Raw genomic sequence first — 41,466 nt, 5'->3', positions numbered from 1 at the left:
GGCTGACCCGGCAAGGCTGAACCCGGTCCGCCGGGCTGTCCTGGGGCGGTCAGGCCGGGACGGGCCGGCTGGCCTGCGGTGGGGTGGCCTGGAGTGGTTAGGCCGGGCTGCCCGGACGCGCTCTGCGGCGCAGGGCCGGGCGTTGCGGGCTGGCCCGGGTGGTTCGGCGCCTGCGACGGATCTGAGGGCAGGACCGGGTGGGACGTTGCGGCCTGGTTGGGCGTTGGCCAGGTTGCCGGAGGGCTCGCGGAAGGGCGGGCTGTGGGGGTGAACTTCGGGGCGTCCAAGGGGCGGTTCTGGCGGTCGAAGATCGGCGGGCCCAGGAGGAGTGGGTCGATCTCCTGGGTTTCCCGTTCGGCCATGGCCTGAGGTTCGGTGGGGCGGGTGTGCTCCAGGGCCTCAGCGCGGTCGGTGGACGGCGGCTCGGGGTGGGGAGCTGAGAAGGAGAGGCCGCTCGGCTCGTTCTCGGACGGGAACGGAGCGTTGGGCTCGCTGGGGATTGGCTTGGTGGCGCTCGGCTGGTTGGAGGCGCTCGGCTCACCGGCGGATGTTGGGCCGCTCGCGGTGCGGAGGATGCCTGGGGTGGTGGCGTGGCTGGGGTCGGTGGCTCGGGACTTCTTTAGTTCGGCTTCTACGGTGCCGGGAGCCAGGGTCTTGGTCGGCCGCTCCGTGGTGGCGTTGGATGCGCTGGGAGCCGTCGAGCCTGCGGCTGGCGATCCACTGCTGGATGTTGAGCCGGCATCCGGCTGGAGGCTGGTTGCCGATCCGGTGGCGGCGCCGGGCACGGAAGTGATGCCCGCCTTCTCTGCCGAGGCCGCGTCGGGCGAGCCGACGCTGTGTGTGGTCGATGTTCCTGCACTGGCGGCCGCGCCCGGACCCGCGCCCGGACCCGCGCCCAAGCCGGATCCCGCGCCGAAGCCCGGGGCCGCGGCTACGCCCGACCCACCTGGCCCGTCCGGCACTCCCGATCCGCCCGATCCACCTGACCCGCCGGGCACTCCCGACCCACCTGACCCGCCGGGCACTCCCGACCCGCCCAGCACTCCCGACCCGGCCAATCCGCCCAAGGCCGATCCGGCGCCAAAGCCCGGTGCTGGGGCCGAGCCGCTCTCGGCATTTGGCCGGTGATCCGGCCCGGATCCGGACCTGGATACGTCACGTGGGCCAGAGCCGGAACCAGGCGCCTGCGCAGCCTGACGCTCACCCACCGCGCCTCGCGCAAGGTCGGACCCGGGCGCGGAGCCAGAACCAGCGGCAGGCCCAGACGATGAACCATAAGAGCCGAAGCCAGACGTGGCGAGCGTGGAGTCTGCGCCTGACGCGAGGCCTGAACCGGACGCGGAACCCACGCCCGAGTCAGAGCCCGGCCCGGAGCTGGAACCCCGACCCGAACCCGACCCGGAACTCAGACCCGATGCGGACCCGGGAATCGACGCGGAGCCGGTGAGTGGGGTGGAGCCGGTGAGTGGGGTGGAGCCCGAGGCGGGCCCGGGGGTGGTGTCTGGCGCGGACCTGGCGGTGGAAGGCGAGGCGGTGGTGGGCGTTGAGCCGGGTACGGAAGGCGTCTCGGCGGCGGCCGCGGCGGCTCCGGGTGGGGCGGTGAAGGAGACGCCGGTGGGGTGGCCGGCGCCCTGGGGGCCGGCTGACGGGAGGTCCTGGCCCAGGGGCGTGCGGCCGCCCAGGGCCTGGTGGCGGGCGGCGTCGATGAGGCCGGAGGACTCGGCCAGGCCGGCGGCGAAGAGGACCTCGGCGGCGGCTCGGCCGGAAGGGCAGGGCAGGGGCTCGCCGCAGACGGGGCAGATGGTCATGCCCTCGCGGGGGCCGGCGCCCTGGGCGTGTGCCTCGAGCATCTCGCGGGCGGTTCGCGCCAGCACGCTGTCCGGTTTGACGATCGTTGCCATGCCCTGTGTCCCCCGTCGGATGCCTCGGTGCGCTGCCCGGCCCGGCGCACGTCGAGGTCAAGTTCACCGCCTCGCGTCGGCGCGCGTGCCCGTTTCGGCCAATCGGTAGCCACACGACGGACTCCGGCCCCACCGGCGAAAGCGCCAGGACCGCCCCCACGAGCAGCCCCGGCGGCGGAGCACACGAAAACCAACCAGGTGGCGGTGAGACCAGCCGAGGAATGAGCGCGCGGGGGTGACCCCGCGGGACGACCCGGCGGTGGGCGCGCGGAGCGGGACCAGCGACGGCGGCGGGGCCCGGATGGCGGGACTTCTCAGGCGGGCGTACCCGAATCAGCCCTTGAACCGTCAATTCACTCACTGCGATGAATCGGTGACTCTCCGTACGATGGACGAACCCCCCAGGAGGTGATCCCCCATGGATGACACCGAGCTGTACCGCGAGCAGATCCTCCGGCACGCCACGCCCGTCATCACCGGGCGCTTTGTTGGCTTCGGCGCCTCGTACACCCGCGCGATCAAGGTGGGGCAGCCGCTGGTGCTCGCCGTGTTCGTGGCGGCCACGGTGGCGCGGCTGATCGGGGCGCTGATCCGGCTCAAGGGGGTGCACCGGAGCCTCAAGGATCTCAAGACCGGTCCGGAGTTCCTGGTCACCCCGGTGCGGCTGAGGGACGATCTGGGTCAGGTGTACGAGGTGGAGATGCACGGGCATCTGGCCGCGTCCGCGCTGCACCGTGGCGACCTGGTGCAGCTGCGCACCAAGGCTCAGGACGATCCGACCCTGCCGGTACGCCTGATGACCCTGCTGAACCTGACGACGATGCAGCCGCTGACACCGCGCATCCCCACGATGTGGTCGCATATCGGGCCGGCGTTGCTGATCCAGGCCGCGCTGGGCGTGACGCTGGCCGTGGTGGCCATCGCGGCCTGGATCAGCTGACTCAGAGGCGTCCGAGCGATCAGCCGACTCAGAGCCGCCCGAGCGGCACCACGCGGGCCATGGCCAGGTCGCCGGCGTCGTTCGGGTGCAGGTGGTCGCCGCTGTCGTAGACGGGGAGCATGCGCGACGGGTCGGCCGGATCGCGGGTGGTCGCGTCGAAGTCGGCCAGGGAGCCGGCGAACGTGGTGCGGATCCACTCGTTGACGGCCACCCGGGTCGCCTCGAGCTCGGGCGTCCACGTGCTCCAGCCCCGGAACGGCATGATCGTGGCGCCCACCACCCGGAGGCCCTGATCGCGCGCCTGGGTGGTGATCTGCTCCAGCCCGGCGATGATCTTCGCGGGGTCGGTCTGGTGCGGGTCCTGCTGGATGTCGTTGACGCCCTCGAAGATGATCACGCTTCGGACGCCGGCCCGGAGCAGCACGTCGGACGGCAGCCGGTTCTGGGCGCTCTCGCCGCAGCCCTGGTAGATCGTCCAGTTGGGGTAGCCGCAGTCGAGCAGCACCCGGTTGCCGCTGATGCCGGAGTTGGCGATGCCGTAGTCGGGCTGCGGGCCGTTCGCCAGGCGCCGGGCCAGGTAGTCGGTCCAGCGCCGGTTGGCGTTGAAGGTGGACGTGACACCGTCGGTGATCGAGTCGCCGAGCGCGACCACGGTGCCGGGCCCGCCGGACACGTCGACGCCGCTGAGGTAGTGCCAGACCTGGGTCCGTTCACCGAACGCGGCGGCCGACTCGTCGCCGGCGTGGTCGGCCGGGCCGCGGCTGAACACCGAGTCCTGCATCGCCGCCGGGTGGTAGGTGACGGTGCCGGACGGCTCCGGGGTCCAGACGCTGACCAGCAGGTCGCGGTCGGCGCCCACTTTCAGCGCCACCGGGTCGCTGATCGCGTCGGCGCCGGCCGGCACGGTGAACGACGCGCTGCCGCCGAACAGCACCTCGCGCATGGTGCCGGGGGCGGCGGCGCCGTCGCTCTGGTCGATGGTGCCGTCCCACTGGCCGCCCCGGTGCGCGGAGACGGCCACCGTGACGTGGCCGAACAGCACCGGCTTGGTGCCGTAGCGGTTGGACAGGTGAATCCGCACCTTGTTGCCGCCCACGGTGGTATGGACGACATTGCGGATGGTGAAACCGGCGTACCCCTGCTGGACGCCGCCGACCGCGGCGGCCGGGGCGGTTCCCCACGCGGTGGTCCAACTGGTGGGAGAAAGGCCGGGGGCGGGAGCGGGCAGAGCGAGGACGGAGAGGGCCGCAGCTGCGGCGATGAAGTGCATAGTGACGAGTTTCGATGTCTTCAGGAGGGTTTGTAAAGGTGGCGTACGCGGTAACGGGGTTGTTTGATGGGTCCAGGCACGGCGCTGCACGCGAGAGGCGGTAACCCCGGTGGGTGAAGAGGTCGAGCAGCGCGTGTTCACCCGGGAGGACCGCGCCAAGTATCGGCAGAAGATCCGGCGCAGCCTGGACGTGTTCGCCTCGATGCTGCGCGAGGCGCGGTTCGAGTTCGAGCGCCCTCTGACCGGCATGGAGATCGAGCTCAATCTGATCGACACGAACGCTGACCCGGCGATGCGCAACGCCGAGGTGCTGGGTGCGATCGCCGACCCAGACTTCCAGACCGAGCTCGGTCAGTTCAACGTCGAGATCAACGTGCCGCCGCGGCGCCTGGCCGGCGAGGAGAACGCCGATCTGGAGCGTACGCTGCGGGCCAGCCTGAACAACGCCGAGGAGCACGCCCGCTCGGTCGGCGCCCACATGGTGATGATCGGGATCCTGCCGACCCTGCGCCGCGAGCACATGACCGCCGACGCGCTGTCCGCCAACCCGCGCTACGCCCTGCTGAACGAGCAGATCTTCGCGGCCCGCGGCGAAGATCTGGACATCCGCATCGACGGCGTCGACCGCCTGTCGGTCACCACCGACACCATCGCCCCCGAGTCGGCCTGCACCAGCACCCAGTTCCACCTGCAGGTCAGCCCCGAGGAGTTCGCGTCCTACTGGAACGCCGCCCAGATCATCGCCGGCGTGCAGGTGGCGCTCGGGGCCAACTCGCCGCTGCTGTTCGGCCGAGAGCTGTGGCGCGAGACCCGCATCCCGCTGTTCGAGCAGGCCACCGACACCCGGTCCGAGGAGATCCGGGCCCAGGGCGTACGCCCACGGGTGTGGTTCGGTGAACGCTGGATCACGTCGGTGTTCGACCTCTTCGAGGAGAATGTTCGCTACTTCCCCGCCCTGCTGCCGATCTGCGACGACGACGATCCGGCCGAGATCCTGGAGCGCGGCGACACCCCTGAGCTGTCCGAGCTGCGCCTGCACAACGGAACGGTCTACCGCTGGAACCGCCCGATCTACGCCGTGGTCAAGGGCCGCCCGCACCTGCGCGTCGAGAACCGGGTGCTGCCGGCCGGCCCGACCGTGGTCGACACGATCGCCAACGCCGCCTTCTACTACGGCCTGATCCGCGTGCTGGCCGAGGCCGAACGCCCGATCTGGACCCAGATGTCGTTCAGCGCCGCCGAGGAGAACTTCCACGCCGGCGCCCGCCACGGCATCAACGCGTCCATGTTCTGGCCCGGCCTGGGCTACGTGCCGGTGACCGAACTGGTGCTACGGCGCCTGCTGCCCCTGGCCCGGGAAGGTCTCGACCGCTGGGGCGTCTCGGCGGCCGAACGCGACCGCCTGCTGGGCATCATCGAGCAGCGCTGCCTGACCCACCGCAACGGCGCCACCTGGCAGGTCGAGACGCTCCACAAACTCGAGACCGACGGCCACTCCCGCCAGGAGGCCTTGCACGACATGCTGCGGCGCTACCTGCCGTTGATGCACGAGAACAAGCCCGTCCACGAGTGGCCCGTCTGAAAGTCAAGATCGATGTCGTAGCTCGGCGGGTGGTGCCGACCGTCGCTCCCGCCGAGGGTCGCTCCGCTCCACGTGCGTGAGCGGTCACCCTCTTCCACAGATCCACCGACAACCGCGGGAACACGGCGCCGGCCCACAGCAGTGGTAGACCGTCACGGCATCCGGGCCCGAAATACCGTCCTGCCCCACCACCGCCCCCGACAGTGGTAGGCCCTCCCGGCATTTCGGGTGCCGAAACCGTGCTGCGCTACCACTGTTCGCGGCCGTGGTAGGTCGAGGCGGGGAATCGGGGTCCGGAAGCGCTCCTGGCTACCACTGGGCACGGCGGCGGCGCTGCCACCGGGCGGGGCGTTGAGGGCCACGCGGGACAACCCGGCGCGGGGGCAGAGGGGGTGACCCACCGCCCAGCCCGCGTGTGCGCCACGGCGTCTTCAAGTCGGGCGTACCTGAGAAAGGTCTTCAGCCTTTGACCGCGCCCGCCGTCAGGCCCGCGACGATGCGGCGCTGGACCAGCAGGAAGAAGACGACCGCGGGGACGGTGAACAGGACGGCCGCCGACATGACCGTGGGCAGTGGCGTCACGAACTCGCCGACGAACGACGCCAGCCCCTTGGACGCCGGCCATCTCTCCTCGTCGACCATGAACGTGTTGGCCAGGAGGAACTCGTTCCAGCTGTCGAAGAAGGCCAGCACGGCCGCGGCCGCCAGGGACGGGGCGATCAGGGGCAGGACGATGCGGCGGAGCATGGCGTAGCGGGAGCAGCCGTCGATGGCCGCGGCCTCCTCGATCTCGCGGGGCACGCCGTCCATCGCCGTCTTGATGATCCAGACGGCCACCGGCATGGCGAAGGCCGTGTTGCCGAGGACCAGGCCCCACAGGTTGTTCAGCAGCCCGAGGGTCAGGAAGATCGCGTAGAGCGGCACCACGATCAGCGCCTCGGGCAGCATCTGGGTGGCGAACAGCGCGAAGCCGAAGACGCCTCGGCCGCGGAACGTGAAGCGGGACAGGGCGTACGCGGCCAGCACGGCCAGGGCCAGGCTGAGCACCGTGGTGCCGGCCGCCACGAACGCGCTGTTGGTCAGCCAGCGCAACATCGGGGTGTCCGCGGTCGCACTTTCTAAAGCCGCGCCGAGCCGGGTCACGTCGGGCAGCCAGCGCACCGAGCCGCCGAACAGCTCGTCCTGGCTGCGGGTGGCGGTGACCACCATCCAGTAGAGCGGGAAGCCCGCCACGGCCGCGAGGGCGGCGAGCGCGATGAACCGGAGCTTCACGCCAGGTCCTTTCCGGCGGCACGTCGCTCCGCCAGGGCGTACAGAACGGTGGCGATCCCGGAGAGCACCAGGCCGACCACCCCGGTGGCGGCCGACCGGCCGAGGTCGGAGTCGAGGAACGCCTCGCGGTAGACGTCGATCACCAGCGTGGTGGTGCGGTCGACCGGGCCGCCCTGGGTGAGCAGCCAGATGATCTCGAAGCGCCGGAACGACCAGATGGTCATCAGCAGCGCGATCACCCGCAGCGTGGGGACGAGGAACGGCAGCGTGATCCGCCGGAAGACCGTTCCCGGTCCGGCGCCGTCGATCGCCGCGGATTCGATCAGATCCTTGGGTACGGCCTGGAGCGCCGCCAGCACGACCAGCAGCACGAACGGGAACACCTTCCACACCGAGACGGCCGTGACCGTGGCCAGCGCGTACGCCGTCAGCCACCCGTGCCGGCCCAGCCCGGCGGCGGCGGACGCGTGGTTGAGCACCCCGTTGTCGTTGTTGAAGATCCACACGAAGATCAGCGTCACCGCGACCGTCGGGGCCGCCCACGGCAATGTGAGCAGCACCCGCAGCGCGGTCCGGCCCCGGAACGACGCGTCCAGCAGGATCGCGCCGGCCGTGCCCAGCAGCAGCGCCCCGGCCACCGTGGCCAGGCTGTAGATCAGCGTGATCCCGAGCGTCCCGGCGAACCGCGCGTCGGCGACCAGGGCCGAGTAGTTGTCCACGCCGATCCACTCGCCGCCCGTGGGGTCGAGCAGCTTGGTGTCGGTGAAGGACAGCCACACCCCGTCGAGCAGCGGCCCGGCGGTGAAGACAAGCAGGTAGAGGGCGGCCGCCGCGGCGAAGACGTACGGCGCGCCCCGTGCGGCCCTCACTTGAGCTGCTCCGCCTCCTGCTGGGCGCGGGCCAGGGCGGCGGCGGGATCGTCGCCGTCGACGAGCACCTTCTCGACCTGGCTCAGCACCGCGTGGCGGATCTGCGGCGTCTTGATCTCGAAGCCGTCGATCACCGCGTCCTTGGAGGTGGACGCCTGGGCCTGGAACGTCGGCACCCACGGGTTCGCGGCGACGAACTCGGCCGGCGGCTTGGCGTCGGTGCCCAGCACGCTCGCGCCCAGCGCGGCCGCGGCCTGCTTCTGCGCGTCGGCGCCGTAGTACCAGCGCAGCCACTTCTTCGCGGCGTCCTTGTGCTTGCCGAACTTGTTGACGCCGATGAAGAAGCCGGCCTGGCTGCTGGCCGGCGCCGGGAACGGCAGCTTGCTCGCGCCGACGGTCTTGCTGGGCACGACCTGGTTGCCGGTGACCATGGTGGCCAGGGCCGAGCTGTTGTCGATCATCATGCCGACCTTGCCGGCCTTGAACTTGGACCGGAACGTCGACGCGTCGTCACCGACGGCCATGGCGCCGCTGGAGTACATGTCCCGGAACGCGGTCACCGCCGCGACGTTCTCGGGGCTGTTGATGGTCAGGGTGCTGCCGTTCGACCACGAGCCGCCGAACCCGTAGGTCCAGTTGGAGAAGTCGATCCACCAGGGGACTTCCTCGTTGATCTGGTGGCGTACGGCGAAACCGGGGTTGCCGGTCTTGGCCTTGATCGTCTTGGCCGCGGCGATCAGGCCCGGCACGTCGGTCGGCGGCCGCACGCCCGCCTGGTCGAGCAGCGCCGGGTTCCAGAAGAGCGCGTAGTTGACGATCTCCCAGGCGTACCCGAGCTGCTTGCCGTCGACCTTGCCGGCGTCGTTGGTGGCGTTGAGCGCCTGCTTGCCGGCGGCGTCGAGCACGTCGTCGAGCGGTTCGAGGGCACCCGCGTCGGCCAGCTCGGGCAGGAACGTGTCGGGGATGATCAGCAGGTCCGGGCCGCCACGGGCCCCGATCTGCGTCTTGAGCGTGCTCTCGTAGTCCTTGCGCGCCACCGACTGCTGCTTGAGCGTGACCTCGGGGTTCGCGGTCACCGCCTTCCACAGCTGCTCGCCGCGCCCCGGCTCGAGCCACTGCCAGCTCGCGAAGACGAGCTCTCCACTCTGATCCCCGCCGCCGGAACCACCACAGCCGACGGCCAGCGAGGCGGTCAGCGCCACGGCGAGCCACTTCCGGATGTTCACCCGAACCACCGCTCTACGAACCAGGTTCGTAAATAGTCCTTTTATCGTTGAGAGCGACAGCGTGGTCAGGGCGAAGTCGATCGTCAAGCGTCCGCTTTGTTGGGAAGCACGACTTACGAACATGTGCGGGGACCCGGAGCGGCATCCATCTGCACGGATATTTACGAACGTGCCCGACCGCCCGGGCAGCAAATGCAAATTCGGACTTTTTCGCAGGTCGGGTGGGTGGTGCTGACCGTCGCTCCCGCCGAGGGTCGGCTCGCTCCGCTACGCCTCCGCGTCCGTGCGGGGTCACCCTCTTTCACCGACCTCAGGGCAGGATGGCGTCCACATAGCCGCCGTCGACCCGCACGGCGCCGCCCGTGGTGGCCGAGGCCAGCGGGGACGACAGGTAGACGACCAGGTTGGCGATCTCCTCCGGCTCGATCAGCCGCTGGAGCAGCGACTGCGGCCGGTGCCGGCGCATGAACTCCCGCTGCGCCTCATCCCACGGCAGGTCCTTGTCCACGAGCGAGTACACGAAGTCTTCGACGCCACCGGTGTGCGTGGGCCCGGCGATCACGCTGTTCACGGTGACGCCCGACCCGGCGGCCTCCTTGGCGAAGCCACGGGAGACGGCCAGCAGGGCGGTCTTGCTCATGCCGTAGTGGATCATCTCGACCGGGGTGACGACGGCCGAGTCGCTGGCGATGTACTGGATCCGGCCCCAGCCGCGCTCCCGCATGCCCGGCAGGTAGGCCCGGGTCAGCCGGATCGCCGACAGCACGTTGACCTCGAAGTAGCGCCGCCACTCGTCGTCAGAGATCTCCAACGCCGGCTGCGACCCGTAGACGCCCAGGTTGTTGACCAGGATGTCCACGTCGGGCAGGGCCTCGAGCACGGTCGCGGCCCCGGCCTCGGAGGCGACATCGGCCGGCACCGCCACGAAGTCGCCGTCCCCCAGGTCGTCGAGGGCCCGCTCGACCGATTCCGCCGACCGCCCGTTGACGCCGACCCGGGCGCCCGCCGCGGCCAGCCCCGCGGCGATCGCCCGCCCGATGCCCTGCGTCGAACCGGTTACCAGCGCGGTCTTCCCACCGAGATCAAGTCGCATGCCCCAAGCTTGCCCCGACAACGCGGCCGGCGAACCCCGGATGACCCGCCCAATGCAGATGCAGGAACGAGGCGTGCAGGCTCAGGGTGGCGAAACCCTCGGGGTCGTCACCGCGCCAGGCCCACGCCGCGGTGCCCGCCGGGGACAGCAACAGACCGGACCGCGGATGCACGGTGGTGCGGTGGAACTCGTGGCCGGTGACCCGGGTGCCGGCCGGCGCCAGCGGGCTGTCGCCCAGGGCGACCGCGTCCCGGTAGCCCAGCGTCAGGGTCGGGGTCATCGCGGCCTCGGCGTCGAGCACGCCACACATCGGCGCGCCGTCCAGGCTGCGGCACAACCAGAGCAGGCCCGCGCACTCGGCGACGATCGGGGCGCCGCTCCCGGCCAGCTTCCGCACGGCCGCGCGCAGGGGGTCGTTGGCGGACAGCTCCGCGGCGTACACCTCGGGAAAGCCGCCGCCGACGACCAGGGCCGCCGTGCCCTCCGGTAACGCCTCGTCCCGCAGCGGATCGACGGTGACCACGTCGGCCCCGGCCCCGGTCAGCAGTTCCGCCGTCTCCGCGTAGGCGAACGTGAACGCCGGGCCGCCGGCGATCGCCACCACCGGGCGCTCCCGTTCCCCGGCCGACGGCTCACCCGGGCTCCACGGGGTGGCCTCGAGGGGCGGCGCCGATCGGGCCACCGCCATCACCTCGGCAAGGTCGACCGACCTGGTGACCAGCTGTTCCAGCGCGGCCACCGAGGCGAGCGCTTCCTCGCGGCGTTCGGCCACCGGGACCAGGCCGAGGTGCCGTGAGGGAGCGGCAACCGCGTCGGCCCGCCGCATCGCGCCGAGCACCGGGGTGCCGACCTCCTCGCACGCGTCGCGCAGGATCGACTCGTGGCGCTCGGAGCCGACCCGGTTCAGGATCACCCCGGCGATGCGGGCGTTGCCGAAGCTGCGGAACCCGTGCACCAGCGCCGCCACCGACCGGCCCTGCGCGGCCGCGTCGACGACCAGGATGACCGGGGCGTCCAGCAGCGACGCCACCTGCGCGGTCGACCCGGTCTCACCCGCGCCGGTGCGGCCGTCGTAGAGCCCCATCACACCCTCGACCACGGCGAGGTCGGTGTTCTCGGCCCCGTGCGCGAAAAGAGGCCCGATCAGGCTCTCACCGACCAGCACCGGGTCGAGGTTGCGGCCCGGCCGGCCGGCGGCGAGCGCGTGATAACCCGGGTCGATGTAGTCGGGCCCCACCTTGAACGGCGCCACGCGCAGGCCACGCGAGGCGAACGCCGCCAGCAGCCCCGTCGCCACGGTCGTCTTGCCGTGCCCGGACGCCGGCGCCGCGATCACCACGCGCGGGATTCTCACCACTCGATGCCCCGCTGACCCTTACGCCCCGCGTCCATCGGATGTTTGACCTTGGTCATCTCGGTGACCAGGTCGGCCGCCGCGACCAGGTCGGGATGCGCGTCCCGCCCGGTGATCACCACATGTTGCGTGCCGGGCCGCGCGGCCAGCGTCGCCACCACGTCGGCCACGTCGACCCAACCCCACTTCATCGGGTACGTGAACTCGTCCAGCACGTAGAACGCATGCGTCTCGGCGGCCAGATCCCGCTTGATCTGCGCCCAGCCCTCGGCCGCCTCGACGGCGTGGTCGCGCTCGGTGCCCGGACGCTGGATCCACGACCACCCCTCGCCCATCTTGTGCCAGGTGATCCGCTCGCCCAGCGCCTTGAGCGCGGTCTCCTCGCCGACCCGCCACTTCGGACTCTTCACGAACTGGAACACGCCGATGTCCCAGCCGGCGCTCCAGGCCCGCAGCGCCATCCCGAACGCGGCCGTCGACTTCCCCTTGCCGTGCCCGGTATGCACGGCCAGGACGGCCTGCCGCCGCCGCTGCCGCGTGGTCAGCCCGTCGTCCGGGACGACCTCGACCTTCCCCTGCGGCATCAGGCGGCCTCGAGAGCGTCGAGCGGGACGAGGTCGGCGGAGAGCGTGGCGGCCAGCCGGCGGGCCAGGCCGAGGCGGACCGGGCCGGACTCGCAGTCGACGACGATGGCGGCCACGCCGGCCAGGGCCGGGGCCACGGTCGCCGGGTCGGGGCCGGAGGTCGCGCGGCCGTCGGTCACCACGATCAGGAGCGGGCGGCGGCGGGGGTCGCGGCGGCGTTCGGTCGCGATGGTGGCGGCGGCGGTGCGGAGGCCGGCGGCCAACGGGGTACGGCCACCGGTGCGCAACGCGGCCAGCCGCATCACGCCCACCTCGTGACTGGACGTGGGCGGAAGCACCTGCTCGGCGTTCCGGCCCCGGAAGGTGATCATCCCGACCCGGTCGCGCCGGTGATAGGCGTCGCGCAGCAGGGACAGGACCGCGGTCTTCACGACGGTCATCCGCTTGCGGGCGGCCATCGAGCCGGACGCGTCCACCACGAAGAGCACGAGGTTCGCCTCGCGGCCGACGTGGACGGACTCGCGCAGGTCACCGGGCTCGACCGTGCGGGAACCGCGGTGGATCGCCGCGCGCAGCGTCGCCGGCAGGTGCGGGGCGCCGGTCAGACGGCCGTGGGGCACCCGCGATCCGGCGACACGGCCGCGACGGGTGAACGCGGGCGACCGCCGGCCCGAGTGCCCGCCGGCGCCGCGGTCGGTGATGCGCAACGTCTTCGGGCGGTAGGCCGAGCCGGGCGCGGCTACTCCCCCGGCCGGCGCCGGTCTTTGCTGCTTCTGCTCGTCGCCGGCCCGCTCCGGTTTTTGCTCGTCGCCGGCCCGCTCCGGTTTTTGTTCGTCGGCGGCCCGCTCCGGCGTGGAATCCGGCCTGCCCGCGGGCGGCGGCGGTGGGGGTGGCCCGTCGCCGGGGCCGCTCCCGCCGGGCGGATCCGGGTCTTCGCCCTCTTCCTCGTCGTCCTCGGCGGCGGCGTTGAGCGCGTCCTCCAGCCGCTCCTCGTCGGAGCCGGTCGGGTCGAGCGGGTCCTTGCGACGCCGGTGGGGCAGGGCCAGCCGGGCCGCGTCGCGCACGTCGTCGGCCGTCACCACGGAACGCTCATGCCAGGCGGCCAGCGCGACCGCGCACCGGGCCACGACGATGTCGGCGCGCATGCCGTCCACGCCGTAGGCCAGGCAGACCCGGGCGATCCGATCGAGCTCGGCGTCGGGCAGCACCACCGACGCCGAACGTGCGCGCGCCGAGGCGATCCGCACCGCCAGCTCGGCATCGGACGAGGCGAACCGGGCGGCGAACCCGGCCGGATCGGCCTCGTAGGCCAGCCGCCGCCGCACCACCTCGGCCCGCTGCCGCGCATCCCGCGGGGCGGCCACCGTGACCACGAGCCCGAACCGGTCGACGAGCTGCGGCCGCGGCTCGCCCTCCTCGGGGTTCATCGTGCCGACGAGCAGGAACCGCGCGGCGTGCTTGACCGACACCCCATCACGCTCGACGTGGGCCCGGCCCATCGCCGCGGCGTCGAGCAGCAGGTCGACCAGGTGGTCGGGCAGCAGGTTGACCTCGTCGACGTAGAGGGCGCCGCGATGGGCGGCGGCCAGCAGCCCCGGCTCGTAGGCCTTGGTGCCGTCGGCCAGGGCACGCTGAAGGTCGAGGGTGCCGACGACGCGGTCTTCGGTGGCGCCGACCGGCAGCTCGACCAGGGTGGCGGGACGAGGCCCGTGCGGGGCGTCGGCGTCATGCGGGCCGTCCGGGCAGTCGGCGTCGGGCGTACCCGGATCACACGCGAAGCGGCACCCACGCACCACCTCGACCTCGGGCAGCAGGCCGGCCAGCGCACGCACCACCGTGCTCTTCGCCGTGCCCTTCTCGCCGCGGACCAGGACCCCGCCGACGGCCGGTGAGACCGCGGTGAGCAGCAGCGCCAGGCGCAGGTCGTCGAGGCCGACAACGGCCGAGAACGGGTACGGAGGCAGCACGCGCACTTCCCTTCTGCCCCGGGTCCTCGCCCGGGCGACGGTGGTTCGAGCGGCCGGAGTCTCCTGACTCCCGGACCGCGCACGATCACCGGCGAACCGGTCACGCACACGACCTGGTCACAGTGGCGGGACCGTCCCGGACTCACACCGGGTTCCTCCGCTACCGCTCGCCCGCAACTCAACCCGACGGACTACGACCACGTCAATGTGACGCTCATGTCGTGCCCCGGCAGTGAACGGCGCCGCTTCTCCCGGCCCTCAACCGCTTCTTCCGGCCCGTCAACCGCTTCTCCGGACCCCTCAACCGCTTCTCCGGACCCCTCAACCGCTTCTCCGGACCCTCGACCGCTTCTCCGGCCCGTCAACCGTGCAGGGACATCGCTCTTCCGGCGCCTCAGCCGGGCACAGCACCGCTCTTGCGGTCGTCGGGCGCGGCGACCGGCGTTGTCAGCTGCTCGGACAGGTGGGCCACGAACAGCGCCGCCTCCTCGATCAGCGGGCGCTGCCGGCGGTAGAGCTCGGCGTTCGCCGCGTCGGGCACGGTCGGCGCGCCGATGTCGACCAGCCCCGCGGCCTGGTCCAGGTCGGGCAGCGAGCCGAGGGCGTGCCAGCCGAGCAGGCAGGCGCCCAGCCCCGTACCCTCGGGCGTGTCGGCGATGGCCACGGGCAGGTCGAGCGCGGCGGCCAGCACACCCACCCACAGGTCTGACGCCACGGCGCCGCCGGTCGCGCGTACCTCGGTCACCGGGAACCCGGCCGCGTCGAACGAGTCGCGGACCAGCGCCACCTGCTGGCACACCCCCTCGACGGCCGAGCGGACCAGGTGGGGCCGGCCGTGCTCGCGGCCCAGCCCGAGGAAGGCGCCGCGCATCCCCGCACGCCACCAGGGCGCCCGCTCGCCGAGCAGGTAGGGCAGGCAGAGCAGTCCGTCGCTGCCGGGCGGCGCCGACTGGGCCTCGATCAGCAGCGCGGCGTCGATCTCGTCGGCGTTCTCCCCTTCGGCGGCCGGCCGCGCGAACCCGGCGGCGAAGGCTTGCCCGGCCCAGCGCACCACGGACCCGGCGTTGTTGACCGCCCCGCCGACCACCCAGCGGTCCTCGGTGAGCGCGTAGCAGAACAGCCGCCCGGCCTCGTCGGAGCTGGGCTGGTCGACGACCGTACGCATCGCGCCGCTGGTGCCGAGCGACACCGCCGCGACCCCCGCCGGGGTGGCCCCGACACCCAGGTTGGCCAGCGGCCCGTCGCCCGCCCCGATGATCAGCGGCGTGTCCGCGGGCAGTCCGGCCGCGGACGCCACCTCGGCCTTGAGCCGCAGCCGCCGCGTGGTCGGCACAACCTCGGCGAGCTGGTCCTCGCGAACCCCGGCGATCTCCAGGGCCTCCGGATCCCACCGCCGCGCATGGATGTCGTAGAGGCCGGTCGCCGAGGCCAGGGACAGATCCAGCAGGTACGCCTCGTCGGCCAGCCCCGACAGGATCAGCTCCTTGCCGCCACCCCACCGAGGCGTGTCGCGCAGCGTCTCCGGGTCGGTGGCGCCCCACCAGGCCAGCTTGGACAGCGGCGCCATCGGGTGCACCGGGGTGCCGGTGCGGGCCAGCAGCTTCTTGGCCAGCCCCTGGTCGGCGATCGCGGCGCTCTGCCCACCGGCCCGCCCGTCGGCCCAGGTCACCAGCGGGCCGAGCGGTTTGCTGTCGGCGTCCATCGGAACCAGCGCGTGCAGGAACGAGCTGAGGCTGACCCCCACCACCCGGTGACCGGCCGCACGGCACTGACCGGCCACGTCGACAAGCGCCTCGACCGCCGCGTCCCGGACCCGGTCGGCGTCCAGCTCGGCCCGGCCCGGCCCGGGCACCAGCAGCGGATAGTGCACGCTGGCGTGCGCGTGCAACTCACCATCGAGCCCCGCGGCGACGCCCTTGGTCGCGGTGGTCCCGCTGTCGATCCCGATCACGACGTCCATACGCTCGACCTTAGGGCCTGTCCCGCCCACCGGCTCGGGACCGGACCCGGCGACCTCCCCCATCGCGCTCGATGCCGTCTCCGCACAGGCCCCAGGCCGAACCGCCTCCGTGTCTTCTCCGCTCTGGGTCTCAGGTCGGGACGGGCAAGAGCACCTCATTGGCGCCGTCCTGGTAGCGGATCTCGAGCGTGTCGGGGGGCAGCAGGGCCGCCGCGTCCGGGTTGGTGATCCAGCCGCCGTTGAGCCGGCGGTAGCGGAAGCGGGATCGTTTCGAGGCGAACACGATGCCCTGGCCGTCGGGCAGTCGCGTGGCGAAGGCGGACTGGCGGCGTTCCGGGACGACCCCGAGAAACTCGGGCTGCTCGCCGTCGAGGAACCGGAACAGCCGGATCGTCCGGTCGTCGACCATGGTCTGCAGGACGAACGCGCGGTTGTCGGGCGTGACACCGGCGATCCGCCAGGCGGTGGTGAGGGACGGGTGGTGATAGCCCGACATGTCCTCGTAGCCCGGGATGTTGCGGACGTCTCGCCGTTCGTCGCCGCTCCCGCCCAGCCCGACCTCTCGCGACGAGGGCAACTCATCGAGGGGCAGGCTGCCCTTCGGGTTGCCCAGTTCGACCCGGCGCCCCCCGGCGACCAGCGCGAACGAGGCCGGGTTGGAGATCGGCCGGGTGGCCGAGCCCTCGCGGAAGGCGACATCCTCGAACGACCAAACGATGCGACCGGCCCTGTCGACGGTGTAGCGCGAGGCGAACCGGGTGGGGCGTCCGTCGTCGACCACGATCAGCGTCTGCGGGCTCCGCGAGGCGTCGCTCCACTGCTTGACGAACTTCTGGAAGGCCGGGTCGACCGCCTCGCCGACCAGGAAGGCGTTCGCGTTGTCCCAGCCGGTGACCATGGTCTCGGGGCCGCCGACCGTCCACTGGGACGCGCCGTCGCGCAGCTCGACGAAGCCGGTGACGCCGTAGTGGACCGGCCCGCCGGGCGGGTCGTCGAGCGGGATGCGCTGGGCGACCAGCGCCAGCCGCCCGGCCGGCGTGGTGCCGGCCCACGCCACGTTCGGTTCGCCGACAGTACGCACCGACGCCGGCAGGGCCGACCGCCAGGCGTTGATCGCCGCGTCCAGGAAGACGGCGTCGGTGGCCAGGTCACCCCGGGTCGGTGCGTCGAGCCGGTCGTTGGCCGGCGGCGTGACACCGGATCCGCCGCCCAGCCGGAGCACACCGGCGGTGGCGCCGGCGCCGGCCACGGCCAGCCCCGCGGTCAGCAGCGCCCGCCGCCGGATCACCCGGCGCCGCCCGCCGGCGGTGACGCGGTCGAGCAGGTCGGCCGGGGCGTTGAGCTCGGCGGTGGCGCGGTTGAGCACCTCGTGGACTTCCAGGTCGGTCATCGCTCTCCCCGATCGGTGCTGAAAACGGCCGGCCCGAGCACGGCGCGCAGCCGCTCGAGACCCCGGGAGGTGTTGCTCTTGATCACGCCTTCGGAGCAGTCGAGGGCGGCCGCGACCTCGGCCACGGGCAGGTCATCGAGATAGCGCAGCACCACCGCCGCCCGTTGCCTCGGCGGCAGCGCGCGCAGCGCCTCGATCACGACGTCACGGACCAGCACGCCGTCGCTGTGGTCGGGCTCGGCCACATCGTGGTGGGCCAGCGGCGCCTCGGGTCGTCTCCGGCGTCGCCGCCACCGGTTGGTGGCCCGGTTGACCAGCGCGCGGCGGGCGTACGCCTCGGGGTTGCCCTGCACGCCGCGCCAGCGCACGTACATCTGCTCGAGCACCTCCTGGAGAAGGTCCTCGGCGGTGTGCCGGTCGCCGGTCAGCAGGAAGGCCACCCGCAGCAGGCCCGTGCTCCGCGTGCGGACGAACTCGTCGAACCCTGTGCGCATCCGTCGCCTCTCCCCCGGTTGTTCACCTCCCCTGACACCGCGCACGTAGGCGGGGTTGCACCCGGCTGGGCGCCGAACGCGTGGCGGCGCGGCCTACAGAGCGCCCGGCGGGCGGCGGCACGGCACGTGAAGCGCCCGGCGGGCGGCCGACGCCGAACGCATCGCCTCTCTCCCGGTTGATCGACAGGACTCGTCTCAGCTGAACAGCTTCGCGTAGCCGTCGCGCAGCCCCTCCCAGCCGTGGTCGACCGCCTCGGTGCCCCGGATGACGCCCACCGCGTGCCCGCCGATGAGCTGGTCGCAGACGATGAGGCAGAGGTGCCACCCGGCCGCGACCATCGCCTCCATGCCGGCGTGGGGTGACTGGTGGCGCAGCGTCAGCCGGGTGCCCGCGACGGTCGGTTCGAGTTCCCAGCGCAGCAGGTCGCCGCCCCAGGTGTATTCCAGCAGGCGCGGCTTGTCGACCGTCTTGACGATCGCGGGCATCTCGGCCCTGGTGTCCCCGTCGACCATGGTGAGCGTGGTCTCGCCGGTCGTGTCGAGCGCCTCGGCGGCAGCGAACGGGGCCCACTGGTCGAGCTCGGCCGGGTCGACCAGGGCCGTCCACACCCGCTCGGGCGAATGTCGCAGGTCGCGCACCATGATCAGGGTCCAGCCGTCGTCGGTCGTGGTGGCGGTCGCGTCGTGAGGCGCTCCGGGGTCGATCGGGGACATGTCGCTCCTCAGGGGTTGTTGTCGAGGTGTCGCTCGAGCCGGTCGAGACTGTGGCTCCAGAGCTCGCGGTATGGCCCCAGCCACGCGTCGAGCTCTTGGAACGGCCCGGGTTCGAGCCGGTAGATGCGCTGTTGGGCCACCGGCCGCGAGCTGACCACGCCCGCGTCACGCAGCACCCGCAGGTGTTTGGACACGGCCGGCTGACTCATCCGCAGGGCGGCCACCAGCTCGGCCACCCCGGACTCACGCAGCCGCAGGGCATCACAGATGCGTCTGCGGGTCGGTTCGGCCAGCACGGCCATTGTGTCGAGCGCCATGTGGCCAACATGCCAGACAGGTTATATAACTGTCAAGGCATGGAAGGAGTGCCATGATGGTGATCGTGCGGGTGCTGATCGTGACCTCGGGTTCGGTGGGCGACATCGCCCCTTACACAGGGCTGGGCGCCCGCCTGCGCGACGCCGGCCATGACGTGACGGTGGCGTCGCATGCCCCGTTCGCGGCCACGTTCGCGTCCGCCGGCCTGCCCTTCCAGGCCATCCCCGGCGATCTCCGCGAAATTCTCCCGCAGGCGCGTGGACAGGACGGCAGATCATCGGGTACGGGACCACGCGCGCTCGCCCGCCTGCTGCAGATCGCCCGTCCCCTGATCAACCGGCTCGGCGACGGCATCGCCCGGGCGGCCGACGAGACCCGCCCCGACGTGATGCTGCTGTCCACAGTGGTGGCGCCGCTGGGCTATCAGGTCGCCGAGGCGCGAGGCATCCCGTGGGCCGGCGTCTTCCTCCAGCCCATCGCCCCGACCGGCGACTTCGGTTCGGTCCTGCTCGGCGGCCGCTCGGTCGGCCGCCACGGCAACTACGCCATCACCTGGACCGCCAACCAGATCAGCCAGTCCCTGTACGCCAAGCCGGTCCAAGACCTGCGCCGCCGCCTGGGCCTGCCCCACGAGTCCATCCGCGAGCTCCGCACCTGGCAGGACGCCGGCCGATATCCGACCTTCCACGGCTTCAGCACCGCCGTGGTCCCCCGCCCCCGCGACTGGCGCCCACGGCTCGAGGTCACCGGCTACTGGTGGCCCCACTCCCCCACCGACTGGGCCCCACCGCCGGCCCTGCACGACTTCCTGGCCGCCGGCCCACCACCGGTCTTCATCGGCTTCGGCAGCATGGCCCCCGCCCAGGGCGCCCGCCTCGCCCCCATCATCCAGAGCGCCATCCGCAAGGCCGGCGTCCGAGCCGTGATCCAGGCCGGCTGGGCCGGCCTGACCCTCAACGCCCACACCAGCGGCGTCCCCAGCAGCAAGACCAACCAAGCAGACGGCGAGCGCGGCAGCGGCGGCGAGCGCGGCAGCGGCGGCGAGCGCGGCAGCGGCGGCGATGGCGATGGCGGCAGCGGAGGTGGCGGCGAGCGCGGCGGCAGCGGAGGTGGCGGTGGCGAGCGCGGTGGCGACGTCTTCACCATCGGCGAGGCCCCACACGACTGGCTCTTCCCTCGAATGGCCGCGGTCGTTCACCACGCCGGCGCGGGCACGACGGCTGCGGCGCTTCGGGCGGGCGTCCCCGCGGTGCCCGTGCCCGTGCTGGCCGACCAGCCCTTCTGGGCGTCGAGAGTCCACGCGTTGGGCGCGGGCACTCGACCGATCCCGATGTCCCGCCTGACCTCCGACCACCTGGCCGCCGCCCTGACGGAAGCGACCACCAACCCCCACCGACGCGCGCGAGCCGAGGCAATCGCCGCCCGCCTTTCAACCGAAGACGGCCCGTCCCCCATCCTCGCCTGGTTGGACGCACTGAAATAAGCAACAGGAACCAACAATGACCAGGGGCGCGCCGCGACCACGGGCACGGCAGGCAGCGAGCGTGGCGGGCGGCGGACGCGGGCGGCGAACGCGCGGGCGGCGGGCGCGGCGGTTGGCGGCACGGCGCGGCGGTTGGCGGCGCGAGCCACGCGGGACGACCCGGCGGCTGGGCAGGGAGGGTGACCAGCGACGGCCCGGCGTGTGCGTCATGTGACTTCGACGTTGCGCGTATCTAAATGAGAGCTGGCGCCGAACAACGGACCCGCGCCCCAAGGGAGAGCCGGCGCGACAAGCGACGGACGCGACAGGAGAAGCCCGCGCCGGACCGGCGAAACAGCCCCCGGCTCTGAGGAGAGCCGGAGGCTGTGACGACGGAACCGCTGTGGCGGAGGAACCCGCCGAGGCGGACGGTTAGCGCTCGGTGATGGCGACGAACGGGCGCTCGGCCTCGCCGGTGTAGAGCTGGCGGGGGCGGCCGATCTTGGTGGCCGGGTCGAGCATCATCTCGCGCCACTGGGCGATCCAGCCGGGGAGGCGGCCCAGGGCGAACAGCACCGTGAACATCTTGGTCGGGAAGCCCATCGCCTTGTAGATGAGGCCCGTGTAGAAGTCGACGTTCGGGTAGAGCTTGCGGGAGACGAAGTAGTCGTCGCTGAGGGCGATCTCCTCGAGCTGGAAGGCCAGTTCGAGCAGGGGGTCGGGCCGCTCCATCTTGGACAGCATGTCTTGCGCGGCCTTCTTGACGATGGCGGCGCGCGGGTCGTAGTTCTTGTAGACCCGGTGGCCGAAGCCCATCAGCTTGACGCCTTTTTCCTTGTTCTTCACGCGGTTCACGAAGGTGCCGACGTCGCCGCCGTCCTTCTTGATCAGCTCGAGCATCTCGAGGACCGCCGCGTTGGCGCCGCCGTGCAGGGGGCCGGACAGGGCGTTGACGCCGGCCGAGACCGAGGCGAACAGGTTGGCCTGGGCCGAGCCGACGAGCCGGACCGTCGACGTGGAGCAGTTCTGCTCGTGGTCGGCGTGCAGCACGAAGAGCATGTCGAGGATCTTGGCGATCTCGGGGTCGACGTCGTACTCCACCGTGGGCAGCCCGAAGGTCATGCGCAGGAAGTTCTGCACGTAGTCCAGCGAGTTGTCGGGGTAGGGCAGCGGGTGGCCGATGCTCTTCTTGTAGGCGTACGCCGCGATGGTCGGAAGTTTCGCCATCAGGCGGATGCCGGAGATCTCGACCTGTTCCTGGTCGGTCGGGTCGAGCGCGTCCTGATAGAAGGTGGACAGCGCGGTGACCGCGGACGACAGGACGGCCATCGGGTGGGCGTCGCGCGGGAAGCCGGAGAAGAAGTTGCGCATCTCCTCCTGCAGCAGCGTGTGCATCCGGATCTGGTCGCTGAACGCGGCCAGCTCGGCCGGCGTCGGCAGCTTGTCGTGGATCAGGAGGTAGGACACCTCGAGGAACGACGCCTTCTCGGCGAGCTGCTCGATCGGGTAGCCGCGGTACCTCAGGATGCCGGCGTCGCCATCGATGTACGTGATCGTCGACGCGCACGAGGCGGTGTTGACGAAGCCGGTGTCCAGGGTGACGAAGCCGGTCTCCTTCAGCAGCGCGCTGATCTCGATGCCACCGGGACCCTCGGTAGCGGAGCGTACCGGCATCGACAGCTGGCCACCGGGGTGGTCAAGCTTGACATCCGTCATGTATTTCCCTCACTTCACCGGCAGATGTCCCCAAGAACGTGAAGTTCACCGTAAACCCTCAACCTGAATGGGTCATCAGGCGGCCAATGCTCTGAGGAATAGATCACGAAGCGCGAGGAATCGCGTACGCCATAGATAATGGTCCGTGGAGGTGGGTGTCGATGCGGACCCCGAAGCAGTCCCCCGTGGTCGTGGGCGTCAACAGCAGTGCGGCGAGCCTCGCCGCGGTGCGTCTGGGCGCCCGGGAGGCCGTGGCCCGAGGCCGGAAGTTGCGGGTGGTGCACGCTTTCAGCTGGCCTGACCCTCGATTCGGACGGCCGCCCCAGGGGTACGCCCAGTCCCGGCGTGAGGCCAGCCGGCTGGTCGACCGGGCGGTCGCCGCGGCCCAGCGCTCGGTGCCGGGCGTCAAGGCGAGCGGCCTGGTCGCCGATGGCCTGGCCGTCCGGGTGCTGGTGCAGCAGAGCCGCGGCGCCGAGCTGCTGGTGCTCGGTGACGAGGACGACGCGCCGGTCGACTCGGTGCTCTACCAGGCGGTGTCCCGGGCGTTCTGCCCGACCGTGGTGGCGCGGGGCCCGCGTCCGCCGTCCGGTCCGCTGCTCGCCTGCGTCGACGGCTCCGACGAGTCGCTCCACGCCCTGCAGCTCGCCGCCGAGGAGGCCGCGCGCCGCGCGCTGCCGCTCGAGGTGGCCCACGTGGTCTCCCGGAAGGCAGGGCGGCCGGCCGGCCAGGATCTGCTCGACCGGGCGATGGAGGCGGTGCCCGAGTCGCACGACGCGACCACCCGCCTGCTGATCGGCGAGCCGGGCAGCGCGCTGGTCCGGGCGTCGCGGAAGGCGCGGATGGTACTCGTCGGGCCGCGGGGAATGGACGGAACGCAGCTTCTGGGGCCGGTGGCGCTCCAGCTGCTCCGCCGCGGCGCCTGCCCGACGTTGTTTGTCCACGGAACCACTGCCACGGGCCATTGGTCACCGGGTACGGTGCCTTCGGCGGGCACCCAGGCTTCTTGATCCTCGGCGACTGACGGAGCCCGCCAAGGGGGCTCAGTGTCAGGATCCGCGGGCGCTTCGTCCGCCGGCCGGCGGCTGTGGCGCGTGTTCGCCATGGCCGGTCTCGTCGCGACCGCGATCTACCTGGTGGCCACCAGCCTGGGCCAGCTCGAGATCGCGATGCTGGCCTTCATGGTGATCGGCGTCGGCACCGTCTGGGCCTGCTTCGCCGGCCCGCGCCGATTCGGCGCCGAGCCGCGCTCGGCCTGGCTGCTGCTCGGCGTGACCGCGCTGCTGTTCCTGCTCGGCGTGGTCACCCGGCCGTTCTTCTCCGACCAGCCGATCCCGATATCGCTGATCACCGACTTCCTGATCGTGCCCGGCTACTTCACCCTGGCCGCCTGCTTCGTCATCCTGCTGCGCAGCCGCCGGAGCCTGGACGGGCTGGCCGTCCTCGACGGGCTCATCGTCTTCCTGGCCGGCGGCCTGCTCGGCGTGCTGCTGCTGGCGGCGCCGACCGCGGCGATCAGCGACCGGCCGATGCTGGTCTCGGCGCTGGCCGCGGCGTACCCCCTCTTCGACGTCATTCTGCTGTTGCTCGTGGTCAACCTGACGTTCACCGCGACCACGTTCCCGGTCAGCCTGATGACGTTCATCGGCATGATGGTGCTGATGTTCACCGGGGATCTCGCGTACGCGGTGATCGGTCTGTCGGGCAAGACCTACGACTCGCCGCTGCTCGACGTGCCGTTCATCCTCGGCTTCGCCCTGCTCGGGATGTCCGCGCTGCACCCGTCGGTGGCCCAGGTCAGCCGCGCGGCCCGGCGTCCGGTGCAGGCCTGGTCGTGGCGGCGGATGACGCTGCTGGGCCCGGCCGTGATCGCGCCGTTCGTGCTGGTGGTGCTGGTCGGCGACGACTCGCCGGCGTACCGGCTGACCATCGGGGCCGGCGGCGGGCTGATGATGCTGCTGCTCCTGGCCCGGGCGGCGACCGCGGTCCGGGCCCAGGCGGCGGCCCAGCGCCATTCCGAGCACCAGGCCATGCACGACCCGCTGACCGGGCTGCCCAACCGGCGCTCGATGTCCGCGCACGTCGAGCGGCTGCTGATCGAGACGCCGCCGATGGACGACCGCCGGGTCTGGGTCTACCTGCTCGATCTGGACGGCTTCAAGTGGGTGAACGACTCGTGGGGCCACGACACCGGCGACCAGCTGGTGATCGAGGTGGCGCGCCGGTTGCGGTCGGCGGTGCCGCACAGCGTACGGGTGGCGCGCACCGGCGGCGACGAGTTCCTGCTGGCATACGTCGGGGAGAAGCCCGGCGCCCTGCGAGTGGTCGACGAGATCCGGAGCTGCTTCACCCACCCGCTCGCGGTGCACGACACCGAGGTGGTGATCAGCGCCTCGGTCGGCATCGCCCACGCGGCGGCCGACGGCGACCCGGCGGTGACCGCGGAGGCGCTGATGCGCGACGCCGACACCGCGATGTACCGGGCCAAGAGCGAGGGGCCCGGCCGTTCCACCATCTTCGACACCTCCATGCACGACCGGGTCCGGGAGCGCATCGAGCTGGAGGCCGAGCTGCGCAAGGCGCTCGCCGACGGGCAGCTGCACGTGGCGTACCAGCCGATCGTGCGGCTCGACACCGGCCGGCCGCTGGGCGCCGAGGCGCTGCTGCGCTGGAACCACCCGACCCGGGGCCCGATCCCGCCGATGGCGTTCATCCCGATCGCCGAGGATTCCGGGATGATCGCCCAGATCGGCACCTGGGTCCGCGAGGAGTCGGTGCGCCAGCTGGCCGAGTGGCGGGCTGACGGCACCGTGGCCGACGACTTCTACCTCTCCATCAACGTCTCGCCGCGCCAGCTCAACGACGCCGAGCTGCCGCTGATCGTCTCGGCCGAGCTGATGAAGTACGGCGTGCCGGCCCGCGCGGTGGCCCTGGAGATGACCGAGTCGGTGATGGTGGACGGCTCCAGCGTCACCTCACGCGTCCTGTTCGAGCTGCGTGAGCTGGGTGTCCGCCTGCTGGTCGACGATTTCGGCACCGGCTTCTCGGCGCTCGGCTACCTGCGCAAGTTCCCGGTCACCGGTGTCAAGATCGACCGCTCGTTCGTCTCCGGCCTGGGCCAGAGCCTGGAGGACGAGGAGATCGTGCGGGCCGTGGTGGCGATGAGCTACGCGCTGGGCCTGAGCATCGTCGCCGAGGGTGTGGAGAACCGCGGGCAGCGCGACGCCCTGGCCGCGGTCGGCGTGACCCAGGGCCAGGGCTGGCTGTGGGGACCGGCGGTGGCGCCGGCCGAGTTCGCCGCGCACTGGCACGCGGGCGGGCCGGCGGCCGGCCGGGCCGCCGCGGCGTCGAGCCTGCCGCCGGGCAAGAACCAGCGCTCGACCGGCCCGGCGGCGAGGGGCCGCAATCAGCTCGCGGCCGAGAACTCGTAGAGCCAGTACGACTGGCTGTCGACCCGGGTGGCGGTCGCGGCGCCGCCGATCCTGGTCAGGATGCCCTCCACCGCCCAGGGCAGCCTGAGGTGCGACTCGTTCCACATGCAGATGTCCAGCAGCACCGCGGCGTCGACCGGCCGCACCATGCGGTCGTAGATCTGCTGCTGGAGGGCGACGAAGACGCCGTCGCCCCGGTCGCCGGTGACCGCGCCGATGAACACGCAGTAGATCAGCCGGCGCTGCTCGTACAGCTCGGGCCAGTGGGCGGCGAAGAACGGCGGGGAGATCAGCGGGACCGCGCTCAGGTCGTCGGTCATCACGGACAGCCCGGTCACGCCCTCGGCGTCCCGGGTCAGGAATTTGGGCGCCCGGGGGTCGGCCATCATCGGCTCGAACTCGGCGCGGGTCATCAGGTGGCGGGTCGCCGATCGGGTGACCAGCGGCGAGAACGTGGTGCGGTAGAACTCCCAGGCCGGGTCGATCAGGTCCGCCGGCAGCTCGTCGAATACCTCGACCCCGTTGATGTTCGGCACGCGAGAGAAGCTAGCCGATCGATCGCGGCCACGAACCAGACAATCGGGTCTGGTGCGGACACCACTCGGTCGGGCATGATTCGCGACCACGGATCGCTTGCGGTCGCGCGACGCGCGCCGATGAGTTACACAGGTCATAGGGAAGGGAGGCCATGGTGACCGGACTGATCGGTGCCGAGTGCAACGTGTGGCTCGTTCTCGCCCTGCTGGTTCTCGCCCTCGGCCTGGGCGGCGCCCTGCTCGTGGCGGTTCGTAGCCGGCGGCACACCGGGTAGCCTCGTACGCTGGGCCGCATGCGGTTCGCGACCTGGAACGTCAACTCGGTCAAGGCACGTCTCCCCCGGCTGCTGGAGTGGCTGGGCGACACGAAACCCGACGTCCTGCTGCTGCAGGAGACGAAGGTCGCGCCGGGTGATTTCCCGTCGGCCGAGGTCGGCGAGCTGGGGTACGAGACCGCCGAGTACGGGCAGGGCCGCTGGAACGGCGTGGCCGTACTGTCCCGGGTCGGCCTGGCCGACGTACGCAACGGCTTCCCCGGTGAGCCCGGCTATCCCGGTCCCGAGGCGCGATCGATCACCGCCACCTGCGGCGGCATCCGTTTCATGTCGGTCTACGTGCCGAACGGCCGGACGCCGGAAGATCCGCACTACACGTACAAACTGTCGTGGTTGTCGGCTTTGCGAACGGCGCTGGCCGACGACGTCGCGGCCGGGCCGGTCGTGGTGGCCGGCGACTTCAACGTGGCGCCGACCGACGCCGACGTGTGGGACCCGGCCGCCTTCGTCGGCGCCACCCACGTGACCCCGCCCGAGCGCGAGGCGCTGGCCGCCATCCGATCCCTGGGGTTCACCGATGTGCCCGCCCGCCCTCTGAAGGGTGATCACCCTTTCACCTATTGGGATTACCGAGCCGGCATGTTCCACAAGAACATGGGCATGCGGATCGACCTGGTCTACGCCACCGCCGATGTCGCCGGCACGGTCAAGGATGCGGTGGTGGACCGCGAGGCGCGCAAGGGCAAGGGGCCGTCCGATCACGCTCCGATCGTGGTCGAGATCGATCGGTGACGACACGCTGAGCAGCGCCTCCCGGCGGCGGAGCACGTAGGCTGTCGGGGATGGAAGGGGATCGCATGACAACGGATCGGACCGATCCGGTCGTCCTGGCGCCGGCACCGGCGCTGCTGCGAGCTGCCCTCGACGCCACCTCCGAGGCCGTCGTGCTGTGCGCCGTCGATACCCACGAGATCCTGCTGGTCAACAACGCGGCTCGGGCGCTGACGCCGGCCCTGCGACCAGGCATGTCGGCCGATTCGTCGCCGATCGCCGCGCTGAACGAGGCGATCACCACCGGTGGCCGCACGTTCACGGCCCAGTTCGACGGGCGTCACGTCCAGGGCGATCGGCGTGCCCTGGGCGGCGAGCACTACGGCTGGTACCTGCAGGATGTGACCCCGCTCGAGCAGGAGCGGGCCCGCACCGCGTTCCTGGCCGAGGCCGGCCGTCGCCTGGCCGCCTCGCTCAACCATCGGCGCTCGCTGCGTACCACCGCCGAGCTGGCCGTCTCCCACCTGGCCGACGCCGCCGTGGTGGTCCTGCCCCCGGTGCGCCGGCAGAGCGAGTGGGTCCGGCTGGTCGCCGGGGCCACCGTCGACGAGGGCACGCTGCGCGAACGGCGGCTCGGTGAGGTGCCCGGGCTGGTCGAGGCGCTCGGTGACTTCCCGCCCATCCCGAGCCGCTGGCTGGACGCCGGCCAGGCGCCCGACTGGCTGCTGCCGCGCGGGTCCGGGCCGATCGGCGCGCTGCTGGTCATCCCGCTGCCCGGCAACGCCGAGCCGGCCGGCGCCCTGATCCTGGCCCGCCGCGGCGCGGACGCCGCGTTCAGCGACGACGACGAGCTGCTGGCCCGGATCTTCGCGGCCCGGGCCGGCGCGGCGATCTCGGCCGCCCTGCTCTACCGCGACCAGGTCGACACCACCGCCGTGCTCCAGGCCGACCTGCTGCCGCCCGAGCTGCCCCAGCCCGACGGCGTCGAGCTGATCGGCTCGTACCAGGCGGCCCGCGACTCGCTGCGGGTCGGCGGCGACTTCTACGACGTGTTCAAGCCGACGCCGCGCAGCCCCGACACGGTCATCGCGCTCGGCGACGTGTGCGGCAAGGGCCCCGAGGCGGCTGTGCTGACCGGCAAGGTGCGCCAGACGCTGCGCGCGCTGCGGCTGGTCGAGGTGCCGCCGGACGAGATGCTCGGGGTGCTCAACCAGGCCCTGCTCGAGGGCGGCCGGCAACACCGGTTCGTCACGCTGGTGGTCGGCTCGGTGGTCCGCGCCGACCACGGCCGGGTCCGGCTCCGGCTGGCCTCCGGCGGCCACCCGCCGCCGCTGGTGCTGCGGGCCGACGGCACGGTCGAGGAGGTGGCCACCTCCGGCACCCTGGTCGGCGTCGTCCCCGACATCGTGGTGCACCCGGCCGACGTCGAGCTGGCCCCCGGCGAGCTGTGCCTGCTCTACAGCGACGGGCTGACCGAGGCGCGCGGCGGGCCGTCCGGCAACGAGCAGTACGGCGAGCAGCGGCTGCACACCGCCCTGTCGAGCTGCCATGGCATGCCGGGCGCGGCGGCCGTCGAGCGGATCCGGCAACTGGTCTCCGACTGGGTGCGTGGCGGGACGCGGGACGACATCGCCATGCTCGCGGTGCGTGCTCCCTCCCGTACCCCGCTCAGCCTCCGCGGCGGCGGCGCCCGCAACGCGTCCCCCTTCGCGATCGACTCCAGGCGGAACGAGCGCCGCCCGAGGCAACGCGTATGACCGTCTTCACCAGCAGTGCCCAGCGGTCCCTGGACGATCCCGGGTTCCGTGACCACTTCCTGCGGCTGATCGGCGACGGCGACGAGTTCGGCGCGGTCGAGGCCGTCACGGCGCTGCTCGACCAGGGCGTGCCGGCGCAGCGGATCATGGCCGACCTGATCACCCCGGCCCAGCAGCGGGTCGGCGAGCTGTGGGCGGCCAACGAGTGGTCGATCGCCCGCGAACACGCGGCCACGGCCATCAGCGAGCGGGCGCTGGCCGCGGTCGCCGCCCGCTCCAACGTGCGACCGCACCGGGGGCGGCTCACCATCGCCTGCGTGGACGGCGAGTGGCACGCGCTGCCCGTACGCATCCTGGCCGAGACCCTGCGCCTGGACGGCTGGCGGGTCGACTTCCTCGGCGCCAGCGTCCCCGGCCCCCACCTGGTCACCCACCTGCACCAGACCGGCCCCGACGCGGTCGCGCTGAGCTGCATGATCGCGACCCGGCTCCCCCGCGCCCACGCCGCCATCACGGCCTGCCGCGCGGCCGGGGTGCCGGTCATCGCGGGCGGGCGCGGCTTCGGCCCCGGCGGCCGTTACGCCGAGAAGATGGGCGCCGACGCCTGGGCGGGCAGCGCCGAGGACGCCGTGGCCCGCCTGGCCATCGACTGGCCGCCGGTCATCGACGACCCGTCGACCTCGGCCTTCCTGGGCGACGACGAGTACACCTGGGTGGTCCGCCACCGGGCCGACCTGATCGCGACCGCGCTGGAACGCCTGGCCGCCGCCTACCCGAAGGTCCGCCGGTACGACCAGCGCCAGGCCGACGCCACCGCCGAGGACACCGGCCACATCGTCGACTTCCTGGCCGCGGCGCTCTACGTCGGCGAGGACCGCGTCTTCACCGACTTCATCGACTGGACGAACAGCGTGCTCACCGCCCGCGGCGTCCCGCCCGAGGCGCTCGCCGCCGGCCTCGGCGTGATCCGCGACCAGCTCCACGACTGGCCCGGCTGCCTGCGCCTGCTCGACGCCGGATCAATTCGGTTGCGGCCCCCGGCCGACGCGGATTAGCGTCGTCGCATGATCTCCTGACGAAGCGCGTTCCACAGCCACATCCACACATGTCGGCGGCCTTCGTCAGCCGTGGGGACAGCCCCTTCTTCGTGCCGACAACCTTCCGCCTGCCCCGGCGCCCGCCTCACTCGTTCCCGAGGAGGTAGCTGTATGCCTGCCCAGCCCTTCACCGTCCACGTCGACCTCGACGCCCTGGCCCGCCAGGAGTTGTCCGACGCGGTGTCCCTGCCGTCCGCCCAGGACGGTGCCCCACGCGACCGCTCCGCCGACCGCCATCACGGTTCCGGCGCCGACCGCGTGGAGGCCCGCAACCGCTCCGAGCGCGATCACGCCCGTCGCGCCTCCGGCTCCGGCAAGGGCCGCTCCTACGCCTTCCGGCGGAGCTAGGCCGCGTTTGAAACGCGGCCTGGAGATGGTGACGGCCCGGGGGTTCGCTCCCGGGCCGTCCACATTCGACGGGTACGGGCACAGCATCGTCCCGCCCTCCGGGCCCGGCCGCCGTCGCTGGTCACGCTCCGCGCGCCCACCGCCGGGTTGTCCCGCGGGGTGCGCTCAGCCCAGCGTGGCGTACACGTCGTCCAGATAGCCGTGGTACATGTCGCTGCTCGTGTTGAAGTTGGGGCCGCCGATCCGCAGCGGCTTGTCGTTGAGGATGGTCATCGCGGCCGGGACGGCGACCGAGCCGCGGGCCACCCCGTCGACGTAGATGGCCATCGAGCCACCGGCCCGGATGCACAGGATCTTGTGCCACTTGCCGTCGGCGACGGCCACCGACGAGCGGACCAGGTAGGCCGTGGCCGCACCCCGGCCGACCACCACGCACTGGGCGCGGCCGTGGGTCTCGCCGACCTGCATCTTCCACTGGCTCTCGGTGGTGGCCACGCCCTTCTGCACGATGTTGGACGAGCCGGCCAGCTGGGCCTTGCTGACGTTGATCGTCGCGCCCCAGCGGAAGTTGCGGGTGCCCGGGTTGAGCTCGGGGTCGTTGGTGCCTTCGAGCAGCGCCCGCGGGCAGACGCCGGTCGCCGGGCAGCGGACCGGCAGGCCGACGTAGCGGCCGGTGCCGGCGGCCACGAAGCGGACGGCGCCGCGGTCGGCCGCGCGCACGGTCAGCGGCGCTCCCTTGCCGGACAGGTCGGGCACCTTGCCGGCGGTGGTGGTGTCGAACGAGTAGCGCGCCACCACGACCGGCGAGGCCGCGGCGGCGAGCGATGTCGGGGCCGCCAGGGCGGGCACGGCCGGGACCACGATGAGCGCGAGGGTGAGAATCCTGGCGGGAAGCTTCATGGGAGAAACGTACGTTTCGCTCCCATAGTTCGACAAATCAGACTTGCCACCTGTTCGGGCGGATTCTTATAGCAGACCGGACGAGTCGGCGATCGCACACACGGCCACCAGGCGCAACACGTGCCAGTCGGCCAGCCGCCACCCGGCGGTGGCCAGGTCGGCGTCACCCTCGGCGGGGATCGGACGGCCCATCCGCTCGGCCGCCGCCGAGATCGACTTCGCGTACGAGGCCAGCCCGTCGGCGTCGGCCGGGCGGCCGGCCGCGGCGAGCGACTCACGTACGGCGGCGGTGTGCTGGTCGATCTGAACGAGCAGGCTGACATCGGCGTACGCGGCGGTCAGCCCGTCCACACCGATCCGGGCCATCAGCTCGTCGAGCTGCGCCAGCGCCTCCAGCTGGGCCGGCGTCTCGGGCAGCACGAACGCCTCGAGCAGGGCCGGCGAGTCGGGCACCACGACCGACACGGCGGCGAACAGCGCGGCCGGCGAATCCGGCACGACGACCGTCTCGACGACGCTGACCGGGTCGACGGTCTCCTCGGCGTCCAGCAGGTCCAGGTCGAGCTCGATCAGGTCGAACTCGATGTCCAGGTCCAGGTCGATCTCCTGGTCGAGCGCGGCGTCGAGCTGGGTCTCGGCGTCGAGCTGAGCCTCGAGGGCGGGCTGCGGCGAGGAGGCGGCGGCGTCATCCGAGATCGGGGCGAAGGCCAGGAAGTCGTTCGTCATGCGGAAGACGCTAGGGCCTGCCCGACCCCCGGCACAGCGCGGTAACCGAACGGCACCCAAGCCCTACCGCCCCCGCACCCCCCGGCTCCCGCAAGTCCGTTTTGCGGCGTTTTCGCGGGCCGCCGCCACCCCCGCCCCGTGCACTGGGTGGGCAAGAATGTAGGCCGGGGATGTTGCGGAAGTGCTAACTGTCCACAGGAAGTGTGGCGGCGGTGTTGCGGCCAGGAGATCGGCGGCCTCGGGTCGAGGACGGGGTGGGGCAGGACCGGACAGAAGGTGCTACGCGGGCAGGGCGTCCATGGCCTTGTAGATGCGTTTGTCGGAAACCGGGTGCGCGGTGCCGAGCGCCTGGGCGAACAACCCGACCCGCAGCTCCTCGATCATCCAGCGGATCTCGGTCAGGCCGTCCCCGGCCGGCAGCTCGGCCTTGAGCTCGCGGTACTCCCGCTCGATCTCCTGCACCTGGCTGGTCAGCTGCCGGTCGCGAGCCAGGTTGCCGCCGAGCCGGTCGAGCCGGTGCGAGATGGCCTTGAGGTAGCGGGGCAGGTGGTGCAGCTGCCGCCAGCCGGTCTCGGTGACGAAGCCGGGGTGCACGAGGCCGGTGAGCTGCTGCCGGATGTCGGCCAGCGGCGCGATCAGGGCGGGATCGGACGTGCCGGACAGCCGCTGGCCGACGTCGTACGCCGTGGCCAGCACCGACTGCACCTGCTTGACCACCGCCGCCGTGGCGTCGACCAGGTCGGTCCGCACCTGCTCGCGCAACGCCATGAACCCGGCCTTGTCCCAGGCCGGCCCGCCGGCGTCCTGCACCATGCGGTCGACCGCGGCGCCCGCGCAGTCGTCGAGGAGATCGGCGATCGAGCGGTACGGGTTCCCGCGCGACAGTTCGAGCTTGGCCCGGTTGTCCAGCCGCCCCTGCAGGTAGCGGGCGGCCGGCGGCAGCGTCAGCAGGAGCAGCCGCCGGGTCCCGGCGCGCATCGCCACCCGCTGCTCGGCCTCGGTCTCGAAGACCCGGACGGCGACGCTGTCGCCCTCGTCGACCAGGGCCGGCCAGACGGTGACCTCGAGGCCGCCCCGGACCTGGGCGACCTTGCGCGGGATGGTGCCGATGTCGCCGGTGGTGATGCCGGTGCGTTCGACCCCACCGGCCGCGGCGGCGATCGTCTCGCGTACCCGAGGGGCCAGCTGGCGCCGCAGCACCTCGAGGTCGCGTCCCTCGCCCAGCGTCGCGCCCTGCTCGTCGACCACCCGGAAGTTCATCCGCAGGTGCTCGGGCACCGCGTCGGGACGCCAGGCGTCCCGCGGCACGATCGTCCCGGTGAGCCGGCGCAGCTCGTCGCCGACCGCGTCGGGCAGGGCGCCGCGACGGGCCGGGATGCGGCCGAGGACGGCGGCGGCCCAGTCCGGCACCGGCACGAAGCTGGTCCGCAGGTGTTTGGGCAGGGCGCGGATCAGGGCGATCACCGCGTCCTGCCGCATGCCCGGCACGGACCAGCCGAAGTCGTCCGCGTCGAGCTTGTTGAGCAGCGGCAGCGGCACCTCGACGGTGACGCCGTCGCCGGGCTTGCCGGGCTCGAACCGGTAGGACAGCTTGAGCCGCACGCCGCCGGCCAGCCACGCGTCGGGGTAGGCGCCCGGCTGCACCTCGTCGCGACCGGCGTTGATCAGCTGCTCGCGGGTGAAGGTCAGCAGGCCGGCGTCGTCCCGCCGGGCCTTCTTCCACCACGAGTCGAAGTGGCGGGCGGAGACCACGTCGGCCGGGATCCGGGCGTCGTACAGCGCGAAGATGGTCTCGTCGTCGACCGCGATGTCCCGGCGGCGCGAGCGGTGCTCGATCTCCTCGATCTGGGCGATCAGCTTCGCGTTCTCGGCCACGAACGTGTGGTGGGTGTCCCAGTCGCCCTCGACCAGGGCGTTGCGGATGAACAGCTCACGGCACAGGGCCGGGTCGATCTTGGCGTAGCCGACCTTGCGCCGCGGGACGATCGGCAGCCCGTACAGCGTGACCTTCTCGAAGGCCATCACCGAGCCCAGCTTCTTCTCCCAGTGTGGCTCGCTGTAGCTGCGTTTGACCAGGTGGGGCGCGAGCGCCTCGGCCCATTCGGGCTCGATCCGAGCATTCACCCGCCCCCACAGCCGGGACGTCTCGACCAGCTCGGCCGACATCACCCAGCGAGGCTGCTTCTTGAACAGCGCCGAGCCCGGGAAGATCGCGAACTTCGCCCCGCGCGCGCCGAGGTATTCGCGCTTGTCCGGGTCTTTCAGGCCGAGGTGGCTGAGCAGGCCGGACAGCAGGGCGGTGTGCACGTTCTGCCCCGGCGAGACCTCTTCGCGGTCCTCTTTGACATTCAGGCCGAGGGTACGGGCGACCTGCCGCAGCTGCGAGTAGATGTCCTGCCACTCGCGGACCCGCAGATAGTTGAGGAACTCGGCCCGGCACAACCGGCGGAACTGGTTGCCGGACAGCTCCCGCTGCTTCTCGCGCAGATACTTCCAGAGGCCGAGGTACGAGAAGAAGTCCGATTCCTTGTCGACGAACCGGCTGTGCTTCTCGTCGGCCTGCTGCTGCTTGTCGGCCGGGCGCTCCCGCGGGTCCTGGATGGACAGCGCCGCCGCGATCACCATCACCTCGGCGACACAGTCCTGCTTGTCGGCCTCCATCACCATGCGCGCGAGCCGCGGGTCGACCGGCAGCTGGGCGAGCTTGCGGCCGAGCGGCGTGAGCTCGCGTCCGGTCAGGGCGCCGAGTTCCTCGAGGAGCTTCACGCCGTCGGTGATGTTCCGCTTGTCCGGCGGGTCGATGAACGGGAACTTGGCCAGGTCGCCCAGGCCGAGGCTGGTCATCTGGAGGATGACGCTGGCCAGGTTGGTCCGCAGGATCTCGGGCTCGGTGAACTCCGGCCGCTGGGTGAAGTCCTCCTCGTCGTAGAGGCGGATGCAGATGCCGTCCGACGTACGCCCGCATCGCCCCTTGCGCTGGTTGGCGCTGGCCTGCGAGATGTCCTCGATGGGCAGCCGCTGCACCTTGAGCCGGCTGCTGTACCGGGACATCCGCGCGGTGCCCGGGTCGATCACGTACTTGATGCCCGGGACGGTCAGCGAGGTCTCGGCCACGTTGGTGGCGAGCACGATCCGCCGCGCGCGGTGCGACTGGAACACCCGGTGCTGTTCGGCGGCGCTCAGCCGGCCGTACAGCGGAAGCACCTCGGTGTTGCGCAGTTGCCGTTTCTCGAGCGCGTCGGCGGTGTCGCGGATCTCCCGCTCGCCGCTCAGGAAGACCAGGATGTCACCGCTGCTCTCGCCGGCCAGCTCGTCCACCGCGGCCGAGATGCCGTCGATCTGGTCCTGCTCGGCGTCCGGGTCGAGCGGGCGGTAACGGACCTCGACCGGGTACGTCCGCCCGGTCACCTCGATGATCGGGGCGCCGCCGAAGTGATCGGCGAACCGCTGCGTCTCGATCGTGGCCGACGTGATGATCACCTTGAGGTCGGGCCGGCGGGGCAGCAGCTCGCGGAGGTAGCCGAGCAGGAAGTCGATGTTCAGGCTGCGCTCGTGGGCCTCGTCGATGATCAGCGTGTCGTAGCGGCGCAGCGACCGGTCGTTCTGGATCTCGGCCAGCAGGATGCCGTCGGTCATCACCTTGACCAGCGTGTCCTCGCCGGACTGGTCGGTGAACCGCACCTTGTAGCCCACCGTGGTCCCGAGCGGCGTGCCCAGCTCCTCGGCGATGCGTTCGGCGACCGTGCGCGCGGCGATCCGGCGCGGCTGGGTGTGCCCGATCTGCCCGCGCACCCCCCGGCCCAGCTCGAGGCAGATCTTCGGCAGCTGGGTGGTCTTGCCCGAGCCGGTCTCGCCGGCCAGGATCACGACCTGGTTGTCCCGGATGGCCGCGGCGATGTCGTCCCGCCGCGCCGAGACCGGCAGGTCGTCGGGATATTTGATCTCGGGTACGGACGCCCGCCGCGCGTCCCTCTTCGCCATGGCCGCGTCGACCTCGGCGGCGATGTCGGCGAGCGCGGCGGCCTTGCGCTCGTCGTCCTGCATCCGCCGGGTGCCCTCGAGCCGCCGCTGGAGCCGGCGCTCGTCGCGGGGGAGCAGATCGGACAGGCGGCGGCGCAGTTCGGGCACGGTGACAGACATAGCGCAGCAAGTCTAGGCAGACGACGTCCGAAACGCCGCGTGATTATCGCCGCCCTCCCGCTAGGAGACGGCGTCCAGGGCGGGCACAGAAGCGGGCGGGATCGCGAGGGCGCCGGCGGCCAGGGGCAGGGTGAAGTGGAAGCGGGTGCCGCCGCCGGGGTTGTCGGCGACGCCGATCTGGCCGCCGTGGCGCTCGACGATACGGCGGCAGATGGCCAGGCCGAGGCCGGTTCCGGCGTAGCCGGCGGCGGTGCGGGCGCGGTGGAACGACTCGAAGATGTCCGGCTTGTCCTCGTCGGGGATGCCGATGCCGCGGTCGGCGATCTCGACCCGGCACCAGCCGGGGCCGGCCTGCGCGGCGGTCACGTCGACCCGGGCCGGGCGGCCCTTCGGGACGTACTTGAGGGCGTTGCCGATCAGGTTGTCCAGCACGTGCCGGAGCATCGCGGGGTCGGCGTAGACGTCCGGCAACGGGCCGATGTAGAAGTCCGGCGGCGGGGCGTCACCGGGGCGGCGCGGGCCGGTGCGGCCGAGGATGACGTCGTCGACCAGCGGCCCCAGCGCGACCGTCTCGCGGCGCAGCGGGGCGTCCTTCGAGGTGGTGTAGGCCAGCAGCGTGTCGATCTGGGCCGCCATCCGGTCGGCGGCCAGGGTGATCCGGTCGAGCGCCCGGATCGCGCCCGCCACCTCGGCCGAGTCGTCCGCCTCGGCCAGCTCCTCGGCGGCCGTCTCGCAGTGGCCGCGGACCACGGCCAGCGGCGCCTTCAGATCGTGGGCGACCACGCCGGCGAACACCGACAGGTCGGTCTCGTACCGCCGCAGCTCGGTGATGTCGTGGAAGACCGCGACCGCGCCGGGCTGGCCGGCGCTCTCGTCCAGCGGGCGCCCGTCGACGCTGATCAGGATGCCGTCCGGGCGCTCGGCGTTGCGGACGAGCATCTCCACGCCGTCCGACGACTCGCCGTGCAGGGCCCGGACCAGCGGCATCTCCTCGATCGGGAACGGGGTGCGCCCGTCCGCCCGGAACAGCCCGTAGTGCTCCTGCCACTCCCCCGGCCCGCGTACCTCGTCGTCCACGCCGAGCAGCGCCTTGGCGGCCGGATTGTGCAGCAGGAAGTCGCCGTTCCCGTCGACCACGCCGACGCCGTCGCCGAGGCTCGCCATGATCGCCCCGAGCAGGCCGGCCTGGCGGCGGCTCTCCGCCTCGGCGGTCCGCAGGTCGGCCGTCGCCACCTGCACCTGCCAGCGGGCCTTGGACCGCCCGTTGGCCAGCACGTGCACCAGCGCCGCGAGCATCATGGTGAGCGCGATGCCGCCGAGCAGCACGGTGGTCGGCAGGCTGCTGCGGGCGCCGGGCAGAAAGCCCGAGTCGGCCCCGGTGATCAGCGTCCACTGCCGGTTCGCGACCGGGAAGGTGGCCTCGCGGACCAGGTCACGGGTCCCGCGGGCGGTGTAGACGGCGACACGTACCCGGCGGCCGTCGCCGTTGGTGGCCAGCAGCTCGCCGTCCAGCTGGTTCTGGCTGGCCGTGCTCAGCACGCCGCCGAGGAAGTCCTGGCCGCGCAGGCCCAGCACCATCCAGCCCTGGAACACGGGTGTGCTCGCCGGCGTGTAGACCGGCGCGACGAAGACGAACGAGAGCTGCTGCTGCCGCGCCGGCAGGCCGCGGTCGCGGAGCAGGACGTACGTGTCGGAGACGGTCGGCCGGCCGGTGCGCCGCGCCTCGACCAGCGCCGCGGTGGCCTCCGGCGAGGCGGCCACGTCGCGGCCGGCCGGGCTGGGGGTGCCGCCGTGCAGGGTCCGGTTGAAGACCGAGAAGTAGTGCTCCGCGGCGCCGGGGTGTGGGTGCAGGACGAGATCGCCGGCGCCGCGGGACCGCCAGCTCGCCTGGGTGCGGGCGGCGCCGGCCGGCGGGCTGGCCACCACGTACGCGACCGAGATGGCGCCGAGCAGGTCGGCCGTGTCCAGCGGGCCGGTGACCGCGGCGAAGTCCGTACCGGTGAACCTGGCGTTGGTGCCCGCGCCGGCCGCCACCGCCTGGAGCAGGGTGCGGTAGCGCCCGGTCTCGGTCGTGACCGCGGCCCGGGCCACCGCCGTGCGCTGGTCCATCACCCGGTCGGCGTTGTTCTCCTGGGCGGCGCGCAGGCTGGTGACGGTCAGCAGGGTGACGGTGACGCCGAGGACCGCGACGTTGGCGGCGAGCAGGGGACCGACAAAGCGACCCCGGCGGCGGCCCGCCGCGGCGGCGGCGGGATCGTCGCGTCGCTTCACTCAACCGAGCATAAGACGCAAATCACCCCCGTCGGCCCAGTTCGGCCGACGGGGGTGAAGGTGCCTTACTTCCAGGTGTCGTACTGGTAGAGCTTGTTCTTGGCCATGATGCCGGTGATCTTGCCGTAGTAGTTCGGGTCGGTGGCGTAGCCGGCCTTCCACACGTTCCAGATGAACTTGTTGGCGTTCTTGGTGTACGCGAAGGCGGGCTGGTAGCGGTTGTTGACCTTCAGGAAGTTGCCGTGGTCGCGGAACGAGTTGGCCATCGACGAGTAGGTGCGGAACACGCCGGTGGTGTCGTAGCACTTGCCGGCCTTGGTGCACTCCTGCGTCTTGTACGTCTGGCAGCCGTTGGCCAGCGTGCCGTACCGGCCGTTCTGGCACTTGATGCCGAAGTAGTTCTTGTGCGTGCCGGACAGCGTGCTCCGGCCCCAGCCCGACTCCAGGATGGCCTGGGCGATGGTCACCGACGGCGGCACGCCGTACTCCCGCCAGCCCTGCTGGGCGCCCGGCACCGCGGCCTTGATGAACTGGTCCGTGGTCAGGGCCGGCGAGGTGCTCGGCCGGGTCGAGCCGGCGCACACCGGCAGGGTCGCGCTGATCACGAAGCCGTGTGACAGGTACAGGCCGGTGCTGGTCCTGTCCCACTGCGCGGTGGTCCGGACCGTGCCGGCCACGTTCTGGCCGGTGACCGCGCAGACCAGCTGCGCGTTGCGGCCGCTGTTCAGCTTCAGCACGACCTTGCCCGACGTGTTGGGCCTGGTCCGGACGTTCACCCGGCCGGCGGCGCTGCGGATCTTGCCGGTGATGTACTTCGGCGCGGTCGAGGTGCCCGGCTTGGTCCTGACCGGGACGGCCTGCGGGGTGGTGGTCGCGCAGCGTCCGACGGCGCGGGCGGCGCTGACGTACGCGAACGAGATGTACCGCCCGGTGCCGATCTTGGCCCACAGGTTCGAGGTACGGATCGAGCCGCGCACGTTGGTGCCGGTGGTGACGCAGAGGACGCCGATCCGCTGGGCGTCACGGACCGAGCCGGCGATCCTGCCGCTCAGCGACGGGGTGGCACGAACCTTGAGGGTGCTGTTGACCCGCACGGTGGCGGGCACGGTCGTCGCGGCATTCGCGGCGGCCGGGGCGGCGGCCAGCCCGGCTCCCACGGCGGCCACCAGCAGCGTGCTGGTGAGCAGTCGACGGGCGGTGTGCGGCATGAGTACGGTTCCCCTTCGCTGTCCGGCGTTGTCCCCATGAAGGTCGCCAGGGGCCGTTGCCAGGGCAGGCGGAGAACGGGTGCGCATCGGTTGCGTCAGTCGCTGGTGTGAAGTCGTTGTGACCCGAGAGAATCCTGTTTCGAATGAGGCCGTGCCGGGGCAATAGCGGCTGGCGTCCAAGCCCCCCGGAGGAACCCGACAGATGACGGCCACGGCCACCCGAACCAAGACCCCCGCCAAGCGCCCGGCGCCGCGGAAGAAGAAGCCGGCCCGCCGCGGCGCCCTGCACCTGTTCACGCCGATCCTGGCGGCGGTCGTCGGCGCGGCCGGCGCCGCCGCGATCTACCGGGTGTTCGTGCTCTCCGCGCTCGGGCAGGAGATCGACACCGCCGCCCTGCGGAACTCCGACGTCGGGCACGAACGGGCCGTCGAGATCATGCAACGGGCGCTGAACGGCACCTCGCTGGCCAGCCTGGTGCTGGTCTGCGTGGCCATCGCGCTGATCGGGGTCATTCGCCGCCGGGCCGACCTGGCCGGCGCCGCCGCCGTCATGGTGGTCGGGGCCAACGCGACCAGCCGGCTGCTCAAGATGCGGCTGCCGCGGCCCGAGCTGGACGGCTACCCGATGCCCAACTCGTTCCCCAGCGGCCACACCACGGCCGCCGCCTCGGTGGCGTTCGCGCTGGTCCTGGTCCTGCCGCTGGCGATCCGCGGTCTGGTCTCGCTGATCGGCGCGGCCTACGTCGCGGTGATCGCGGTGGCCACCGTCTGGGCCGAGTGGCACCGGCCCAGCGACACCATCGCCGCCCTGCTCGTGGTGCTCGCCTGGGGCGGGCTGGTGACGTTCTTCCTGCGGGTGCGGCTCCGCCGGCGCAAGCCCGGCCCGGTCGAGCGGCCGGGACGGCTGGCGACCGGGCTGTTCGTGGTCGGCGGCGCGCTGTCGGCGCTGGTCGCGGGGGTCGGGCTGGGCGCGGTGGTGCTCTCCGAGCGGGTGACCCCCGACCTGGTGTCCGGCCGCTTCGCGTTCCTGACCGGGGCCGCCGCCATCACCGCCGCGGTCGCCGCGGTCTTCCTGATCTGGGCCCGCCTGGCCGCCGGTGACCAGCCGCCCCTCGAGTCATCCGGCCCGGCCGCCCGCCCCAAGCCGTCCGTCGCGGGCGCCCGTTCGGAGGCGCCCGAGGCGACGTCCAAGGAGGTTCAACCATGACCACGCCACCTGACGGCACCATCCCACCGGGCCCGGCCGGCACCCCGGTCGTCCCGGCCCAGAACCCGGGCGCGGCCGAGATCGGGCCGACCGTGGCCGTCGCCACCTACCCCGACTACGCGTCCGCCCAGCGCGCGGTCGACTACCTGTCGGACAACAAGTTCCCGGTCCAGCGGGTCGCCATCGTCGGCACCGACCTGCGGATCGTCGAGAACGTGCTGGGCCGGGTGACCGTCGGCCGGGCGGCGCTGGCCGGTTTCGCCAGTGGCGCCTGGTTCGGCCTGTTCATCGGCCTGCTGTTCGGCATCTTCAGCGACTCGAACTGGGTCGCGGTGATCCTGGCCGGCCTGATCATCGGTGGGATCTGGGGCGCGATCTTCGGCGCCCTGGCCCATGCGATGACCGGCGGCCGGCGGGACTTCTCGTCGCGCTCGTCGCTGACCGCCTCGCAGTACGCGGTGACGGCCGACGCCGAGGTGGCCGACGAGGCCCGGGCGCAGCTCACCCGGCTGAACTGGAACGCGAACAACTGACGGTGCCGGGGTGGCTCATCGGAGCCACCCCGGGCACAGCAGGACAGGCCCTAGAAACCGGCCGCCAGGTGGGTACGCAGCTTGGTGAGCGCCTTGGTGAGCAGGCGGGACACGTGCATCTGCGAGATGCCGACCTGGTCGGCGATCTGCGACTGGG

General features: G+C 72.1%; 32 protein-coding genes and 1 riboswitch. Of the genes, 11 read left to right on the top strand and 21 right to left on the bottom strand.

The window, feature by feature from the left end; all coding sequences use genetic code 11:
* Nucleotides 1-2,319: 2,319 nt before the first annotated feature.
* Nucleotides 2,320-2,841 (top strand): hypothetical protein, encoded by a 522-nt coding sequence (locus AB0M54_RS27620; protein ID WP_364474465.1) that lies wholly within the window; start codon nt 2,320-2,322, stop codon nt 2,839-2,841.
* 28 nt (nt 2,842-2,869) lie between these two features.
* Here AB0M54_RS27620 and AB0M54_RS27615 read toward each other — a convergent pair whose 3' ends face one another.
* The gene (locus AB0M54_RS27615; protein WP_364474463.1) at nt 2,870-4,111 is read right to left on the bottom strand and encodes an SGNH/GDSL hydrolase family protein; all 1,242 of its coding nucleotides are present in this window, start codon (nt 4,109-4,111) and stop codon (nt 2,870-2,872) included.
* A gap of 109 nt (nt 4,112-4,220) precedes the next feature.
* Here AB0M54_RS27615 and AB0M54_RS27610 point away from each other — a divergent pair, with 109 nt between their 5' ends.
* Nucleotides 4,221-5,693 carry a glutamate--cysteine ligase gene (locus AB0M54_RS27610; RefSeq protein WP_364327754.1) on the top strand — a complete coding sequence of 491 codons (1,473 nt, stop codon included), beginning with the start codon at nt 4,221-4,223 and terminating at the stop codon, nt 5,691-5,693.
* A gap of 459 nt (nt 5,694-6,152) precedes the next feature.
* Here AB0M54_RS27610 and AB0M54_RS27605 read toward each other — a convergent pair whose 3' ends face one another.
* From AB0M54_RS27605 to AB0M54_RS27550, 12 genes are all read right to left on the bottom strand, one after another.
* Nucleotides 6,153-6,965 (bottom strand): carbohydrate ABC transporter permease, encoded by an 813-nt coding sequence (locus AB0M54_RS27605; protein ID WP_364327757.1) that lies wholly within the window; start codon nt 6,963-6,965, stop codon nt 6,153-6,155.
* A complete protein-coding gene (locus AB0M54_RS27600; protein WP_364327760.1) occupies nt 6,962-7,834 on the bottom strand; it encodes a sugar ABC transporter permease in 873 nt (290 codons plus the stop codon). The genes AB0M54_RS27605 and AB0M54_RS27600 overlap by 4 nt, the downstream gene beginning before the upstream one ends.
* On the bottom strand, nt 7,831-9,060 hold the full coding sequence (locus tag AB0M54_RS27595; RefSeq protein ID WP_364327762.1) for an extracellular solute-binding protein: 1,230 nt from the start codon (nt 9,058-9,060) through the stop codon (nt 7,831-7,833). The genes AB0M54_RS27600 and AB0M54_RS27595 overlap by 4 nt, the downstream gene beginning before the upstream one ends.
* A gap of 310 nt (nt 9,061-9,370) precedes the next feature.
* The gene (locus AB0M54_RS27590) at nt 9,371-10,153 is read right to left on the bottom strand and encodes an SDR family oxidoreductase (RefSeq protein WP_364474461.1); all 783 of its coding nucleotides are present in this window, start codon (nt 10,151-10,153) and stop codon (nt 9,371-9,373) included.
* Nucleotides 10,143-11,510, bottom strand: coding sequence for a cobyrinate a,c-diamide synthase (locus AB0M54_RS27585; RefSeq protein ID WP_364474459.1), 1,368 nt, complete (start codon nt 11,508-11,510; stop codon nt 10,143-10,145). The genes AB0M54_RS27590 and AB0M54_RS27585 overlap by 11 nt, the downstream gene beginning before the upstream one ends.
* On the bottom strand, nt 11,504-12,091 hold the full coding sequence (gene cobO / locus AB0M54_RS27580; RefSeq protein ID WP_364327771.1) for a cob(I)yrinic acid a,c-diamide adenosyltransferase: 588 nt from the start codon (nt 12,089-12,091) through the stop codon (nt 11,504-11,506). The genes AB0M54_RS27585 and cobO overlap by 7 nt, the downstream gene beginning before the upstream one ends.
* A complete protein-coding gene (locus tag AB0M54_RS27575; RefSeq protein ID WP_364474458.1) occupies nt 12,091-14,058 on the bottom strand; it encodes a VWA domain-containing protein in 1,968 nt (655 codons plus the stop codon). Before AB0M54_RS27575 ends, cobO begins: the two co-directional genes overlap by 1 nt.
* Nucleotides 14,059-14,114: 56 nt before the next feature.
* A riboswitch (cobalamin riboswitch) is annotated at nt 14,115-14,216 on the bottom strand.
* A 236-nt stretch (nt 14,217-14,452) separates the two neighbouring features.
* A complete protein-coding gene (locus tag AB0M54_RS27570) occupies nt 14,453-16,018 on the bottom strand; it encodes a gluconokinase (protein ID WP_364474456.1) in 1,566 nt (521 codons plus the stop codon).
* Nucleotides 16,019-16,148: 130 nt separating this feature from the next.
* Complete coding sequence (locus AB0M54_RS27565) at nt 16,149-17,408, bottom strand: hypothetical protein (protein WP_364474454.1); 1,260 nt, start codon at nt 17,406-17,408, stop codon at nt 16,149-16,151.
* Nucleotides 17,405-17,902: a SigE family RNA polymerase sigma factor gene (locus AB0M54_RS27560; RefSeq protein ID WP_364474452.1), complete on the bottom strand. Its 498-nt coding sequence runs from the start codon at nt 17,900-17,902 to the stop codon at nt 17,405-17,407. Before AB0M54_RS27560 ends, AB0M54_RS27565 begins: the two co-directional genes overlap by 4 nt.
* 195 nt (nt 17,903-18,097) lie before the next feature.
* Complete coding sequence (locus AB0M54_RS27555; RefSeq protein WP_364474450.1) at nt 18,098-18,616, bottom strand: SRPBCC domain-containing protein; 519 nt, start codon at nt 18,614-18,616, stop codon at nt 18,098-18,100.
* 8 nt (nt 18,617-18,624) lie between these two features.
* Nucleotides 18,625-18,933 carry a metalloregulator ArsR/SmtB family transcription factor gene (locus AB0M54_RS27550; RefSeq protein WP_364474448.1) on the bottom strand — a complete coding sequence of 103 codons (309 nt, stop codon included), beginning with the start codon at nt 18,931-18,933 and terminating at the stop codon, nt 18,625-18,627.
* A gap of 53 nt (nt 18,934-18,986) precedes the next feature.
* Here AB0M54_RS27550 and AB0M54_RS27545 point away from each other — a divergent pair, with 53 nt between their 5' ends.
* Nucleotides 18,987-20,417, top strand: coding sequence for a glycosyltransferase (locus AB0M54_RS27545; protein WP_364474446.1), 1,431 nt, complete (start codon nt 18,987-18,989; stop codon nt 20,415-20,417).
* A 411-nt stretch (nt 20,418-20,828) separates the two neighbouring features.
* On the opposite strand, the gene AB0M54_RS27540 is transcribed toward AB0M54_RS27545, so the two are convergent.
* A complete protein-coding gene (locus AB0M54_RS27540) occupies nt 20,829-22,112 on the bottom strand; it encodes a citrate synthase (RefSeq protein WP_364327786.1) in 1,284 nt (427 codons plus the stop codon).
* Nucleotides 22,113-22,273: 161 nt separating this feature from the next.
* Between AB0M54_RS27540 and AB0M54_RS27535 the strand changes: the two genes are divergently transcribed.
* Both AB0M54_RS27535 and AB0M54_RS27530 read left to right on the top strand, forming a co-directional pair.
* Nucleotides 22,274-23,119, top strand: coding sequence for a universal stress protein (locus AB0M54_RS27535; protein ID WP_364327789.1), 846 nt, complete (start codon nt 22,274-22,276; stop codon nt 23,117-23,119).
* Nucleotides 23,120-23,155: 36 nt separating this feature from the next.
* A complete protein-coding gene (locus AB0M54_RS27530; RefSeq protein ID WP_364474444.1) occupies nt 23,156-25,540 on the top strand; it encodes an EAL domain-containing protein in 2,385 nt (794 codons plus the stop codon).
* On the opposite strand, the gene AB0M54_RS27525 is transcribed toward AB0M54_RS27530, so the two are convergent.
* Nucleotides 25,516-26,076 carry a hypothetical protein gene (locus AB0M54_RS27525; protein ID WP_364327795.1) on the bottom strand — a complete coding sequence of 187 codons (561 nt, stop codon included), beginning with the start codon at nt 26,074-26,076 and terminating at the stop codon, nt 25,516-25,518. The genes AB0M54_RS27530 and AB0M54_RS27525 overlap by 25 nt on opposite strands.
* Nucleotides 26,077-26,369: 293 nt before the next feature.
* On the opposite strand from AB0M54_RS27525, the gene AB0M54_RS27520 reads away from it, so the two are divergent.
* The 4 genes from AB0M54_RS27520 to AB0M54_RS27505 all read left to right on the top strand — a co-directional run bounded on the left by AB0M54_RS27520 (nt 26,370) and on the right by AB0M54_RS27505 (nt 30,324).
* Nucleotides 26,370-27,143, top strand: a complete 774-nt coding sequence (locus AB0M54_RS27520) for an exodeoxyribonuclease III (protein WP_364474442.1) — start codon at nt 26,370-26,372, stop codon at nt 27,141-27,143.
* Nucleotides 27,144-27,208: 65 nt separating this feature from the next.
* On the top strand, nt 27,209-28,879 hold the full coding sequence (locus AB0M54_RS27515; protein ID WP_364474440.1) for a PP2C family protein-serine/threonine phosphatase: 1,671 nt from the start codon (nt 27,209-27,211) through the stop codon (nt 28,877-28,879).
* On the top strand, nt 28,876-29,934 hold the full coding sequence (locus AB0M54_RS27510; RefSeq protein WP_364474438.1) for a cobalamin-dependent protein: 1,059 nt from the start codon (nt 28,876-28,878) through the stop codon (nt 29,932-29,934). Before AB0M54_RS27515 ends, AB0M54_RS27510 begins: the two co-directional genes overlap by 4 nt.
* A gap of 153 nt (nt 29,935-30,087) precedes the next feature.
* A complete protein-coding gene (locus AB0M54_RS27505) occupies nt 30,088-30,324 on the top strand; it encodes a hypothetical protein (protein ID WP_364327807.1) in 237 nt (78 codons plus the stop codon).
* 165 nt (nt 30,325-30,489) lie between these two features.
* Here AB0M54_RS27505 and AB0M54_RS27500 read toward each other — a convergent pair whose 3' ends face one another.
* The 5 genes from AB0M54_RS27500 to gsmA form a co-directional block, all read right to left on the bottom strand.
* Nucleotides 30,490-31,224, bottom strand: coding sequence for a LamG domain-containing protein (locus AB0M54_RS27500; protein ID WP_364474436.1), 735 nt, complete (start codon nt 31,222-31,224; stop codon nt 30,490-30,492).
* Between the two features lie 66 nt (nt 31,225-31,290).
* Entirely contained in the window at nt 31,291-31,950 is a 660-nt protein-coding gene (locus tag AB0M54_RS27495) for a DUF6401 family natural product biosynthesis protein (RefSeq protein ID WP_364327813.1), read from the bottom strand.
* 279 nt (nt 31,951-32,229) lie between these two features.
* On the bottom strand, nt 32,230-36,090 hold the full coding sequence (hrpA, locus tag AB0M54_RS27490; RefSeq protein WP_364474434.1) for an ATP-dependent RNA helicase HrpA: 3,861 nt from the start codon (nt 36,088-36,090) through the stop codon (nt 32,230-32,232).
* Between the two features lie 60 nt (nt 36,091-36,150).
* Nucleotides 36,151-38,361 (bottom strand): ATP-binding protein, encoded by a 2,211-nt coding sequence (locus AB0M54_RS27485; protein WP_364327819.1) that lies wholly within the window; start codon nt 38,359-38,361, stop codon nt 36,151-36,153.
* Nucleotides 38,362-38,426: 65 nt separating this feature from the next.
* Nucleotides 38,427-39,569, bottom strand: a complete 1,143-nt coding sequence (gsmA, locus tag AB0M54_RS27480) for a sporangiospore maturation cell wall hydrolase GsmA (protein ID WP_364474432.1) — start codon at nt 39,567-39,569, stop codon at nt 38,427-38,429.
* Between the two features lie 202 nt (nt 39,570-39,771).
* Here gsmA and AB0M54_RS27475 point away from each other — a divergent pair, with 202 nt between their 5' ends.
* Both AB0M54_RS27475 and AB0M54_RS27470 read left to right on the top strand, forming a co-directional pair.
* Entirely contained in the window at nt 39,772-40,776 is a 1,005-nt protein-coding gene (locus AB0M54_RS27475) for a phosphatase PAP2 family protein (RefSeq protein ID WP_364474431.1), read from the top strand.
* Nucleotides 40,773-41,309 carry a general stress protein gene (locus tag AB0M54_RS27470; protein ID WP_364327828.1) on the top strand — a complete coding sequence of 179 codons (537 nt, stop codon included), beginning with the start codon at nt 40,773-40,775 and terminating at the stop codon, nt 41,307-41,309. Before AB0M54_RS27475 ends, AB0M54_RS27470 begins: the two co-directional genes overlap by 4 nt.
* A gap of 50 nt (nt 41,310-41,359) precedes the next feature.
* Here the strand turns inward: AB0M54_RS27470 and AB0M54_RS27465 are convergent.
* A partial coding sequence (locus AB0M54_RS27465) for a sigma factor-like helix-turn-helix DNA-binding protein (protein WP_364474602.1) occupies nt 41,360-41,466 on the bottom strand: 107 nt, incomplete at its 5' end.

It is taken from the genome of Actinoplanes sp. NPDC051470 (assembly GCF_040682035.1).
In the GTDB taxonomy this organism is placed as follows: Bacteria; Actinomycetota; Actinomycetes; order Mycobacteriales; family Micromonosporaceae; genus Actinoplanes.
Note: the sequence above shows the minus strand (reverse complement) of the source record. Positions and strands in the feature narration are given on the sequence as shown.

Bases quoted from the DNA above. Each gene is read 5' to 3' on its own strand.
- AB0M54_RS27590 (WP_364474461.1), bottom strand. From the start codon at position 10,153: ATGCGACTTGATCTCGGTGGGAAGACCGCGCTGGTAACCGGTTCGACG.
- AB0M54_RS27495 (WP_364327813.1), bottom strand. From the start codon at position 31,950: ATGACGAACGACTTCCTGGCCTTCGCCCCGATCTCGGATGACGCCGCC.
- AB0M54_RS27620 (WP_364474465.1), top strand. From the start codon at position 2,320: ATGGATGACACCGAGCTGTACCGCGAGCAGATCCTCCGGCACGCCACG.
- AB0M54_RS27520 (WP_364474442.1), top strand. From the start codon at position 26,370: ATGCGGTTCGCGACCTGGAACGTCAACTCGGTCAAGGCACGTCTCCCC.
- AB0M54_RS27615 (WP_364474463.1), bottom strand. From the start codon at position 4,111: ATGCACTTCATCGCCGCAGCTGCGGCCCTCTCCGTCCTCGCTCTGCCC.
- AB0M54_RS27535 (WP_364327789.1), top strand. From the start codon at position 22,274: ATGCGGACCCCGAAGCAGTCCCCCGTGGTCGTGGGCGTCAACAGCAGT.
- AB0M54_RS27515 (WP_364474440.1), top strand. From the start codon at position 27,209: ATGACAACGGATCGGACCGATCCGGTCGTCCTGGCGCCGGCACCGGCG.
- AB0M54_RS27545 (WP_364474446.1), top strand. From the start codon at position 18,987: ATGATGGTGATCGTGCGGGTGCTGATCGTGACCTCGGGTTCGGTGGGC.
- AB0M54_RS27510 (WP_364474438.1), top strand. From the start codon at position 28,876: ATGACCGTCTTCACCAGCAGTGCCCAGCGGTCCCTGGACGATCCCGGG.
- AB0M54_RS27555 (WP_364474450.1), bottom strand. From the start codon at position 18,616: ATGTCCCCGATCGACCCCGGAGCGCCTCACGACGCGACCGCCACCACG.
- AB0M54_RS27565 (WP_364474454.1), bottom strand. From the start codon at position 17,408: ATGACCGACCTGGAAGTCCACGAGGTGCTCAACCGCGCCACCGCCGAG.
- AB0M54_RS27540 (WP_364327786.1), bottom strand. From the start codon at position 22,112: ATGACGGATGTCAAGCTTGACCACCCCGGTGGCCAGCTGTCGATGCCG.
- AB0M54_RS27500 (WP_364474436.1), bottom strand. From the start codon at position 31,224: ATGAAGCTTCCCGCCAGGATTCTCACCCTCGCGCTCATCGTGGTCCCG.
- AB0M54_RS27475 (WP_364474431.1), top strand. From the start codon at position 39,772: ATGACGGCCACGGCCACCCGAACCAAGACCCCCGCCAAGCGCCCGGCG.
- hrpA (WP_364474434.1), bottom strand. From the start codon at position 36,090: ATGTCTGTCACCGTGCCCGAACTGCGCCGCCGCCTGTCCGATCTGCTC.
- AB0M54_RS27505 (WP_364327807.1), top strand. From the start codon at position 30,088: ATGCCTGCCCAGCCCTTCACCGTCCACGTCGACCTCGACGCCCTGGCC.
- AB0M54_RS27550 (WP_364474448.1), bottom strand. From the start codon at position 18,933: ATGGCGCTCGACACAATGGCCGTGCTGGCCGAACCGACCCGCAGACGC.
- AB0M54_RS27570 (WP_364474456.1), bottom strand. From the start codon at position 16,018: ATGGACGTCGTGATCGGGATCGACAGCGGGACCACCGCGACCAAGGGC.
- AB0M54_RS27470 (WP_364327828.1), top strand. From the start codon at position 40,773: ATGACCACGCCACCTGACGGCACCATCCCACCGGGCCCGGCCGGCACC.
- gsmA (WP_364474432.1), bottom strand. From the start codon at position 39,569: ATGCCGCACACCGCCCGTCGACTGCTCACCAGCACGCTGCTGGTGGCC.
- cobO (WP_364327771.1), bottom strand. From the start codon at position 12,091: ATGCCGCAGGGGAAGGTCGAGGTCGTCCCGGACGACGGGCTGACCACG.
- AB0M54_RS27560 (WP_364474452.1), bottom strand. From the start codon at position 17,902: ATGCGCACAGGGTTCGACGAGTTCGTCCGCACGCGGAGCACGGGCCTG.